The sequence below is a fragment of the Thermosipho atlanticus DSM 15807 genome (assembly GCF_900129985.1).
In the GTDB taxonomy this organism is placed as follows: Bacteria; Thermotogota; Thermotogae; order Thermotogales; family Fervidobacteriaceae; genus Thermosipho_A; species Thermosipho_A atlanticus.
The window spans coordinates 1-57,671 of the sequence record NZ_FQXN01000004.1 but is presented as its reverse complement, the minus strand read 5'-3'; the positions used below and the strand labels follow the sequence as shown (position 1 = coordinate 57,671).

Below are 57,671 nucleotides of genomic sequence, written 5' to 3'. Positions count from 1 at the left end.
TCTTTTGAAAAGACGTATCCATATAACGCGGCTTCATAATAATGATATTTATATAATCTTTTACCATTTCTCTTTGAAATTACAATTATTTCATCATCGGTTACATTAATTTCGACACCTGTTGCCCAAATTTTTATTCCAAAAATTTCAATGCCTAATTCGGCGTGTTTTAATACTCCTCCGTATTTTATAATATCCTTCGTTAAATTTTCTTGATAATATTTTCCATCTTCTTTACTCTCGTACCAAAACTTTTTTGGGCAGTTCAGAATTGTTTTTATTTTTGAAATTTCTATGTTCATAAAAATCACCTGATCTCTCTGTTTTTCAACCCCAATTATATCATCAAAACTCTGATATAATATTTTGTAGTAAGGAAAAAAGGAGGGATAACATGGAATTTCTGCAACCAGAAAATGCTCCTAGGGCAATTGGTCCATATTCAATTGCAGTAAAAAGTAACGGATTTATCTTCATCTCAGGACAACTTCCTATTATTCCCGAAACTGGAGAACTTATAAAAGGAGATATAAAAAAATCAACACTTGTAATTTTAAAAAACATCAAAAATATTCTCGAAGAATCGGGAAGCGACATAAACAAAATAGTAAAAATAAACGTGTACATGATCGATATCTCAAAATTCAGTGAGTTTAATGAAGTATATTCAGAATTCTTTGGCGATCATAGACCAGCGAGAGCCGTTGTTCAAGTTGCAAAACTACCAAAAGATGCAGATATTGAAATCGAAGCAATTGCGGAGGGTTAAAAATTGAAAAGGATCGAAAATTTATACAATGAACTTATTAAAATATACGGTGATGTGGGAAAATGGTGGCCAGGAACACCTGAGGAAATTTTTGTTACAGCTATTCTCACTCAGAACACTAATTGGAAAAATGTGGAAAAAGCCCTTAAAAATATTTACAAATTAACTAATCCTCATGATATTCTAAAAGACTTACATAAATTATCTAAAGAAGAAATAGCAAAATTAATAAAACCAGCAGGTTTTTTCAATATAAAAGCTGATAGACTCAAAAACCTTCTAAATTTTTTAGCACACTACAATTTTGAAGTTGAGAAATTAAAAAAATATGAAACCTATGATTTGAGAAAAGAACTTTTAAATATTAAAGGAATCGGCAAAGAAACAGCCGATTCCATTTTGTTATATGCCCTTAATAAACCTATTTTAGTTGTTGATACATACACAAAAAGAATCTTAGAAAGAATGTACGGAATCAAAGAAAACGATTACGAAAAAGTTCAAAGCATCTTTCACGAGTCATATCCCAGAAAAACCAAATTATTCCAACAATTACACGGTTTGATTGTAGAGCATGCAAAAGCTGTATGTAGAAAAAAACCTCTATGCAATCAATGCAAATTATCACAAAAATGTTTCTTTAAGTCCTCTTAACATCACCCTTCTTTACATATTGAAGTGTAATTGTTGCAATTATAAATGATACGGTAGAGAAAACTATCAATGAATCATATCCAACTTTATCAATAAAGTATCCTGCAAGTGGAGGAGCTATTATATTTGCACTCATGGAGAAAAAGTAATAAAGTCCCGTATAACCACCAACTTTTTCCTCTACCGTCATATCAACAATAGTTGGAAGGGAATTCACATTGACCATTCCCCAACCAATTCCACCTAATGCAAATAGAAGAAACATAATGTACGTTAATAATCTTGCTTCATTAATTACTAAAACGGATACCATTGTCAGAATTGTTATTGAGATAACAACAAAAAGCCCAATAGTCATAGTCTTTTTTCTACCAATCTTTGCTCCGATAAATCCAGCTGGGATAGAAAAAAGCATAAATGTTAGAGAGAAGAAACCTAAAATTAAAGCACCTGTACTTTCTCCTATTCCAACTCTAAACTTAGCATAACTTGTAAAGAATGTTTCCAAAGCATTATAGCCAATAAACCAAAAAAGAATAGACAATAACATCATAAGAAGACTTTTTTCTTTAGAAACAAATACTTCTTTTAAATTTTTAGACAATTCATTAAAACTTTTATTAAACACATTTCCTATTTTCACTTTTTCACCTATTTTAACTTTATATTTATCATCTTCTTTAATAAAAATTACTACTAAGATAAGCGCTATAACCATGATGAGGGCTCCAAGCCAGAAAGGTAGAGCATAATGTTTGTCGTACAAAGGTTTTCCAACAAAATATGCGAGTAATGCACCTAATCCCCCCATAAAATTAATTATCCCATTAGCTTGACTTCTATATTTCGAAGGAGTAATATCAGGCATCAAAGCAATAACTGGTGATCTAAAAAGAGCCATAAAAAAATTCATGAAAATTATGTTTAACATCATAAACCAAAGTAAATGCATTTCTCTTACAACAGGAATCAAAGCAAAAAATAAACCAGCAAGTGGAGCTCCAATTAATATATAAGGCATTCTTCTTCCAAATTTTGTTCTAGTCTGATCACTTAAAACACCTATCAACGGTAACATAAAAATTGCAAAAATATTATCAATAGTCATTACAAATCCAATACTTGTAGATGATAACGAAAAATCTTTCAAAAATATTGGAACATAAGCATTATATAATGGCCATACAATACTTATTCCAAAAAAGCCAAAACCAAGAAGAAACAATTTTGAGTATTTGGGTTTTTCCACTGTTTATCCCCCTTTCCGCTTTTATACAAAATTGATTTTATCATATGTGATATAATTTTAAAAAAGCAACAGGGGTGAAATCATGTTGAATATTGCATTAATTGCTCATGATAAGAAAAAACTTGATCTTGCAATGTTTGTAAAGGAATGGAAAGATGTTTTTGAAAAATGCAATCTTTATGCTACAAAAACTACTGGAACAATAATTGAGGAAAAAATTGGTCTGAAAGTAAATAAATTAGAATCTGGTCCATATGGTGGAGATCTCCAAATAGGCTCGCTGGTTTCATATGGAAAAATAGACTTTGTAATTTTTCTAAGAGACCCTTTAACGGCTCAACCACATGAACCTGATGTAACAGCATTAATGAGGGTATGCGACGTTCACAATGTACCACTTGCAACCAATTTAGGAACTGCTGAGGCCATAGTAATAGAAATAAAAAAGAATTTAGAAGGGTGATTATATGGTTTTTGTTTTTGATCTCGATGGAACACTACTAAAAAAAGACAATACAATTTCACCAAACATGGTAGCTCTAATTAAAAGACTTGATAAAAACAATCACAGAATTGTTTTTGCTAGTGGGAGAATGTTAATTTCCATCCGAAAAATCGTAGAAAAATATTTTCAAAAAATGTTTCCAATTATAGCTTACAACGGAGCCATGGTTTTCATTCCCAATAAAGGAATAATTTTTGAAAAAACACTAGATTTTCAAACTTCAAAAGAAATTATTGAACTTTTAAGAAATAAAAATATTCACAGACAAGCATATATTAATGATGAACTTTTCTCGGAAGAAGATAATGAGAATATAAAGTTTTACTCGCGTCACGCTGGAGTAGAGTACAAAGTTGTAGAAGATCTTATTGAATTAATTAAACACAAGAATTCAACAAAATTACTGGCTATTGACTCACCAATGAAACTTGACAAACTAAAAGAGGAATTAGAAAATCTTAACTTAAACGCCGAAATATTTAAAAGTATGAATATATTTTTAGATATTGTACCCAAAGATGTTAACAAAGCTATTGCTTTAAAATACCTACTAAAAACTTTAAAAGCTGAACATGAAAAACTAATTGTTTTTGGTGATAATCACAATGATATACCTTTATTTAAATTTGCTGATTTTTCAATAGCGGTAGGAAATGCAGTAACTGAACTTAAAAAAATTGCTGATTTTGTTTCGAAAACCAATGACGAGGACGGAGTATATTATGCATTAACAGAAAAATTCCCTGAATTTTTAAAAGAATAAGACCAAATAAATGTTAAAAACTTCTAGGAGGTGAACTTTGTGTGGGTTTACGTCAAAGACTTAAAAAAGCATATAGGACAAGAAGTTGAACTAAAAGGATGGGTTTGGAGAAGCAGAAGTAGTGGAAAAATCGCATTTATAAACTTAAGAGATGGAACGGGAATTGTCCAAGTGGTAGTAGAAGCTTCTTCAGTTTCAACAGACACCTTTCAAAATGCAAAAAAATTGAGAATGGAATCATCTTTAATAGTAAAGGGAACAGTTAAAGAAGAAGCGAGAGCTCCTGGGGGTGTGGAAATACATGCAAAAGAAGTAATCCCCTTACAAATTCCAAAAGAAGATTTTCCAATAAATAAACCTGACCATAGTATAGAGTATCTAATGGATCATAGACATTTGTGGCTTCGTTCAAGAAGACAAATGCACATTTTGAATATTAGAGATGCTGTTTTGAAAGGAATAAGGAAGTTCTACTGGGAAAATGGATTTATACAAATTGATACACCAATTTTTACGGGAGCTATTGGAGAATCTGCAGGTAATTTATTTGAAATTGATTATTTTGATTATGGCAAAGTTTACCTTGCTCAAACAGGTCAGCTATACCTTGAAGCAGCTTGTATGGCTCTTGGCAAAGTGTATAACTTAGGACCCACATTTAGAGCCGAAAAATCAAAAACCAGAAGACATCTTATTGAGTTCTGGATGAATGAAGCAGAAGTGGCATTTTATGAACACGAAGATAATTTGAAACTGCAAGAAAATTTAGTTAGCTACATTGTAAAATTTGTTCTCGAAAATGCCGCTGAACACTTACATGCATTAAAAAGAGATATTTCAAAACTTGAAAAAATTGAACCACCATTCCCAAGAATTACCTATACAGAAGCCGTAAAATTACTACAAAAGAAAGGGTTTAATATACAATGGGGGGATGACTTCGGCGGAGACGAAGAAACAGAAATTGCTAAACAATTCGAAAAACCAGTCTTTGTTACTCATTATCCCAGAAAAGCCAAAGCCTTTTACATGCAACCTGATCCTGAAAATCCTGACGTTGTACTATGTGATGATTTAATTGCTCCTGAAGGATATGGTGAAATCATAGGAGCATCACAAAGAATTCATGATTACAACTTATTAATTGAAAGATTAAAAGAATTTAACCTTCCAATTGATGCATATGATTGGTATTTAGATCTTAGAAAATTTGGTTCCGTACCTCACAGCGGATTTGGTTTAGGGGTTGAAAGAACAATAGCTTGGATCGCTGGCCTTGAACATATTAGAGAAGCAATACCATTCCCAAGAACATTGTATAGGATACATCCATAAAAGAAGAATAAAACATATGATGATTGTGGAGGGAGATATGTCTACGTTAATCAAATACGTTTCAGTTATCAAAAAGTGTAAACTTTTTGAAGACATTGAAGAAAAAGAAATTTTTGAAATCTTAAAAGATTATCAAATAGAATCGTATGAAAAAGATGAAACCATAAGATTTAGAAATGATCCGTGTACTGAAGTATTGATTTTAATAGAGGGTGAAACCCTTGGGTTATTTATTAATGAGGACGGAAAAGTTATACAAGTTGATCACATGTTTGCTCCTAAAACTTTGGCCACTGCTGTAATATTCTCTTCAAATCCTAAATTTCCAGTTGATGTTGTTACTGTAAAACCAAGCAAAATTTTAAAAATCCCTAAAGAAAAATTTGTAAGAAAAATGATGACTAATGAAAAACTGTTAAGAAATTATCTTCAACTCGTCTCAGACACTTTTGTCTTTATTACAGACAGGTTTTATGAAATTACGTTGAAAAATTTGGTACAAAAGATATGCAGCTACTTATATGAACTTCACAAAGCACAAAATAGTACTACAGTAATTATGAATATGTCCAAAGAAGAACTTGCCAGAGAATTCGGTGTTACAAGACCTGCCCTATCAAGAGTTTTTATTGAACTTGAAAAAGCCGGTGTTATAGAAATCGAGGGCAAATCAATAAAAATTAAAAAATTCAAGTATGTAAAAGATTACGCTTTATTTTTCTAATTAAAATAAATCGGCAGGTTTAACCTGCCGATTTTCATTTTAACCTTTCAAAATTGCTTTTATATCTTCCTCAGGATCACCTATAAGTTTTAGATCAAAATTCTTTTGGAGCGCTTCAAGGATTTCATCATTCACCCAAGCTGGTAATACTGGACCAAGATAAATTCCTTTAAGACCAAGAGCAAGTAAAGTCCACAAAATTGCAACAGCTTTTTGTTCCATCCATGTAAGCACAAGTGAAAGTGGTAACTCATTAATACCAACATTAAATAATTTCGAAAGTGCTTCTGCAATTTCAATTGCAACAATTGTGTCGTTACATTGTCCTACATCTATTAATCTTGGAATACCATCAATGTCTCCCAAATCTAGATCATTAAATCTAAATTTACCACATGCAAGTGTTATCACTACAGTATCTTTAGGAAGTTTTTCAACAAATTCTCTGTAATACGAACCTTTTTTAGTTGGTGTGTCACAACCACCTACGACAAAGAAATGCCTAATTTTTCCTTTTTCAACATATTCCTTAATCTTATCGGCAAGAGAAAGAATCACACTAGTAGAATATCCTGTTACAAGTTTATAACTTCCTGGTTTTTCTTCAAGTTTCGGTAAACTTTTCGCTTTCTCTATAACTTCTGTATAATCATATCCATCTATATGTTTTACGCCAGGTAATTTTGCAATTGATGTGGTAAACATCCTATCTTTGTACGATTCCTTTGGTAGTAGAACACAATTACTTGTACCAAGTATTGCTGCAGGGATTTTTTCAAAAAGATCTCTTTGATCAAACCAAGCTTTTCCGAGATTTCCAACCAAATTTTTGTACTTTCTGAGTCCTGGGTATCCATGTGCTGGAAGCATTTCTGAATGTGTATAAACGTAAACATCTGTACCTTCAACTTGTTTTAACAACTCTTCAAGCGCTTTTAAATTATGTCCAGTGACAATAATTGCATGGCCTTCCTTTGTGCCAGTTTCTACTTCTGTTGGAGTTGGTTCACCATATGTTTCAATATGCGCCTTCTTCAAGAGTTGCATAGCTTTGTAATTCATCATTCCTGCTTCTAGTGCTAGTTTGACAATATCTTCTCCATCGAAATTTACATTAGTTAAAGTTGCATACAAACCTCTTCCAAGATATGCTGCAATCTCCTCATCAAAATAACCAAGCTCACGTGCGTGATAATAGTATGCAGAAATACCTTTAAGTATGTATATTAAATTATCCTGAAGTCTGTCAACTGTCGGACTTTTTCCACATACACCAGTAACAGTACAACCCTCTCCATTCATCGCTTGTGAACATTGATAACAAAACATGTTGAACGCCATCATTTCACCTCCTCTAATTATATTTTACACCTTTTATTATAGTGATTTTTTTCTCAATCATCCGTAATCTAGATTACGGTAATTAAAAACTTTCCCAATCTATAATTATAATATTTTATATTCGATTAACCAAGCATTTTTGAGATTTAATTTCATAAAAATTTATTATTATCTTCTGTTAAAACTATTCACTGTTGATAGTACAATTGTAATATGCTAAAATGAGGATGGTAAATTTATAAAGAAAAGGAGGGAAAATGTGATAGTAAGACCTTTCAAAGGTTTAAGACCACGAAAAGATATGATTGAAAAAGTTGCCGCCAAACCATATGACGTAGTTACAACAGAAGAAGCTAAAAGAGAAGCAGAAAAAAACCCATATACATTTTATAAAGTAACCAGACCGGAAATTAATTTTAACGAGGATGTTGATTCACATTCTAACGAGGTAATTTTAAAAGGAAAAGAAGTTTTAGAACAATTTCAAAAAGATGGGATAATGATTTTAGAGGATAAACCAGCGATATATGTATACAAGGAAGAATGGAATGGACTTTCTCAAATAGGTATATATGCTACCTTCTCTACAGAAGAATACAGGGAAGGAAAAATTAAAAAACATGAACTCACAAGAAAAGACAAAGAAGATGAAAGGGCGAAACACGTCAAATTATTGAAAGCACACACGGGGCCTGTATTTTTGATGTATCGTTCAGTCCCCGAACTCGACGAATTAATAATTAAACACACCTCAAAAATTCCCGAGTATGATTATACTGATGAGATAGGAATCCACCATACACTTTGGATCATAAAAGATGAAAACGAAATAAATGAAATAGTTGAAGCCTTTAAGACGGTAGATGCATTTTATATTGCAGATGGACATCATAGAGCTGCTGCTGCCGCAAGAGCTGCTGAAGAATTTGCAAAAGAAAACCCAAACCACACTGGAGAAGAAGAGTATAACTTTTTCCTCGCTGTGTTATTCCCACATAATCAATTAAACATTTTAGATTACAACAGAGTTATAAGAGATCTCAATGGCTTAACTGAAAAAGAATTTTTTGAAAAAATATCACAGAAATTTGAAATAAAAGAAATTGGAAATACACCTTACAAACCACAAGAAAAACATGAATTTGGAATGTATTTAAATAAGAAGTGGTACAAATTAATTGCCAAAGAAGGAACCTATGATAAAAATGATGTAGTTTCCTCTCTGGATGTGTCAATTCTTCAAGAGAACCTTTTGAGACCGATACTTGGTATTGAAAATCCAAGAACTGACAAAAGAATTGATTTTGTTGGAGGAATTAAAGGAATTGAAGAACTTCAAAAGTTAGTTGACAACGGGGAATTTAAAGTTGCTTTCGCCCTTTACCCAACTTCAATTAACGATTTGATGCAGGTGGCAGATGAAGGAAAAATAATGCCACCAAAATCTACTTGGTTCGAACCAAAACTAAAGAGTGGGATTTTAGTTCATCTTATTTAATTTCATTTTTAACAAACAAAAATCACGTTAGTATCGATTTAAATAATATAAGCTGGAGTTTCTCCAGCTTATATTATTAAATGAAAATATGAAAGTTTATTCAAATATTCAATAATTAGTAATGTTGCAGTAACCAAAAAATGTTGACTTTATATAAAGTTTTTGTTATTATATATATGAACACTTATTCAAATGTTCAAATCAAGGAGGAAGTATAAGATGGATAAAAAAGAATTTTTACTTGAAGGACTAGACTGTGCTAATTGTGCAGTAAAAATAGAAGAACATGTAAAAAAACTTGATGGAGTGGAAGAAGTTACTGTTAATTTTATTACTAAAACTCTTACAGTAAATGTAAGTGATGAAGATAAAGTACAAGAGATTAAAAATTTAGTAAAAAAAGTAGAACCAGAAGTCGAGGTAGTTGAAAAGAAAGCCAAATCCAATCATGAACATGATCATGGACATAGTCATGATGAAAAATTTAATAAAAAACTTGAAATTATAAGATTATTTTCTGCGCTTGCAATATTTGTAATAGCCCTTCTTTTAAAAGATCCACTCTACTTAAAGGTAACATTATACATTGCTGCATATTTGATATCAGGTGGTAAAATTTTAATACGATCATTTAAAAATATTTTAAGGGGAAAGATTTTCGATGAAAATTTCCTGATGAGCGTTGCTACTCTTGGAGCCTTTGCAATTAGAGAATATCCTGAAGCCGTTGGAGTAATGGTCTTTTTTGAAATCGGTGAACTGCTACAGAATCTTGCAGTGGATAATTCAAAAAGATCAATTAAAGCTCTTTTAGATATAAGACCAGATTATGCAAATTTATTAAAAGATGGTAAAGAAATTAGAGTATCTCCCCAAGTTGTAAAGAAAGGCGATCTAATAGTAGTTAAACCCGGAGAAAGAATACCACTTGACGGTGTAATTGTGAAAGGAAGTTCAATGGTAGATACTTCTGCATTAACTGGCGAATCTGTCCCTAAAAGCATAAAGGAAAATGATAAAGTTCTGAGTGGTTTCATAAATTTAAATGGTTTAATTACAGTAAAAGTAGAAAAAGAATACTCAGAATCAACAATTTCAAAAATTCTTGATATGGTAGAAAATGCTGCAGCAAAAAAAGCAAAAACTGAAAAACTTATAACTAAATTTGCTAAATACTATACTCCTATAGTTGTATTTTTAGCAATGGCCTTAGCAACTCTTCCGCCCTTACTAACAGGTGCTCCGTTTAACGAATGGATATACAGGGCTTTAATATTCCTTGTAATTTCCTGTCCATGTGGCCTTGTTGTATCAATACCTCTGGGCTATTTTGCAGGAGTAGGTGCACTATCTAAACATGGTGTGCTTGTAAAAGGTGGAAATTACATAGAAGTATTAAAAAATCTTAACACAATTATTTTCGACAAAACAGGTACTTTAACAGAGGGCGTTTTTGAAGTAGTGGAAATAAAAACATATAACGGAATAAGCGAAAATGAACTTTTGGAAATTGCAGCATATGCTGAAGAACACTCCAACCACCCCATTGCAGAATCGATAAAGAAAAAATATGGTAAAACTTTTGACAAAAGTCTTATTGAACATTATGAAGAAATATCAGGTCACGGAATAAAAGCAAAAATAAAAGGAAAAGAAATTCTTGTGGGAAATAAAAAACTAATGGAAAAATTCAACGTTAAAATACCAGAAATTAAATTCAATGGAACGATTGTTTTTGTTTCAATAAACGGAATTTTTGCTGGGTATATAGGAATCTCGGACAAAATTAAACCAGGAGTAAAAGAAGTCATTAAAAAGCTAAAAAAATTAGGAGTTAAAAAAACTGTGATGCTCACGGGAGACAATAAAAAAGTTGCCGAAGAAGTTGCTAAGGAAATTGGAATCGACGAATATTTTGCAGAACTTCTTCCTGGAGATAAAATAAAGTTTTTTGAAAAATACAAAAATGGGGTTTCGACAGCGTTTGTTGGAGACGGAATCAACGATGCCCCAGTATTAACAAGAGCTGATGTAGGAATTGCAATGGGCGGACTTGGGTCAGACGCAGCAATTGAGGCAGCTGACGTGGTAATTATGGATGACGATCTTTCAAAATTAATTGACTCAATTAAAATTTCGAGAAAAACATTAAAGATTACCTGGGAAAACATTTCAATAGTCTTAGGAATAAAAGTATTGTTTTTAGTTCTTGGTGCTCTCGGCTTAACAGATATGTGGGGTGCTGTTTTTGCAGATGTAGGTGTAACACTTATAGCAATTTTTAATTCACTAAGAATTTTTAAGAGATAAAATCCAATAACGCAGTTATTCTAAAAACTAAAACAATAGTTATAACTTTGTATGCTCCCCCTACAACTCACTAAAAATTAGGCCGATTACTCTCGGCCTAATTTTTAAAAAAGAGGGTGGAATCGTGGAGAAGCTTGGAATTTTTATTATAAAAAACATAAAAACCATATCAGTTATTCTCATTATAATCACTTTAGGCTCTTTATATTTATCAACCAAGATTGTAATTAGACCAAGTTTTTTGGATTTATTACCTGAAAACGATCCCTATGTAGAAATATATAAAAAAGCAACAGAAAATTTTAAAAGTGTTGATAGTATTATTATAGGTATTGAAGGAAAAAAAGAAAACGTTATTAATTATATAAATAGCATTTCAAAAAAGCTGAAAAAAATGCAGCACATTGATTCTGTTTATTATAAACAACCGATAGAATTTCTAGAAAAGAACATTTTTTTACTATCAGAAGATAGCGAACAAGCTTTTTTGAAAAAGTTATATACATCAACAAACCTAGTTGAATTTTTTAAAGCTTTAAACACGTTATTTGAAGTATCGGGGAATAGTTATAAAATATCACCGCAGGAAAAATATCAACTCGATTATATGTTAGACTCATTTGAAAGATTATTAACAGAAATAAACAGAAATGGCAACGTTGAAAGTTCTTTAAAATCAATGCTTTTTGGAGAAGAATACTTTTTATCAAAAAATGGAAATTTTGGAATAATAATAATCAGACCAACTATTAGTTCCAATGAATTTGAAAAAGTAGTCAACTTAGTCAATTCATTAGAAAATACTGTAAAAGAAGAAGCTAAAAAATATAATGTGAAGGCAGGATTAACGGGTACATTGGTCATAACAAGAGATGAAATCATAACAACAAAAAGAGATATGACTGTAACTACCATCATTTCTTTAATTCTAATTATATTAATCTTTATGTTAGGTTTTAGAAGTTTGAGATATATGATTTTAGCAGTGTTTCCTTTGATACTGGGAATTATTTGGACAATAGGATTTACACAATTAAGCATTGGTTCACTAAACGTAATGACTGTTATGATGGCAGCTATACTAGCTGGATTAGGAATAGATTACTCTATTCACATGTTCTCTTTGTTTATAGAACTAAGACATAAGGGATTCGATACTAGAGATTCTATTACTGGAGTTTTTGAAAAAAACATTAGAGGTATTTTTGTAGGTGCAATCACTACAGCAATCGGGATGGGAATATTTGCTATTAGTTCATTCCCTGGCTTTAAAGAGTTTGGAGTTGTCTTATCATCTGGAATTATTTTTACATTATTAGCTTCTATTTTCGGACTAACAATCCTACTATATAAATTTGGAAATAAATATAAAGATCCGGGAAAAGTTTTTAATATCGATTTTGATGTTTTAAAATATAAAAAAATAATACTCACAATAACAGCTATTTTATTTATAATTGCAATTGTAAAAATACCTTCAGTTGAATTTGAAAAAAACATGATGAACATTGAAGCAAAAGGACTAGAAAGTCTGGAATTAAATCAAAAAATATTAAACGAATTCAACTTTTCACCAGACAATACAATATTTATAAGCAACAACATTCTTGAAGCAAAAGAGTTATATAACAAATTAAAGGATTTGAAAGTATTCTCTCGCATTGATAGTATCATACCATTTCTTCCTGATATAAATTTACAAATAAAAAGAATGAAAGTTGCACGTGAAATAAAAAATTACACTATAATTGAAAATGATTTTGATCTAAAACAGTTGAAAAACGAAGTAACAAAATTAAATTTTAATCTCATAAAAGCATCAATGCTTTTAAATCTATTGGGATATAAAGATTTAGGAGATAAATTGAAAAATATTACAACTTCAGGAATACTCCAAGCTATACTTAAAAAAGACAAAGAGTTTTTAAAATCCGTTCAAAGCAAAATAATCAAAAAGATAGTCGTTTTGAAAAGAGTTTTAAATGATAAGGAGCTCATTACATTAGAAAAATTGCCAGAAGATATTAAAACAAATTACTTAAGTAACAAAGGAATGATTTTAACAACAGCATACTCAAATGGAGATATCTGGAATTCTGACTATCAAAAAGAATATTTTAAAGAATTGAAAAGCTTAAACTCTAAAAATGTTAGTGGAACAGCTTTGATATTTTTAAAAGTTGTCCAAATATCGATAGAAGAAGGGAAAAAAATATTATTTTTGACACTATTATTCATACTTATTGTATTAATTCTCGATATGCGAAATGTAAAATACGCGGTCTTAGCTATGTTACCAATGGTATTATCATTGATATTTTTGTTGGGTATAATGGGATGGTTCGGAATTAAATTCAACGTAGTTAATATAATAGCATTACCCTTGATAATCGGAATAGGTGTTGACGATGGAATACATCTTATTCATAGATATAGAAAAGAAAGAAATATGAAAAATGCTCTTACTAGCACAGGTAAAGCTATTACTATGACAACATTAACCACAGCTGTGGCTTTTGGTTCTTTTGTTCTTTCAAAATATAGGGGATTTATAGGTTTTGGAATTCTTCTATTGTTAGGAGTAATTTTTAGTTATTTAATTACGATATTTGTGATTACTTCTATACTTAGTTTTGAAAAAACAAGGACAAAATAAAACAATTGCGCCCTATAAAATTCTTGAAATGAAAAATTACTATTCGGTAATATGTGTGTAACCAACATCGAGTAATTCTCTTACGTGCTCGTCGTTTAAAGAGTAATAAACTACTTTTCCTTCTTTTTTGTATTTCACAAGCTCAGTTTGCCTTAAAACTCTTAACTGGTGAGAAATAGCGGAAGGTGTCTTTCCAAGAACAAATGATAAATCACATACACACATTTTCTCTACCTGCAATAAAGTATACAAAATTTTTATCCTTGTTCTATCTCCAATAACTTTAAACAAATCAGCTAATTTATTTAAGATTTCCTCATCTGGAATTTTATCTTTAACGCTTTTTATTATTTCATCGTGAATTTCTATTGTCTGACACACTTCAATATTTTTTTTGTTATTTTTTTTACTGGTGTCTTTCGTTTTTTTCATTTTTCCACCATCTTTCATATTTTAATATTACTCATATGTTATACCATATATACCATTGCACGTCAATTTTCTTACTTCTTACTCACCTAGGCGAAAATTGCTAATAATCCAGAAATCCCAAACAGTAATACACTTGTTATTAAAAATCTTATTGCAATTTTTGTGCTCTTTTTTTCCTTAATTTCCAATTGCCTCCTCATTGCACGCATTCCAATTTCAAAAAATATTAAAGCACCTGAAAGAAAAACAACTGCAGAAATAAAAAATATGTTTGAAACTATTTTCATTTTATCACTCCTTCTTCTCACTCAGCAAAAAATAAGCTTTAAATATTCCAGCAATAGTTTTTGCATCTGTAATTTTACCATTGATACACTCATTTATTGCAACGTTTAAATCTTTATATTCAAGCTCTATAATCTCATCTTCATCCGTATTCATTTCACCCTTCTGAAGGTTTCTAGCAAGATAGATATGAATTATTTCATTTGAAAAACCAGGAGTTGTATAAATGTAACCCAAATAAATAAATTCTTCTGCCAAAAAACCTGTCTCTTCCTTTAATTCTCTCTTAGCACATTCCAATGGATCTTCATTAGGCGAATCAAATTTCCCCGCGGGAATCTCAAGTAAAACACGTTTGACAGGATACCTGTATTGTTTTACAAAAACCACTTTATTATCTTCGGTAATGGGAACAACCGCCACTGCTCCTGGATGTAAAACGTACTCTCTTACACTTTTCCTGCCATTAGATAATAAAACTTCATCTTTCTTTACATGTAATAGAATCCCTTTGAATATTTCCTTTGACTTTAAAGTATGTTCTTTCATTATAAATACCTCCAAATTTTGATTTCGAAAATCGTAAACATAATCATTTACATTTTTAACTTCTTGCACATAAATATTAAAATTATTAATGATATAATTTTAAATAAATTCTCTTCATTTATTCACTCATAAAAATTATACTATAAATTTAAATGAGGTGGAACAATGAGCTTACATTCTATTCTTGTTTTACTTCTTGTAATAATAACGTATCTGTATATCATATTTGGTAAAAAAAACAAAGCAGCAGTGGTATTTGGTATTGCGCTTCTTATTTCTGCACTTAGATTAGTTGAAGGTTTGGAAACAAGAAACGTTGGTTACATAATCGACGTTGATACTTTAGGTTTATTAACTGGAATGATGATAATCGTAAGTTTCCTAAACAAATCTGGTTTTTTTGAATTTTTTTCGATTAAAATCATCAAAATTGGTGGAAAAAACTTTTATTTAACAATATCATTATTAATGGTTATAGTGGCATTAACTTCTGCATTTTTAGATAATGTCGTAACTATTTTGGTCATGGCACCTATGATCTTCCTAATTGCTGACATGCTTGAGATCAATCCAATTCCTTTAATGATGCTAACAATAATTGTAGACAACATAGGAGGTTCAGCTACTTTAATTGGAAGTCCTCTGAATCTTGTTATTGGATCAATTAGTGGTTTTTCATTCAATGATTTTTTAATCAAAATGGGTCCAGTTGCTATTTTTGCCTTCATAGCAATTATTCTCTATTTTAAAAGACATATAAAAATTGATGAAAAATCGATATCAAAAATAGAAAAACTCTTTGAACTAGATGAAAAAAATGCTATTAATGATCCAAAAATGATGATATATTCACTAATTGTTTTCTTAATCGTCGTTGTATTGTTTATCTTACATTCTGTATTACACATAGAACTTGCTGTTATTGCACTATTAGGCGGAACATTTTTGGTTTTTAAATTTTCAAATGGTTATGAAGATGTTGCTAAAGATATAGATTGGGATATGCTTTTTTTCTTTGCAGGACTTTACATAATTTCATACGCATTAGATGAAATAGGCTTCACAGAAAAAATTGCAAATTTGTTTACACCAATTCTAGGTCATCAACTAATTCTTATGTTAATTTTTTACTTAATTTCAATTTTGACAATTCCAATTTTAAACAATGTTCCTGCAGCACTAATTTTGGCACCAGTAATAAAAATATTAGTTACTAGTGGTTCAAACCCTATGCTTTGGTGGACGTTTGCTATAGGAGCCAATTTTGCAACCAACCTTACACCACTTGGCGCTGTACAAAACCTAGTAACTGTAAGCTTTTTAGAAAAAAATCTTGAAAGAAGATTTGGTTTTCTTGAATATATGAAATGGACCACACCTTCAGTTCTTATTTCACTAACAGTTGGGATTATTTATACACTTGTTTTACTTGCATAAAATAAGATTTTTATTCTGAAAAACTATATCATATTAGTCTCATCAAATTGAAATTAACTTTTGAATGACATATTAATAATCTTAATCATAATTAATTCAACAGTATGTTTTTGCTTCAAAAATAAAAAAGCGGGGATATCAACCCGCTTTTTGTTTTGGCGGAGGCGGTGGGACTCGAACCCACAAGGGCATTGCTGCCCACCGGTTTTCGAGACCGGCCCCTTAGCCAATTCGGTGCACGCCTCCTCAGTTGTTATATTATCACAATTATATAAAAAATTCAATTCATTTTTTTTAGTATATTTGACAAACAAGATAAATAAAGGTATAATTTTTTCGAACCCCCTATAGGGGGGATATAATCTGTTTTTTGAAATATCAAAAATTTAAAGGAGTGGAAAAATGAATAAAAAAGATAGTCTAAAACTTTTAAAGACAGCAAAAGGACAGGTTGAAGCAGTAATAAAGATGGTAGAAGACGACAGATATTGTATTGATATATCAAAACAAATTTTAGCATCTATTTCTTTACTAAAAAAAGCTAATGTCCAGATATTAAATTCTCATCTTGAACATTGTGTAAAAAACGCAGCATATTCAAAAGATCCCAAAGAAATTGATGAGAAAATAAAAGAACTCGAACAAGTTATTGAGTACCTAAACAAAATTATTTGATTTTTTATACGGAGGAAATAAATATGGAAGAAAAAAAGAAAACATTTACCGTGACAGGAATGACTTGTGCTACATGTGCTAAAACAATTGAAAAAGCCTTATTAAAATCTAAAAATATAAAGTTTGCTGCTGTAAATCTTGCAACCAACACAGGTTTTGTAATTGGGGAAGATATAGACCTTGAAAAAATTAAAGAAATAGTTGAAAGCGTTGGTTATGGTATTTCAAACGAACCTCCTGAACAAATCGAAGAAAAACGATTTAAAAGAATTAAAAAGAATTTTATAATATCTTTAATCTTTACAATCCCAATAACCATTTTAATGATAATAAACATGTTTTTCACAAAAATTCCTTATTTTACTTTTATTGAAGTTGTAGTTGGAGGAATTGTTACTTTTTATGCTGGAAGAGATACAATCAAAGGAGCCTGGATTGCACTAACTCATAAACATACAAATATGGATACACTTATCTTTTTTGGTGCTACCACCGCTTGGACAACTTCTGTCCTTTCGTTTTTCGGTGTAAAAATCGCTTCTTTTGGAGCCATAGGAACAATGATAATTTCATTTCATTTACTTGGAAGATTTATAGAATCATACTTAAGAGACAAGGCTTCAAAAGAAATTAAAAATCTCCTAAAGTTGCAGGCAAAAGAAGCTAGAATAATTTCCAATGGTCAGGAATTATTTCTACCGATAGAAGCAGTAAAAGAAGGAATGGTTGTACTTGTTAAACCTGGAGAAAGAATACCAATTGATGGTGAAATAATTGAGGGTATTTCAGGAATTGATGAAGCAGTTGTTAGTGGAGAATCAATGCCTGTAGAAAAAACTATAGGAGATGAAGTTATAGGTGGTTCATTAAATTTAACTGGAAAAATTAAAATCAAAACAACAAAAGTCGGTAAGGAAACTTTTTTAGCAAAAATGATAGATTTAATTCAAGAAGCACAAGGATCTAAAGTCCCTATTCAAGCATTAGCTGATAAAATAACAAATTGGTTTGTACCTGCAATTATTACTCTCGCAATTATCAGTGGAGTTACTTGGTATTTAGGATTTGATAAATTCTATCCATTTATAGAAAACGCTCGAAGATATTTACCGTGGATATTAAACACTAATGATCCTCTTTCATTTGGGATTTTTGTATTTGTAGCAACAATAGTAATAGCTTGTCCATGTGCATTGGGATTAGCTACCCCTATGGCCCTAATCACTGGAACTGGTCTGTCTGCGAAAAAGGGATTATTAATCAGAAACGCGGAAGCAATTCAAACAATGAAAGATCTAAAAACAATAATAATGGATAAAACAGGCACAATAACTGAAGGACATCCAAAAGTAGTTGAACATAATTTAGACAGTTCCCTCATTAAAATTGTCGCTTCAATAGAGAAATATTCAAATCATCCTTTAGCAAAAGCTATCTCAGAGCTGTCAAATGAATATTTTGAATTTGAAAACATTGAAGAAAAAAGTGGAGAAGGAATCAAAACAGTTTTGGAAAAAGACGAATACTTTATAGGAAAACCTCTGGATTATTCAAAATATACAAAACTTCTCGATCTGGGTTATACTGTAGTAGAAGTCAGAAAAAATGGTGTACCAATTGGATATTTGGGAATAGTTGATCCAATAAGGCCAGATTCGTTTAATGCTATTAGTCTATTAAAACGCATGGAAATTAATCCAATAATGGTAACAGGAGATAATGAAAAAACAGCCAGCATAGTAGCTAAACAAGTAGGTATTGAAACAGTTTATGCACAGGTAAAACCTCATGAAAAACTGGACATTATCAGAGAATACCAAGTTTCAGGAAATAAGGTTTTAATGGTCGGAGATGGAATGAATGATGCAGCAGCACTTAAAGGGGCAGATGTAGGAATAGCAATAGGCTCTGGAACTGATCTTGCAATTGACAATGCTGATATCATAATAACTCAAGAAGGAATTTCAAAAATTGTAGATGCAATAAAAATTTCAAGATTAACGTTCAGCGTCATTAAACAAAATTTGTTTTGGGCATTCTTTTACAACGTGGTAGCAATTCCTTTAGCAATGTTAGGATTATTGCACCCTGCAATTGCCGAAGCAGCTATGGCGTTTAGTTCAATAACAGTTATCTTAAATTCTTCAAAAATAAACTTGAAAAGATATGAAAAATCATTCATATCAACAAAGAAAAAACTAACTTGTTGCCAGTAAGTTCAAAAACTTTTAGTTAGGAGGTGAGATGATGTGTTGGTTTTGGGGACCTTACGGTTGGTTTGGAGGATGGATTGGTAGTTTAATAGGATTGATTATTTTTGGAATAATTCTATATCTTGGATACAAACTTTTTAAATCTTTAACCATTTCAAATTCTAATCAGAATAATTCTGCATTAAAAATATTAAATGAAAAACTCGTAAAAGGAGAAATTTCTGAAGAAGAATACCTAAGAAAAAAAGCAATTATTTCCAAAAACAAATGATATTTTGGAACTTAAAAATATCTAGACTTTGTAAAAAACAATAAATATGCTGATAACAACTTTAAAAAATTTTTTGCTAATCCCTTGGTAGAACTCAAAAAACTTATAAAAGAAAAACAAAAAAAGATGCATCCTAAAAATATCTGATATTTTTTCAACCACTACATTACAAAAAAATACTTTTGAAAAACTTAGAGAAAATTTATTTAAAATTAAACTAAAAAAAAAGAGTTACTATCGAAACAGAATATGAAACTAGTGAAATTAAAAATTTTTCAAATTGATTATACTGCTATTGGCATAATCAAACAATGAACCTGAAATCCTTTAAAAAGATAAAAAGGCTCGTTCATGAGCCTTTTTTTAATTAAAAAATGTTTAATTTTGTAATATAGGTTACAGGATAATTTTGCTAACTTGTGTATAATATACTTAGGGACCACTAATTATATTCACGGAGGTGTTAACATGAGTGAAGTATTTAATAAAAAAGAATATTTAAAAAACCTTATTAAAAGAACAAAAACAGAAGATAATGAAAAATTGAAAGAAGAAATAAAAAAAATGCTCTCAGAAGTTTCTCCCATTGAAATTGCGTTAATAGAACAGGAACTTATTCAAGAAGAAGGATTGACCGTTGAACAAGTTAGAAATGTTTGTAATATACACATTGATGTTTTAAAAGATAAAACCAGAGGACCAGACTTGAATGTACCTGAATGGCATCCTATACATATTCTTGTGAAAGAACACGACCACTTTCAAAATACTGTTGTATCATTTAAATCTCTCGTAGATAAAATAATAGAAAAAAACAGTTTTTCTGAGGCTTTACCATTAATTATTAAAATCCAAGAATTTATAGATACCTTCGAAAAATTAGAACATTATTTTCAGAAAGAAGAAAACGTTCTCTTCCCAATTCTTGAAAAACATGGTATAGAAAAACCACCTATGGTCATGTGGAAAGAACACGACATTTTTAGAGAACTTAGAAAAAAACTGAAATTATTAAAAGAGAATAGGAACAACGATTTTGACTCATTTAAAGACCAACTTTGGCAAATAAGCACAGGTATGCTTGATTTAATTTTAAATCATATTCACAAGGAACACTTTGTGCTTTTCCCAGCAGCTTTACAAACTATAACAGAAGAAGAATGGAAGATAATCAGAGAAGAGTTTGATAAAATTGGATATTGCTGTTACGTTCCACAACCTATGCCAGATGAAATAGCTAAAGATAAAAATGAAGTTACTTTAGAACAAATTGCTTCTTTAATAAACAAATATGCAGAAAAATCTAAAACTAACGAAATTGAATTCCCTAGTGGTATACTTACAAAAAAGCAACTCACTTTTATTCTAAATACTTTACCTGTTGATATAACCTTTGTTGACAAAAATGATGAAGTAAAATATTTCAATGAAACCAAAGACAGAATTTTTGTTCGTAGTCGAACAATTATAGGACGTAAGGTTCAAAACTGTCATCCAGAAAAAAGTATAGAAATTGTAAATCGTATTTTAGATGACTTTAAAAACGGAAAAAGAGATCGAGCAGATTTCTGGTTAAAACTTGGTGATAAATACGTTTTAATCCAATACTTCGCTGTTAGAGATGAGAAGGGAGATTATTTAGGAACACTTGAAGTAACTATGGATATTGCTCCTATTCAGAAGATTACCGGAGAAAAAAGAATTTATGACGACTAAGTTTTTAGTAAAAATCTAACAAAAAAGCTCTCCAAAAGGAGAGCTTTTTTAAATCTTTTCATTTTTACTATTATATTTTTTTGTTTGCAAAGTCGTATTGCCTTTTTTGAGTATCTCAATCGCTCCTTCTTTTAAAGCTAAAACTTCTTCAAAAATCATATGAAGTAGGATCATTTGGCAAACAATTGGAGAAATTTTAGGTATGCCACTTTCAAGACCTGCAGGAGGAATATAAAGTATCGTATCTACTACCTCCGTAATTCTCGATTCAAACCCTCCAGTAATTGCAATCGTATAAGCTTTAGAATCTTTGGCAACTTTCATTGATTTGACAGTATCTCTTATGTTTCCGCTAGAAGAAATACCAAAAACTACTGTTTTTTTATCCATACCAACTGCACTGATAACTTGCATATGAGGATCGGTATAATAATTAGCAAAAAAACCTGCACGAGTAAAAAGAAGAGCACCATACTCTGCAACAACTCCACTTGAACCTACACCAAAGAAAAATACTTTATCAGAACTTACAACTTTTTTTGCTATTTTCTTTAATGTTTTCTCATCAACAAGTTTGGACAAATTTGTTAGTGAGGAAATCACTTCAGATATAATTGCATGGGTTTTAACAACCTGAATATTAACTGAAGAGAGTTCCTTAGCAAGCTCTATCTTAAAAGATTGAAAACCTTTATATCCGAGTTTTCTACTCAACCGTGAAATTGTAGCTTCACCTACTTTTGCAAGATCAGCAAGTTCACTAATTGAATGATGAATAACATCATCCGGATACTGAATAAAATATTTTGCAATCTTTTTTTCAGCAGGTTTCAATTGATCATATATTGCTTTTAATTTCTCAATAACACCTAATTTTATTTCATCCATATCTTTACTAACTCACCTTTCCTTTCGAAAAATTTATCTAAAAGCTCATTTATCTTCTTCTCTGCTTCTTTCGTATCCATATCCCACGTTTTTAGAACAAAATCCCCTGTTTTTCCAAAATATATTGGAACTAACACTTTTATCAACTCTTCTTTGTATTTTTTATATTTTTTCGAAAGTTCAAATATAACTGAGATCCACACCTCTTCATTGATTCTCCCATTACCATATGCTATATCAAATAATTTTTCAGTTAATTCCTCAGAAAAGATTTTTGATATATCATCTTTCATACTTATTATACCACTTTTACATCTATCAAGCAGATTTTTCGCATCAACTAATATTGGTTCCGGTTCAACTTCAAGAATGTCACCATATACAGGAGACTCGGCAATTTTATCCACATTCATCCAGTTTTCTTTGTATACCTCCATTAAATTAAATAACGTCCCAACAACTTCTTTAAACATATTTTCAAGATGTTTTCCGGGATCTTTTACATCATGAATCTTTGCACCTAAAGATGCCTGATATACTGGTAACTTAGATTCATTAATTGCAGTTGTAGTCATCCAAATATCAATTCCAAACTTTGAAATGTCCGAATCCCATATCTCAACCGGCTTTCTAACATAAATATTTATCAATTCTTTTCCTACACCAAAATCACCGCCTATTGGTTGTCTGATTTTTTGGCCATATAATATCGAGGTTAAAGGATAACATATCGAATTTGTAATTGTTCCATCGTATTTATGGCGTATATAATACGGTGTTACATAGGAAGTTTTTCCTTCAAGTATAGGAGTAAGTAACCTTTCAATCCAGAAAGGTTCTACACTTCTTAAATCAGAATCCAAAAAAACTACAGCCTTCGCTTCAACAACATGAGCTATTTCAAAAATACTTCTCATAGCAGTTCCTTTACCCGGTATTCCTTTATAGACAAAAGAATAAAGATCAGAGACAGTATCACTACTCAAAAATTTCTTACGTGTTCCATCAACAGAACCTCCGTCAGAATTTATAATACAAGCTCTCATATTCGGAAAGTACTGTTGTAAACCTTGGTCAGCCATTTCTACAACATATTTTATTGTTTCAGAGTTATTATAACTTGGTATTCCTACAATTAAATCATACGGACCTTTTTTAACAATGCTCTCTAAAATATTTTCAGGTACAGTGTAAACCTTGAAACCTTCTTTAATCATTCCTTAACACCTCCTGCTGTAAATCCTGCTGTAAGGTACTTCTCCATAAGACTGAAAATTATAATAACTGGTACGGCTGACACTAACGATGCAGCCATTAATCGCCCCCAAACTGAATGTGCGGATTGGCTAAATGCATTAAGACCTATCGGTAATGTAAACAAATCAGTATAAGATTTTAACCCAAGAAATGCTGATGCAAATAAATATTCATTCCATCCAATCATAAATGCGTATATATAAACGGTAACAATCGCAGGAGCCGATAATGGAATTATAATTTTAAATATTCTTTGCATCCTAGTACATCCATCTATAATTGCAGCTTCTTCTATTGAAAATGATATCGTTCTAAAATAATTCCCTAACATATATAAAGACACGGGTAAAGTTTGAATTACGTACACTATTATTAAATACATTCCTGCTCCAAATGGTATTGACAAAAATCCAAGTTTTACAGCTATTTGATACAATGGAACCATTATTACTGTTCCACCAAAAAGATAAACTACTAAAACGGATCTTTGAATAATACCTTTTCCTCTAAATTTGAGTCTAGAAATAGCATAACCTCCTAACAAAGAAAAAAATAAGCTCATTAACGCTGCTCCACCTGCAAACATTAATGAGTTTCTTATATAACGTAAAAACGGAAATTCAGTTGCTTTTTCAGTTATAATTTTCTCCCTCTGTTTTTTTAACTCTTCTATTTGTACTCTTATTTTTGTAAGTTCAGAATCAATAAAATCTTTATCTTTATAATCATTCACAAACTCTGTTAGTTCAATTAATAAAGACAAATCTTCCTTACTAAGAATTGTCTGAGCGTTTTCCATTATCTCTCTATATTCTCTTGTGCCTTTTTTTATAGCTCTTTCAACATATATTTCTCTATTTCCAGGTGCAATACCAGAAAAATCTATTATCAATTCAATTATATTTTTTAATTCTTTTTTCTTTTCAGGTAATAATTTCTTTTCAAGGTAAACTTTATAGGTTTCTTCAGATTTTGATATTGATTCCAGTCTTTTTATTTTTTCACTGATCGATTCTATATTTCTTTTTGTAATTTCGTCACCAAAGAAAACTTCTTCAGTACTCTGAACCATCCCGAAAATTTCTGCATAGTTTCTTAGGGTAAGATTTTTAAAGCTTGTTTTATAAGGATCATAGTCAGCATGAAGTGATACTATAAGCATAAAATAAAAAGGGATTAATATGATAAATGCTATTAAAATTATTCCAATGTAAAATAACACTTTTCTCAAAGGTGATTTACCCTTCACCATTTTAACACCTTCTTTACATAGACCCCTATTAAAACCATCATAATAACCATTAATATTGTGGAAATAGCTGCAGCAACACCAAATTCTGGGGACGTTGTGCCAATTACTCTTTCATATATAAATATTGGCAACGTTCCAGCACTTCTACTCATTAAGTAAACTTCATCAAACTTATAAAAATTCCAAATGCCTCTCAGTAGTCCTACAGCACCAATTACAAAATATATTTCAGGTAATGTAATATTCAAAAATTTCTTCCACGAATTAGCCCCATCAATTTCTGCGGCTTCGTAAAGCTCTGTTGGAATTGATTGCAACTTTGAAAGAATCATTAAATAAACAAAAGGAAAGTTTCTCCAAATGTTAAATATAGAAACAACTATAAATGCATTATTAACATTGTTTAATAAATCAACCTCGGAAGAAATCCAACCTAATCTTCTCCCAAAAAACTCAACAAAAGGGCCCAAACTAGGATCGAAAATATAATGCCAAGAAAACACTATTGAAATCAAAGGAGTAATGTATGGTAAAAGAATAATTGTCCGCATTATTTTCCGACCTTTAAATTCTCTATTCATCATTAAAGCTACACCAAGTCCCAGCAAAATGCTTCCTATTACAGTTAATAAAGTAAAAGATATCGTTAAAGAAAATGATTTCCAAAATTCTCTATCAGAAAGAATTCTTCTATAATTATCTAATCCCACGAACTTAATTGAAGAAATTCCAACATCAAAAAAAGAAAGGTAAATATTGTAAAGCACAGGATATAATATCAATAAAAGTAAAAGCACTATTGTTGGTGTAACAAGTTTCCAAGCAAATTTTTCTTCTTTATGGGCAAGACTCAAGATTCAAACACCTCCTACTCAAAGGAGAAAAGGGGGATGACTCTCCCCCTTTTTTATTTACTTACCAGTAATCTTTTTCATTTCCAATTCCCAATATTTTAATACTTTCTCAGGTGAAAGATTTTCATCAAACATTTTCACCAAACCTTTTCCAATTATAAACGCTCCCGAAATTTTCCCCATTTCGGGAAAAACTTTTCCATTAACGTATCCAAATTTTTCAACATTTGACATACCTTCTATAATCTCCATTATCTTATCCCTACCGTATCGTTCATATATACCCTTTGGATCTCGCATAAACACTTCACTTTCTGCCATCTTTTTTGTAGTTGGAAGCATACCACCAGGCGCCATATGGAGAAACTTTACATAATTTTCTGGTTCAAACATAAATGTTAAAAATTTCCAAGCTCCTAGTTTGTTTTTAGTAGTATTTAAGACTCCCAATGAAACAACTTGTCCAAAAGATGATTTTCTTGAATGAGTCATATATGGTGCAAAACCAGTATTTTTTACAAGTTGTGGATCAAAATCTCCAACGTATTTGGTTTGAACTTCTGCTAAAGCTAAATCATCCATAATATATGTGGAATAAAAAAACATAGCCGTTTTTCCTTGAAGATAAAGTTCTCTCGCTTGTTTCCAATAAGTATGACCCGGAGCTGAATATTTTCCAAGTTCTTTGTAAAATTCCAAAGTTTCTTTCATTTCTGGCGAATTTACTACAACATTTCCATTTTCATCAAAAATTCTTGCGCCATTTGACAAAGCAAAAATTGTAAAAACTTGTTCAGCATAAGAATCGCTGTTTTTGGCAAGAACAATTCCAAAAATTCCACTATCGGGATTGTGGAAATACTTTGCAGCTTTTAAAATAGAATCCCAAGTAATTGGAGGCTCAAGACCTGCTCGCTCAAACCAATCCTTTCTATACCATATACCCTGAACCCATCCATGAAACGGTATAGCATAATAGCTTTTCCCATCTGGAGTTCTTACAAATCTTGCGGCACCTTCATAAAAGTTTTCATCCGTATTATTGATAAATCTTGTTGGCAAAATCGTATCAAGTAATCCATCTGCTCCTAGACTTAATATGGTTTCAGCTCCAGCTTCAATAATATCCGGAAGGGTTCCTGCAGCTTTGGCAGCAGCAAGTTTTGAAAACATTTCATTTTCTTCAACTGCTACAACCTCAACTTCAATCCCCGTTTCAATCGAAAATGTCTTAGCTAATTGATTTATCACCTTTTGTCTATTTTCCTCTACTTGCGTATGCCAAAAAACTAACTTGCCTGAAGCAAACACAATGGTCAATGAAACTAAGAAAAGCAAAACCACAAAAAGTTTTTTCATAATTCCGCCTCCTGAAGAAAAATATTTCCGTACACATTATTATAGTATCATAAAGAAAAGAAAAAACTTAACACAGGAACCTATTAATAAACTTTGAATAAAGCCTGAAAATTTAAAAATTCTTTAGAAACCTCTCTTTTTTTAACAATCATATAAATTGTTTCCCAAAAATTTTAATGTCTACCAAGTTTGTCGAAATTGTAACATTAAGTTTAGACTAATTCATAAAATATGGTGTATAATTAAGTCGTGCCCAAAAATGAAGATAATAATAAAGTTTATATGGAGGTGTATAATTATGGCACTTTTATCAGCAAAAGACAGGGAATATTTGATTGACACATTCTCAAAAGAACTTAAAAACAACGTAAAACTTATTTATTTTGGTGATTCGAAAGAAAATTGTGAATACTGTGAGTTAGAGGAACAAATCTTAGACGAATTGCAAGAACTTTCCAACAAAATTGTTGTTGAAAGATATAATGTTAATGAACATAACGACTTAGCAAAAAAATATGAGGTAGAAATGACACCAGCCTTAATTCTTACTCTTGAAGACGGTGAAGATAAAGGCGTAAGGTTTTACGGCCTTCCTTCGGGACATGAATTCGGAACATTAGTTCAAGATATTATTACTTTTGGTAAAGGAGCAACTCCCGAGCTTTCTCCAAGCACTATTGAAAAACTTCAAGCTATTGATAAACCCGTTAAAATTAGTGTATTTGTAACTCCAACATGCCCGTATTGTCCCAAAGCAGTTTTGACTGCACATAATTTCGCACTCGTTAATCCTCTCATTAAAGCTGAAATGATTGAAGCCAATGAATTTTTTGAACTAAGTAACGAATTTGGAGTTTCATCTGTTCCACATATCGTTATTAATAGGAATCCCAATACTTTCTTCATTGGAGCATATCCTGAAGCTCAGTATCTTGAAGAAGTCTTGAAAGCTATAAAATAAGGGGGTGAACTTAAATGGTTCACTTTGATCTCGGAAACATTTCCACTGGCCCGAAAGATTATTACGACATTTTAATAGTTGGAGGAGGCCCGGCAGGTCTTACTGCAGCAATATATGCGGGACGCGCAGGTCTCACTGCCGCTGTATTTGAAAAAGCCCTAGAAGGTGGTGCAGTCACTCAAACACACATAGTTGAAAACTGGCCCGGTTTTGTTAGAATTGAAGGCAGTGTGCTTGGTGAAAAGTTTGCAGAACATGCTAAAGAATTTGGCGCTGAAATTGTAACGGCTGAAGTTATGAAAATAACGTATGATAATGAATATAAATATATTCATCTAGACAATGGGAAAGTTGTTAAAGGTAAAGTATTAATTTATGCAACAGGGGCTGTTCCAAGGCAATTAGGAGTTCCTGGTGAAAAGGAATTTAGAGGAAAGGGAGTTACGTATTGTGCAGCTTGTGACGGTTATTTATTTTCTGGAAAAGATGTAGTTGTTGTAGGTGGTGGAGATAGCGCTTGCGATGAAGCTCATTTCTTGGCTAAAATGGTGAAAAGTATTACAATGGTTCAAAATTTGCCATATCTAACCGCTGCTAAAGTTTTACAAGATAGACTTTTATCAAATGAAAATGTAAAAGTCATTTATAATTCTCTTGTAAAAGAAATTAAAGGAAAAGACAAAGTAGAAGAAGTTGTTATAGTTAATAACGAAACTGGTGAAGAATCAGTAATCAAAGCTGAAGGTGTATTTATATATATAGGTCTTGTTCCAAAGAGTGACTTATTAAAAGATATTGTCGAACTCGACCAATACGGATATATTAAAACAGATGAAAACATGGAAACAAATGTACCAGGTATATACGCAGTTGGAGATGTAAGAGTTAAAAATTTGAGACAAATTGTTACAGCCGCCGCAGATGGCGCAATTGCTGTTGAACATGCTGCTAAAAAATACTTCTAAGGAGGTGGCAAAGTGCAACATTTAAAGATAACAATTTATACAACTCCGACTTGCCCATACTGTAAAAAAGCTAAAAATTATTTTAAACAATTGGGATTAAAATTTAAAGAATATGACGTTTCAAAAGATCAAAAAGCAGCTGAAAAAATGTATAAAAAATCTGGACAATTAGGTGTTCCAGTAATTGAGATTGGTAATCAGGTTATTATAGGTTTTGACAAATCTAAAATTGATAGAATACTTGGTATTAACTAAAGGCAGGAAACCCTGCCTTTAGTTATCTTTTAGGGGGGAAAACATGAATTTTTTTAAAACCTGGAAGATGAAGTGCCCAATTATTAAATTTTTTTGGAAAATAAAAATAAAAAAATTTAAAGTAGGAAAGAAGGTTAAATTATGAAAAAAATATCCTTTTTATTAATCATTATGTTATCAATACTTGTATTTTCCTATGAATATACATTTTACGATCTAGAAACAGCTTATAAAATTTCACTTATCGAAAATAAACCATTAATAATTTATTTTTCTTCTCCAACATGTATATATTGCAAAAAATTCGAAGATGAAGTACTTTCAGATGAAAAATTTCAAAACATCCTTAGAGCTTCATACATATTTGTTAAAATAAACCCCAACACAAAGAAAACTAAGTTTCTTGGTGAAGAGTTTACTAATAGAGAATTATTCAATGTTTTTGGTGTTCGCGGTACTCCAACATTTGTATTTTGGAATAAAGATCAAGGAATAACTACTATCCCAGGATTTTTGCCTTTAAATGATTTTAAAAAGGCATTAATGTACGTTTTAAGATATTTATACGAAGATTATCAAGAAAGTTTTGACGATTATGCTTCAAAGAATGATTTCTATCTTGGTGCCCCCGAGTTAATCCCTGTTAATAAAGAAGATTTTGATTTCGTGCTTAACAATGATAAAAATGTTGAAGTTGTGGAATCAATTGATGAAGAGAAAAATATTGATGTATATAAAACTTATCTCACTTATTCCAAGGATGTTGGGGAATTTCTAAAAAGCAAAGGAGTTCTAAGAATCCTTCTTTTGGAGGAAAATTAATGCTTAGCATTTACAAAGATATAAGTATATGGGTTGCCTTGGGACATGGATTTTTAGCCTTTTTTAGCCCATGCGTTTTACCACTTATTCCTGCTTTTTTAGGGATTCTTTTTACTGCAAAAAATAAGATCACTAAAACCATTGGTTTTTTTGTTGGTTTTTCTTTTTTGTTTTCAGCTATTGGTGTGTTCTCAGGACAAGTTGGTAGTTTTTTTGTCAAATACGGAGTTGTAATAAACTACGTTTTAGGAATCATTATTATTGCTATGGGAATTTTCTATATTATCGGAAAACAAATTGTAAAAGAAAGTAAGATAAATATTTGGAAATTTAAAGGTGGAGGATTTTTAACTGGTGTTCTCTTTGGAGGAGCAATTGGACTTGTTTGGATACCATGTAGTAGCCCCATACTAGGTTCTATTTTGACTATTGCCGCGAGTTCAAATGCTTTAAAAGGAGGAATTTTACTATTTGTTTATTCGCTTGGAATTTCTATTCCTTTTCTTACCATAGGTATTCCTGTTTCAAAATTGATTTCTTACAGTTTTGGAAAACCAAAATGGGAGTTAATTTTAAGAATTTTCGGAGGAATATTCTTAATAATTCTTGGAATTCTAATCATCAAAGGAGAAATGCTTGTATGATATAATAAAGTAACAAGAAAGGAGAGAGAAAATGGCAAAAGCTGAACTGAATTGGTATGAGGGAATGTTGTTCTTTACAAAAACAACTTCTGGACATGATTTAATATTAGATGCTAGTGAAAATGTGGGAGGAAAAGACGCAGGTTTAAGACCAAAAGAACTCATGCTCTATTCTCTTATGGGATGTACTGGAATGGATATTGTATCTTTATTAAGAAAGATGAAAGTTATAGACAAGCTCGTGTCATTTAAATTGGAAACTGAATTTGAAACTGCTTCAGAACATCCTAAAGTCTTTACAAAAATTCATTTAAAATATATTTTTAAATTTAATGGAGAACCACCAAAAGAAAAAGTCGAAAAAGCTGTACATCTTTCTCAAGAAAAATATTGCGCAGTATCAGCGATGCTCAAACAAGTGATTCCTGAATTTACTTACGAGATTGTGTATCAATAATATGGCTGACTATCCTGTACAATATAACAATCCCTCTCCAAATACTAAATTGAAAACAAAAAGAGGATATCCCAGGTTAGGTGCAACCCCAGACGACACTGGAGTTAATTTTGCTATTTTTTCAAGACATGCTGAAAAAGTAATATTGGAATTATATCAACACCATGAAGATTCTACCCCTTCACATCGTTTTGAACTTCATCCGATTCATAATAAGACGGGGGATATATGGCACATTTACGTCTATGGAATAGGTCACGGCCAATATTATGGTTGGAGAATATATGGGCCATATGAACCAGAAAATGGAAAAAGATTTAATCATCATAAATTACTTTTAGATCCGTACGCCAAAGCTATTGTGAATAATTTCGATTGGAATTCTACATCAGTATATGGATACGACAAAAATTCTCCTCTGAAAGACTTATCGTTCTCAATAGAAGACTCTGTCAAAAATTCAGCTAAATCAATAGTTATCGACGACTCCAAATATGACTGGAAGGGCGATACACATCCAAATATTCCTTGGGAAAATACTATAATTTATGAAATGCATGTTAGACTTTTTACAATGCATCCAAATGCAAAAGTCAAAAATCCAGGAACTTTTTTAGGGATATTAGAAAAACTGAATCATTTAAAAGAGTTAGGAGTTACTACTATAGAATTAATGCCTATATTTGAATTTAACTTTGATGCTAATGACAGGATTAATCCTATCACTGGCGAAAAATTAAAAGACGTTTGGGGATACAATCCACTTGGATTTTTCGCAGTTACTGGTAATTATTCTGTTGGAATGAAACTTGGAGAACAAGTATTTTTGTTCAAAGATTTCGTAAAAGAAATGCACAAAAACGGGTTGGAAGTAATTCTAGATGTTGTATATAACCATACCGGCGAAGGAAATGAATTAGGACCTACTATCTCATTCCGAGGAATCGATAACGAAATTTATTACATGCTTAATCCAGAAAATAAAAGATATTATTTAAATTACTCAGGTTGTGGAAATACCCTAAATTGTAATCATCCAGTGGTTAAAGAGATGATAATAGATAGTCTGAGATATTGGGCCACAGAAATGCACGTTGATGGATTCCGGTTTGACCTTGCAGCCGTTTTAGGGAGAACACCTGAAGGGAAATGGATAGGAGATCTATCGTTACTAAAAGACATTTCTGAAGATCCTATCTTGCATAATCTGAAATTGATAGCGGAAGGTTGGGACGCTGCCGGCGGATATTTTCTTGGACAGTTCCCAAAAGGCTGGGCAGAATGGAATGGAAAATATAGAGATACTGTTAGGAAATTCATTCGAGGGGATGAAGGTACAGTTCTTGAACTTGCAAAAAGAATTACCGGTAGCCCGGATCTTTACAGCAAAAAGGAACCGCACGCAAGTATAAACTTTATAACTTGTCACGATGGATTTACATTGAGAGATCTTGTAAGTTATAACCATAAACATAATGAAGAAAACGGGGAAGATAATAAAGATGGCGCAGATGAAAATTATAGTTTCAACTACGGAGTTGAAGGTGAAAGTAATGACCCTGAAATAATTAAAATCAGGAAACAGCAAATCAAAAATTTTGTGGCTATTCTTATGGTTTCACAAGGAACCCCTATGATATTAATGGGTGATGAAATGTTCAGAACGCAATACGGTAATAACAATACTTACTGCCAGGATAACGAGAAGACATGGCTCGATTGGTCATTAAAAGAAAAACATTATGATATTTTCAGATTTTTTAAAAAAATGATTGAATTCAGAAAAAAACATCATGCTCTACGGAGAAAACATTTCTTTACAGGTAAAGATCTTACAGGTGATGGAATAGCAGATATTAGTTGGCACGGTGTAAAACCTTATCAGCCTGATTGGGGATACCATTCTCATTCAATTGCCTTCATGATAAGTGGAACAGATTTTTTATGTGAAAAAGTGGAGCCAGATAACGATATCTTCGTCATTCTAAACCAATGGAAAGAACCTTTGAATTTTACTCTTCCATTTTTGCATGGCAAAACTTGGTTTAGAGTTGTTGATACTTCAAAGGATTCACCTGAAGATTTTCTTGATGAACCTGAACAAATAGGTTTTACTTATACTGCAATGCCTAGAAGTTCTGTAATTTTAATCAGCAAGGAAACAAAATAATTTTTCAATTTACCATTCTATTTCTTTACCAGTATAATCATAAAATTTTCCTGTTTCTTTTACATTCTCAATCAGATTAATAATGTTTTTTGCGGATTCTTCTGGCGTAATAGGAGCGTTTTTCCCTCCCATATCTGTTTTCACCCACCCAGGATGTACAGAGAAAACTAAAATATCTTCTTTCAAAAAATAATTTGAAAGTAGTTTAGTCGCCATGTTAAGAGCCGCTTTTGATATTGAATAACAATAACTTGGGGTTGTCCTTGTATTACTTATCGAACCTAAAATAGAATCTATATTAACTATCTTTCCACCCTTCTTTAGTTTCTTATTTTTGTACAGCTCTTGTGTTAAAAAAAGCGCTCCCAAAGTATTTACCTTAAAAGAATTTAAAAAATCTTCATATTTCAGCTCAGGAAAACTGTCTTTAAAAAGAACACCAGCATTGTTTATAAGAATATCTACTTCGCATTTTAATTGGGCGGAAAAATCCACAATTGAATTATAATCTGAAATATCCAAATGCATAATGTCAATATTTTCTTCTTCAAGTTGCAATAAATTTTTTGCCTTTAAATTTCTCACCGCGGCAATAACCTTGTGTTTCTTCTTTAATATTTCTTTAGTTAAAGCAAAACCTATTCCTCTATTTGCACCTGTAATTAAAAATGTCATAAAATTCCCTCCAATTAAACTCTAATTTACTTTTGTTAATAACATTTTCTCTTTAAAGGCTGTAAATTCTGGAAGGTCTGACAAATTATCAGGAAAATTTTTGTATTCTTTTATTACAATAACTGGACTTCCTAAATTAACAAAAGCATCCAAAGTTTCCACATCAAAATTAAACATTCTTATACAACCATGAGAGATTCTCCGGCCAATTTCCCACGGTTTTGTTGTACCATGTATACCATATGTGGGATTTGAAAATTGCAAAAATCTTGTACCAAGACCGTTAATAGGAGATCTTGGAGGAATATATTCGCCATACCAATAAAGAGCCGGATCAATTTGTTTATCTAATATCCAATATATCCCAGGTGGAGTTGCATCACTTCTTCCTATTGCAACAGGAAATATTTTCACAAGCTTTCCAGCATAATAAACTGCGAGCCTTGAAGTTGAGAGATTAACTACAACGGTCGTAAGTCCCTCTAAAAACTGGACAGTACCAATTTTTAACTTCATTCCAGGATAAATTTTATTGGGATCTTCCAATTTATTAATAATTTGAAGATCAGCCGTCCTAACACCATATTTGTTAGCTATTTCCCATAATATTTCTCCTTTTTTTACTGTATGCGTGCCAAAAATATTGGTTATATATGGAGTAAAATCACCTCTGAGATATGTAGTAAAACCATTCAATGTAAACAAATTATACTCCACCTTTTTTTCTTTTCCATTTTTCAATCTAATAGTTATAATTAATTGGTTTCTAAATTCTTTTCGTGGTTTTTTGGTAATTAACAAATAACCTTCAGAAGTTTTTATTACATCAAGTCGAATATCGTCAACTTTCGCTTTAACTATAGTGTACTCAGTTTCCACTTTTGCTACTAAAGACTTACTTTCCGGATCTGTATAAACTTTTAAATTAATTGACTTTTTATATTCCCTCAAATCTAAAATCACATTTGAAACAACACCAGTTACAATCTGATTTAAGTTATTTTTTCCATAAACTATTGGAATCACCCAAGAATAATTTCCGTCTCTAAATTCATATAAATTATTACCAGCTTTTCTTGCAATTATGAAACCAGTAGGAGTATATAAATATACTTTTGGAGAAATTGAAGGCTCGTAATATGGTGTTACTGATAACAATACCTCTGTAGATGTTACAGTTTCAATTTCAACGTAATGTGCTCCAAAAGTAATTAAAAATATATATAAAAAAATCAAAGACAAAATCTTTTTCATTTTTTAACCTCCAAAATCCATTCTACCGCCTCTGGAAATCTTTTTGCCCAATACACTTCATTATGAATACCTTCAGGATCCTCTATGTATTTTACGTTTACAAAATTTTTCTTCAATATACGTTCTAGTTTTCTTACATTTTCTAAAAACGTTGGATCGCTAGATTCTTTTTTTCCAACATACAGAAAAATTTTTGCATTTGCTGGTGGATTTTGACTCACGTAATTGAAAATTTTTCCATCACCGAAAAATAGAGAAGGGCTCATTACAATAGCACCTGAAAAAATATCATATTTGGATATTGCATATAAAGAAATCAACCCTCCCATGGAAGAGCCACCAATATAATTACTTTCTTTTTTAGTACTATAATGGGAATCAATAAATGGTTTTAAACTATTAACAATAAACTCCAAATATTTATCACCTTTTCCTCCATCCTTGTAATATGAATCATACCACGGAGAATATTCAGCTAATCTATCCGAAGAATTATATATCCCTACAACAATTATAGGATCAATTTTTCCAGTTGTTATTAAATTATCTAATGTTTCATCAATGCCCCATTCTATACCTATAAAAGAAGTTTTGCTATCAAAAAGATTTTGCCCATCATGCATATATAACACAGGATATTTCTCATTTTCATCATATCCTGGAGGAAGATAGACAATTATATTCCTTTTATTGTTAAGTTCTGGAGAATAAAAATTTTCAATTATTTCTAACTTCCCCGATAAATCTTTCCACTTCTTTACTTTTGCTATGATTTTAACACCATCCTTAGTTATCCTTGCAATTCTATATTTTTTAATATTCTCTATCGTAGTAGTACTTCCTCTAGTTACAATAAATTTTATAACGCCTGATAAATCCACTTTTAATTCATAATGTCCATTTTTGTATTGCATCATGTATCTTTTATCATTTGGATTCCAATCGTTAAAATTTCCTGAAATAAACACATTGCTATTATTTGGTGTATTATCGGGAACATATACAACAAAAGTAACTTTATAAGAAAAAATTAATGAAAATATCGAAATCAAAAAAAGCAAACTGATTTTTTTCATTTTTCACACTCCAAAGTCAGTTCTTTATTATACCATACCTATTTTTCATATTTCTATGCCAATTCCAGGCAGTTCTAATTATACTTTCTAGAGAGTATATTGGTCGCCAATCGAGTATTCTTTTTGCTTTTGTACTATCAGCAATCAGATACGGTGGATCACCAGGCCTTCTACTTGTTTCTAATACTTTAAAATCCTTTTTTGTAACTCTTTTTACAGTTTCAATAACTTCTTTTACCGAATAGCCTTCTCCACTTCCTAAGTTAAAATAATTCGTACTTCCACCATCCAATAAATATTCTAACCCTTTAACGTGCGCTTCCGCCAAATCATTCACATGAACAAAATCTCTTACACAAGTTCCATCTTTTGTGTTATAATCGGTTCCAAATATTTTCACATTTTCTCTAATTCCAAGCGCTGCATCTAATATTAATGGAATAAGGTGTGTCTCTGGCACATGCGCTTCTCCAATTTCACCGCTTTCATCAGCCCCAGCCGCATTGAAATATCTAAATCTAATACTTTTCAAGCCATATGCTTTGTCATAATCTTCCAAAATCTGCTCAATCATCCATTTGCTTTTACCATATGGATTTATAGGGACTTTACGATCGTCCTCACTAATAGGTACTCTTTCAGGAATTCCATAAACAGCAGCTGTAGAAGAAAATATGAACTTGTCTATTTTATTATTCAACATAACTTTTAGAAGAGTCAGAGTAGCAGACACATTATTAGTATAATATTTTTGTGGATTAATCATCGATTCTCCTACCTCAATGAATGCACAGAAATGCATAACAGCATCTATGTTATATTGTTTAAAAACTTTATCCAAAAGTTGTTCATCAGAAATATCTCCGAGAACAAATTCTCCCCATTTAACGAATTCTTTATAACCATGAACTAAATTGTCATATACTACAACCTTATAACCTCTTTCATGGAGTTTTTTACATACATGTGAGCCTATATATCCAGCGCCACCGGCTACAAGTACGGTCATTTTTCCCCTCCTTAGTTTTAATTTCAATTATATTATACCTTATATTTTCGTTAGTTTAATATTTCCTTTAAAAATTTTTAATGTTATAATTAATATAAATAGAACAACTAAAAAATTGAAACTTATGTTTGTTAAAATATAAAGCATAGAAAAATAAAATAACACCGTTTCTTCACATTGATTCTTTCGTTTTTACTGTTACTCAACAAAACTTCTGAAAATTAATATACTTTCACAAAATCCTATCTAATTATGAGTTTATATTGAGGTGTAAATATGTCTATTTTAAATGAAATTAAAAAAAACATTAACGCAAATTACTTTATTTCTGCATCTGCCGGAACAGGAAAGACTTATACCATTACAAATTATTACGTTTTCATACTTGAAGAGTATGAAAAATTAAATTATCCAGAAATTATTGATAAAATAGTTGTCGTTACTTTCACAAGGAAAGCTGCTTCTGAAATGAAAGAGAGAATATTAGAAACTGTGAAAAGGAAGGTCGTTGAAGCAAAGAAATCAAAAAATCAAAAAATTATAAAATACTGGGAAAACGTTAACAACAACCTCACTCGCGCAATAATCTCCACAATTGATAGTTTCTGTCAAAGAATACTGAAAGAAGAGAACCTAAACGTCTCTATTGACCCAAACTTCACAATTATAAGTGATGCCAAAGCAGCAAAATTAATTGAAAAATCAGTATATTTAACTTTAAAATACATTTTTGAATTATATGATAATAACAAAACAACGGTCACTACAAATCTTTTAGCAAAAAGAAAGGAGAAAATTGAAACTTATTTAAAAGAATTACTGAACTACAAAAATGGACTTAAAATTCTATTTGAAAAAATGAAAAACCTTAACGCGATGGAAGAATTGCTTGAAAAAACTCTTATAAATTGGAGAACAGAAATGAAGAAATCTACTATTTCTGATAAACTATTCAAAGTTGCTAAAGATGATTCCGAGGCACTTGTTGCATTTAAACTTATATCACTTATTTCAAAAGAATTATACGAAGGATTTACTGTGGATAATTTCGAGTTTGATTTTAAAGGCGTTCTCGAAAAAACTCTAGAAGTACTTGAAATTGATCATATAAAAGAAAAATATAAAAACAAATTCAAATACATCATTGTCGATGAATTCCAAGACACTAATTACCTTCAAAAAGAATTATTTGAAAAACTTCATAGCGAAAACAATTATGTGTTCTATGTAGGAGATAGGAAACAATCGATTTATAGATTTAGAGGTTCAGATGTTTCCGTTTTCCTTGAAACTTTACAAGAATTTGAAGAAAAATCTGACGAAAAATACAAAATATTAGCTTTACGAGACAATTATCGTTCAAATAAGCATTTAGTCAATTTCTTTAATTTTATTGTCAAAGAAAAACTATTTAACAAACATATTGCAGAAAAAACTGAAAAACATGAGGTATTCAAATCAATTTATCCAAATTTATATGAAAAACTATGGTTTGACAAAAACGATATTTCAAACGCAAAAATTCTTCAGGGTGGTGTTGTACCAGGAATTAATCAAAAAACTGGCGGTAGAATAAAATATGTTTTGATCAAACTCAAGGAAAACGAAGACAAAATAAAAAAAGAAGCAGAAGTAGCAGCTTACCTTATATCAAAACTTGTTGGAAAAAAGTTATGTACTAAAAATAATGAAAATCATATAATTACGTACAACGATTTTGTTATATTAAGATCAAGAATTGCAAATGCTGAAGAAATTTACTCAGAAGTATTCAAAAAATATGGTATTCCACTTTATATAATTGGAGGGAAAAATTTCTACAAAAGACTTGAAATTAAAACAATACTAAATGCTTTAAATGCTATTCAAAATCCAAATAATAATTTTTATTTTACACAATTCTTCTTTTCTCCGTTAGTCTCAGGAACTTTTAAGGATTACAACAAAATCATTCAAGAAAATAACGGAGAACCTTTATTTCAAACCGCGAAACATCTCAATTTTTCGAATAACATTTCTCATGCTCTAAAAACTCTTGAAAAATACGCGGAACTCAAGTACTATATTAGCCCTACAGAAGTCTTAAGAAACCTCATTGAAGAACTTAATTACTTTGAAAAATTAACACAATTTCAAGATTATAAAACTGCTATCCTAAATGTTAGAAAATTACTTTCCGAAGCTTCAAGTATGGATCAACTTGCAACGTCATTTTCAGAACTTATTAAGCTTATCCAGAAATTATCTGAAACAAGTGAAGGAGAGGCCACAATTGAAGATGAAACATCAAACAGTGTTAAGTTAATGTCAATACATGCATCAAAAGGATTGGAATTTAAGATAGTAATTCTTGGTGATCTTCTTGACACAAAAAAGGACAACAAGTCAAAAAACGGTGTACAATTTACAAATACAAAAACTAAAAGATATTATATCTTAGAAAAATTCCTAGAAGAATTTAGAAACTCTGAAAATACTGAAATTCTAGATGCTATAAAACTTTTTAACTTAAACGATGTATATGACGAAACAGAACTTCAGAGGAAATTATATGTTGCTATAACAAGAGCTTCTGAAATTTTTATCCCACTTATTTTCCCCGAAATTGACTCTTATTCAGGAAAATTTTTAAAACTAACCGAATCGGAAATTGAAGAATTGAAAAATAATCATACTGGCAGTTTAGAATTCATTGAAATAGAAAACATTGAAATAGAAAAAACGGAAAATAAAAGTGATGAGATTTTGGGAGAAATTCCTCAAAAAAATCTTAGGGATCTGAGAAATCTTGCCTATAAATCTTACATTTCACCAACAACAATTTACAGCTTTCTTGGTAAACAAAAAGAACTAGAACTAACAGAGGAAGAAGAAAAAGTATATAATTTCGACAACTTGTTCCTAGAGGAAACGTTTGAAGGAACTGATATTCATCAGAAACTTTCCACGGTAGAAACTCTTTCTCAACTTAAAAATTTAGAAGATTCAGGAATATTAAAAGTTAACATCTCAAGTAAACTACAAGAATTATTTGAAAATTCAACTGTTTTTTCTGAATGGCGACTCGCTAAACCATTTAAATTCAAAGGTAGAAATTACATTTTATTTGGCATCCCTGACAAAGTATTCAAAAAAAACAACAACTTTTACATTGTTGATTTCAAACACACAAAATTACATGATCAAGAAAAATTGGAAAAATACGTTTTTCAAATTCAGTTTTATATGTTTCTTTTAAACGATTTTGGAAATGTTATAAAAGGTTATATAGTCTCAACAAAAACAGGAGAAATCATAGATGTAGTTCCTCCTAACGACACTTTCAAAAATACTATTGAAAAATTAATCGAAGAGTATGAAAAGGTGGTAACATGAGGAAAGCTATAATAATAGAACCGACAAATAACCATTTTGAATTGCTAGCCCGGGAAATTGAAAAATATTATAATCCATTTTCCTTTTTATTCATTGGACCCACAGGTCAATACGTAAGGCAAGTTTCGGATAAGTTTGCTTTCAAATACGGAAAAACAATTAATAAAAATGCTTTTATGGTTATCAATCAATATGTTACAGAAACTTTGTTGAAAAACAACATGGATGCTGTTTTTTTCGATAGAGACTTCTTTAAGGCTTTTATAGCTGAAAAAATTGAAGAACTGGTGGCAAAATATGATAAACATAGAGACGAGTATTATGACTTCTTAAGGGTTGTTTCAAGATCTAAAGGAATAATTGAATATATACTCGATCTTTTTGAAAAAGCTTGGGAACTGAATAACAGTAACAATAATTCTTATACTCCTATGTATTATAAAGAAATCGAGAAAATTCTCAACCAAGATGGAAATCTTCCAAGACTTGTTAATGAACTTTTAGAAGAAATTAGATTCTTTTTTCAAAAAACAGAAAATATTTTCGATCCTATAACAACTTACAAATGGTATATTGAAAATGCAAGTTATGTAGAAACAGAAAAAGAAACACTTGTAATTAGCGGATTCTTTGATCTAACCCCCCTTGTAAAAAAAGCTCTTCAAAAATTATTTGAAAAAAGCAACAATGTTTATTTTTACGTTTGGAGAAAAATTGAAGACAGAGCCTTCAAAGAACTAGATGCTATATATGAATTTTTAAGAGAAAACAAATTTGTATTGGAAGAAAAAAAACCTGTAAAACTAAACCTTAAACCCTATACATACGGATTATCATTTAAAAATCCTTCAAATGAAATAAAATACATTTGCGGTATGGTTAAGAAAAATATACTCGATGGTACCCAACCGGGTGATATTGCAATCATTGCTCCTACTAATCAGATCATGTTTCAAATTTCTGAGGAATTAAAGAATATGAAAATTCCTCACAAACTTTCTGGAATTACCAAACTTTCAGAAAGTAAACTCATTAAAATGTTGCTTCAACCACTTAAAACTATCTTTTCTGGATATGACATGGAAGACATTTTGGCACTAATTGAAACACCTTATATTACAAATAGAAAGCTCACAATGGATCAAATTGAAGAACTTTTTAAGGAATTTGGTTTCTTTTTTATAAACTTAAAATCCTCACAAATTAGCAAAGAACATATTCAAAATATGTTTTTAAAACCCATACAAGAAAAAATTGATAAATTGTCACAAATAGTGGAAGACGACACATTTCAAGAAAGAATGGATAAAATTGATGAATACAGAAATTTTAAGGAAATAATTGAATCGACTTTTGATTTGTTAATTAACATCGAAAACAATATGAAAAATGACTTTTTTGAATGGATTAGAAATTTTATCAAGGATGTTATTTATAATTTTTCTATCTTTAAAGAACCTTCTAAATACCTGAACAATGAAAGTATAACGAAGGAAATTAATGCTCTTTTCAAATTTTCAGAAGTAATTATGAAACTCCAAAAATATAGTAAAGTAATATTTAAAAACAAAAAAACTTCCTGGCATTTACTGTACAAAATACTTATAAACATTTTAAGCGTAGAAACATACAGAACAACTAACAAGTATTCAAACTCTGTCGAGATTCTTGATATTACTACTGCTAGATTTGTTGAGAAAAAATATAAATTTTTTGTTCATTTTACCGATTCTTATTATCCTTCTTTTAATACAAATCCATTAATATTGCAAGCATCGGATGATTCACATAATTTCGTTAGTTACATTGAAGAAAACGAAAGGAGAAACATTATTTTATCTTTTATTTTTTCCACTAAAAATTTTGTGTCATATCCCTCATCCAGCCTTAAAGGTGAGCCAATTCTACCTTCACAATATATGAGAGAATTTTGTAACGGTCCTATAAAAACCGAAAATGATAGCAATATTCTTCCATCCCCAGAAAATATTTTTTCTATACAAGACAAGAAAATATATGAAGCATTAAAAAGAAAACAAGAAGCACCCACTGCAGATAAAAATCAATGGGTAGGTAAATTCAAAAGAACAACGTTAAGTCACACCAAAATTTCTATGTATGTAGATTGTCCTTTTTACTTTTATTTAAGGGAAATAGCAAAGGTAAAACCTATTTCAAAAAATAAAGAATCAATGTACAAAGGAATTTTATTTCACAGAGTCTTGAAAGAGATTTTTGAAAAAAACATAACTAATTTGCAAGTCGAAAATATTCAAAAACTTGTCGAAAAAGTATATTATGATATTTTCCGAAATGAAATAGACCAATATAGTTTACCTTCAATGTTAAAAATAAAAGAATTTTCTGAATTACTTACTAAGTTTCTATCAGAAAATCTCTCAGAAAAAGGTTATCTGAAAATTGTTAAAAAATTCAGCCTTCAAAGAAAAAAAACAAAAGAATTAGAATCACAATACAAAGAAACTCTTAAAATAGGGGAAAAAGAATATGATTTTGAAATTAGAATTGATAGAATTGACGAACTTGATAAAAATTATACAGGTTTTTATGGAACAAATAGCAAGGAAGTTTCAGAGAATATTTCAGAAACTGAGAAAAAAGCAATTGCTATAATAGATTACAAAAGTTCATTAAACAAAATCTATGCAGAACAGCTTTTACTTTACGATATTGTTTATAGAAAAGCCAAAAAAGAGAATTTTGATAGTTTTCTAATATTTTTCAATTTATCTGGAAAATCTCCAAAAAATTACTTTATAAAAAGAGAAGGAAACTTCTTAATTTTAAAAGGAGGCGGGAAAAAAACACACTATTATCTTGTCAATTATGATTCTTTTATCAACTGGCTAAAAAATGTGTTAGAAAAAATGTCAACCGGCTATTTTGCCCCAATAGCATTAGAAGAAAACGTGAAAAACAAACCATTCTTAAGCTATGTAAAAGAAACTACACAATTTGATATAAAAACAACCATAGAAACAAAATGTATAAATTTTAATTATAGTTGTGATTTCGTTGAAATTTGTCGAAATTTAGAAATATACAAAAACGCAAAATTAAAAAAATAAAATTATTTAAGAAATATTTTTTTCAATTTTTTAACTGTGCTCCTGCCCCAGAAAAAGGTGATTACCGCTGATGTAGCGTTCCCCGTAACAATTCCCCACCACACTCCTTTTAATCCTATATTAAGTATAAAAATGTATAAATAGGAAAACAAAACCTGCATTATTATGGTTCTATTTACAGAAACTATCATGCTCTTTATTCCTTGACCAATCCCTTGAAACATTGCAGAAGTTAACATACCAAAAGGAACACCAGGTAAGAAAAAACTCAAAATTCTTAAAGCTTCAACAAGTTCAACATATATTTTTGAACCTTCACTTGAATACGTAAATATTTTTGCAATAACGGGTGCAAAAATCATTATTGAAAGCATAACAAAAATTGAAATTATTAATCCAAATTTTATAGCAAAAATATGGGCAATTTCCAGTTTTTCCCCATTCTTTTGACCATATGAAGCACCGGTAACAGAAGTTACTGCTGTAGCTATTCCAAGCAATGGTACTGTCCCAAAATTTATTATTCGCCACGCACTTGTAAACACTGCTACCCCAAAATCTCCTCCTGACCTTACAGCAAAAATATTTAAAACAAACATAGCAATTGACATGGAAATTTGGGCTATAGAAGAAGGAATTCCTACTTTTAAAACTTCCTTCATAATTTTAAAATTAATTTTGAATCCTCTAACATACAAAGAAACGTAAGTATTTCTTTTAATAAACAACCAGTATATTATTAGAACAGTAGAAATAAAAATTGAAAAAACAGTTGCGTATGCTGCACCTTTTATTCCAAAATTAAAAGTGTAGATGAAAAGTGGATCCAAAAAAATGTTTAAAATTGAACCAATTGTGATTGCATACATTGCTTTTTTCGCGTCACCTTCGCCCCTTAATATTCCGTTAACCACATTGTTAAAAAACAAAAGAGTCGTTGAAAAAATAATCACATATGCATATTCAAGTGTTAAAGTTAAAATTTCTTCAGAAGCTCCTATTATTTTCAAAATCTTTCCAATGAAAATCAAAAAAAATATTGAAGAAATCACGCCAAAGAAAACTGAAAGAACTATTGAATTTATAGCTGCACTATCAACAAGTTTTTTATCCTTCTCACCTATTTTGCGTGCAATAACGGAGCTAGCACCAACTCCTAATCCAGATGCTAAAGATATGATTATCATAAATATTGGAAAAAATACTCCTATCGCTGCCAAAGACTTCGGGCCCAATCCTGCTACCCATATCCCATCCACAAGATTATACATTGTTTGTACAAACATAGCTAAAATCATGGGAGTTGAAAGTTTCAGTATGGCTTTTTTTGGATCTCCCTTTAAAAGCTTTACCCCTTTCGTTTCCATCAAGGACCTCCTATTAACTTTTAAAATGCTATCTATTTTACAAACAATTATTTATAAAAAAGTGTGCCCTTTCGGGCACACTTACTTATTTGTTAACAATTTCTTTCAAATCTTTACCAGGTTTAAATTTCGGAACTTTTCTTGCAGGAATTTTAATCTTCTGTCTTGTTCTCGGATTGACTCCTGTCCTTGCAGCAGCTTTTCTTACCTCAAAAGTACCGAAACCAACAAGTTGAACCTTTTCCCCCTTGGAAAGTGCTTCAGAAATAGATTCAAATACTGCATCAACTACTGCTTTAACATCTTTCTTTTTCAATCCTGGAACTTTCTCAGCAACCATGTTGACAAGTTCTTTTTTACTCATACTTTTCCCTCCCTCTTAAAAAGATAACTTTAAAATACGTTAATAATATAGCATTTTTAGTGAAAGTTTTGCAAATCTCTTATTTATAAGCTTTTTCGAACGTTTATATAGAAATTTAGAGAAAACAAAAGATTAGTTTAAATATTTCTGTTTTTTCTGTAAAAATCGTCGATAATCTTTGAAATTTCGAATTTTGTCTTATTTTCAGAAGAAATTACCAAATCTGCTTTTTGTGAAAACGTATTATGGATTTCTTCATAGACTTCATTAATACGCTTAACTTTTTTCGAGATTTTATTTATACGTTGTATATATTTTTCCTTTGGTATCTTTATATACACAATTTTACCATTAAACAACTCTAAATTTGCCAAAACTCCGAGAGTTACAATAAATTTGTCGTTATATTTTTTAAATCGTTTCAAAATTTTTCCTTCAAGTGTTCTAAGGGTATTAAAACCATTGTCAAGTAATATTTTATTAAATCCCTTCTTGTACTCAACTTTTAAAACATCATCCAAGTCAACCACGTCGTATCCAAAATCCTCTTTTAAAATTTTACCTACAGCGGACTTTCCGGAGCCAGGTAATCCAACTATATATATGGACAAATTATCCCCCCTTTAATCTTCAATAATTTTTATATAAACTTTTCTCCTTCTCGGACCGTCAAATTCACAAAAATATACACCTTGCCAAGTCCCAAGGAGAAGATGCCCGTTGTCAATAATCAAAGTGATACTCGGTGACACTAAAGTTGATTTTACATGAGAATCGGAATTTCCTTCGAGGTGAGTATAATTGAGATTTGAAGGAACAATTTTTGAAAGGGTATTTTCTATATCATATTTTACAGAAGGATCTGCATTCTCGTTAATTGTAATACCCGCAGTCGTATGAGGAACATAAACAACACAAAGTCCAGATTTTACTCCAGATTTTCTTACTAATTCCTCAATTCTACTTGTAATATCAATTAAAATATTTCTAGCTTCTGTTTTAACTTCAAAAGCAAAAAGCATGTTATCCCCCCTACATTCGAGTTTTATTATATCACAAAAGCTTTACTATATGCAAAACACGGAAGATAATAATAAATTCTTTTTTTAAATCAAAATCATTTGATTTTTAAACAACAAACTGGTATAATATTTTTGCAAATAATTTGCATTTGCAAGGAGGAATAACATGGTTATGACAAAAAAAAGAAAGGAAATTTTAGAAATAATCGAAAAAAGCAATAAACCATTAACCGCAGAAGAAATATACAAAGTCAATAAATTAAAACCAAATTTTTCCACAATATATAGAACTCTTAATTTTCTCGAAAGCAAGAATTTAATAAAATCTGTTTCTTTTGAAAATGGGCCAAAATATTTTTACTCTACCAACAAACACTATCATTTCCTATATTGCATAAAATGTGGGAACATAGAAATTTTTGACAAATGCACAGCAACCCAACTAGAAGAGTTTGTTGAGGAAAAATTTGACTTTCAAATTATAGATCATGTTTTCTACTTTAAAGGACTCTGTAAAAACTGTCAGGAGGGATGAAAATGAAGAAATCCTTAACTTTATATTTTGTAATGTTTCTACTAACAGTTATTTTCTCTCTTAACATTGTAACAACTATTAACCCTTACTATCTTCTAGTCAAAGATATTGTCCAAGATAAAGCTAAAGTAAGTCTATTAATTAAACCTGGAGCAAATCCACACGTTTATAGTTTAAAAATTAGCGATGCAAAAGTATTAAATGGCGCTGATTTAATAATTGCAAATGGTTATTTAGAACCATACCTAAAAAAATACAAAAATGTTATTTACATCTCGGATTTTGTTCCTAAACTCTTTATTGAACAAGATAATCCTCACTTTTGGTTAGATCCATTTTTCACAAAATATTATATTATTCCCTCGATAGTAAAGAAGCTTTCTGAATTAGATTCAGCAAATCGAACATTCTATGAATCAAACTCCAAAAAACTCATTAAAAAAATAAACAATTTTATTCTTGATTCATTTAACGTTTTTAAAAATGTCAAAGGAAAAATTCTTGTTCAGCATCCAAGTTTCTACTACTATTTTAAAGAATTTGGAATTGAAACTTATTGGATTGAAAAAGGTCACAATACCTCATCTAGTATTAAAGAACTTTTGAACATAATCAAAACAAAAAACATAACAGCAATTTTTTCAGAAGTTCAACAACCAAAAACAGAAATTGAAATAATAGCAAATGAACTTGGGAAAAAATACTTTGTTCTCGATCCATTAGGAATCGATACTACCACATTCATTGAGTTATATTATAAAAACCTTAATGAAATTAGAAAGGCTGTTTCATATGAATAATTACATTATTTTAGTAGAAAACTTAAATTATAAAATAAACGGTACAGAAATTTTAAAAAACATAAATTTCAAAATTCCAGAAGGAGATTTTGTAGGAATTGTGGGACCTAATGGTGCCGGAAAGTCAACTCTTGTAAAAATTTTAATTGGTCAAATTACAAACTACGAGGGAAAAGTCATTGTAAATGGAAAAATAGGATATCTCCCACAAACACAAACTATCAATAGAGAAGTTCCAATCAATGCTTTTCAATTTGTCCTTATGGGAACGTACAAAAACATTAAAAATATCGAAAAAATTCCAGAAATTTTAGACGAAATAGGGCTTTCCGGAAAAGAGAACAGATTGGTAGGAAATATGTCAGGTGGAGAACTTCAACGGCTTTCTCTTGCAAGAGCTCTCATTTCTGAACCAGATATTTTAATTCTCGATGAACCGGAAGCGGGAATAGATCAGATGGGAAAAGCAAAATTTTATGAACTTCTTGAAAAAATTCGTTCTGAAAGAAAGATTACTATAATAATGATTTCTCACGATATTGGTATGGTGTTTGAAAAATGCAAAACAATAATGTGTTTGAACAAGACACTACATTGTCATGGTCCAACTAAAGAGATCAAACCCGAAGAACTTAAAGTACTTTTCCCTGATTTTGACCTTTGGATTAGAGGAAAATACCATTACGAAAAGGAGCATAAAAATGTTCAATGAAATTTTTACATACGATTTTTTAAAAATCGCTTTCTTTGCAAGTCTTTTATCCGGTTTTGCTGCTGGAATTATCTCTCCTCTAATTGTATACAAAAAAATGGAATTTATAGGTGATGGTACTGCTCATGCAGCTTTTGCTGGTCTTGCAATAGGTTTATTTTTTGACGTTGACTACAGAGTTGTAGCAATTTTAACTGCTATCCTTTTTTCTCTTTTAATAAGTTTTTTTTCAAATAAACATAAAATTCATGAAAATAGTGCTATTGGAATGCTCCTCCCTGTATTTATGTCTGTAGGAGTTATTATCATTTCTAAAAGTAGCACATACGTTCAAGACTTAACAAGCTATCTTTTCGGGGATATTTTACTTGTGAAACTATCCGATGTATGGTTTTTGATTTTTGTTATTTTATCATCAATTGTAATTATATCCTTAATGAGATATGAAATTTTATTCTTTTTAGCAGATGAAGAAATGGCAGCATTTTATGGTGTTAATATTAAACAAATAAGAACTATTTTTTTAATTCTAATATCAGTAATCGTGGTAAGTATAGTAAAAATCTCTGGGATTATACTCCTTGGAGCACTTATTATAATACCCGGACTTTTTGCTAAAAAATTGGCTAAATCATTTTCTTCCGTCTTCGTGTTCTCTATATTCTATAATCTAGTTGTTACCTTCCTTGGTTTTTATCTTTCATACTATTTTGACATTTCCCCAGGACCTGTTATTGTTCTTACCTCTTTTACTATCTTTATCATTTTCAGCTTTTTAAAAAAGCAAAACAATTTATGATATAATTTTTTTGAGGTGATAATTTGCGCGTCGTTACAATAGGAGTTTTCGATGGAGTTCACAGAGGACATGTTCGAATTTTGGAAGAACTTAAGAATTTAGCTAAAAAGTATCATGCAGCTTCCGAAATTTTTACTATTATATACCCAATTGAATATTACAATGGAAATTTTGACGGGTTACTAATAAGTCTTCAAGAAAGAATAAATTTACTTGAAATGTATGGGACTGTTTATACACTTGATCTTCTAAAAATTAAAAATATATCTCCTGCAAAGTTTTTTAATTTTATATCAAAAGACACCAAGGCAATAGTTGTGGGAGAAGATTTTAGATTTGGAAAAAATGCTGAAGGTGATATCTCTCTACTTGAAAAATTTTGCAAAGATGAAAATATAGAGCTCAAAGTTATAAAAGACATCACTGTCGACGGGAAACGAATAAGTAGTACATTAATAAGAAAATTAATAAAATCTGGACAAATAAAAAAAGCAAATTACTTATTAGGTAGACCTTTTTCAATTCATGGGAAAGTATACAAAGACAAACAAATAGGCCGGAAATTGGGGTTTCCAACTGCTAATATAAGGCACGAAAAGGACTTAATCAATCCTAAAAATGGTGTATATTTATGTAGAGTATACGTTCCGGAGGTTTATTATGGACTCATGAATATAGGTATAAGACCTACCATTGAAAAAACAAAAACCATCAAATATGAAGTGTATATTCTGGATTTTTCCGACGATATTTATAACAATAACATTCATGTTGAACTTCTTGAATTTTTGCGAGAAGAGAAAAAATTCGAAAACATAACAAAACTCATTGCCCAAATGAAAAATGATGTCATAATTGCCAGAAAAATTTTGGAGGAGCAATATGAATATAGAAAAAATAGCTAAATTAATAATTGAGAAATTTCCAAGGGATCTTAAAATAAAAGATCCTTTTTATGTTTTAATATCTACTATATTAAGCCAAAGAAGCAAAGATGAAAACACAGAAATCGCAACAAAAAATTTATTCGGAAAATACAAAAATTCAAAAGAACTTTCAAAAGCGCAACCCAACGAATTGTATGAACTTATAAAACCTGCAGGTTTATATAGACAAAAAGCAGACAGGATAATTAAGATCTCTAAAATTTTAGAGAAGAAATACAACGGAAAAGTACCAAATACTCTCGAAGAACTTTTAAAATTACCGGGTGTAGGCAGAAAAACAGCTAATATAGTTCTTTATATATCGTTTGGTAAACCAGCACTTGCTGTAGATACTCACGTTCATAGAATTTCTAATAGATTAGGATGGGTCAAAACCAAAACACCTGAAGATACTGAATTTGAACTCATGAAGTTACTTCCAAAAGAATTATGGGGACCTTTAAATGGTGCGATGGTTGAATTTGGAAAAAATGTCTGTAAACCAGTTAAACCTGATTGCAAAAATTGTCCATTAGAAAAGTACTGCAACTGGGAGGGTAAAAAATGATACCTTTATTTGACTTAACTAGACAATACAAAAAAATCAAAAATGAAATTTTAAGCGCAATCGACAAAGTTCTAGAAAATGGAAGGGTAATCTTGGGAGAAGAAGTTAAAAAATTGGAAACAAACATATCAAACTATATTGGAGTTAAATATGGGATAGGTGTTGCAAACGGTAGTGATGCTCTTGTAATTGCGCTAAGAGCCATGGGAATGAAAAATGGTGATAAAGTAATCACAACTCCTTATACTTTTTTTGCAACAGCTTCAGCCATTGTTAGAAACAATGGAATACCAATATTTGTGGATGTAGACAAAGAATCCTATAACATAGATTTAAATCAAGTGGAAAACATCTTAAAAAAGGAAAAAGTTTTTGGAATTATTCCCGTACATTTATTTGGACAAACACTTGATCTTGAAGGACTTCTCTTTTTAAAAGAAAAATACGGCATAAAAATTCTTGAAGATTGTGCACAATCAATAGGTTCCGAAGGAATTGTCAAAAATGAAATCAAAAAAAGTGGAAGTATTGGTGATGCAGCTATTTTTTCGTTTTTTCCGACAAAAAATTTAGGGACATATGGTGATGGTGGAATGATAGTAACAGATAACGAAAAAATATACGAATTATCTAAAACATTAAGGGTACATGGTTCAAGAAAAAAATATTATCATGACATGGTTGGTTATAATTCTAGGCTTGACGAAATTCATGCAGCAATTTTAAATGTTAAATTCAAATATCTTGATACATGGACTGAAAAAAGAATTAACATTGCAAAAAAATATGCGGAATTTTTCAAAAACAAGGAATTATCTGTAAAATATCCGAAAATATATAAAAAAACTTACAAATACCACGTTTTCCACCAGTATGTCATAGAATTTGAAAATAATAAAATAAGAGAAAAGGTAAAAGAACATCTAACCAACGTTGGAATAGGTACTAGTATTTATTACCCAACTCCTTTACATTTGCAAACATGCTTTAAAGGATTAGGTTACAAAGAAGGAGATTTTCCTATATCGGAAAAGTTATCTCAAACCACGCTTGCATTGCCAATTTTTCCTGAATTGACTAATGAAGAAATAGGAAAGATAGTTGAAGAAATAAGCAAAACATTAAAGGAGGATTAAAATGAATAACGAAAGAAATACACTCGAAGATTTGTTAAAAAGATATTTAAGAGTTAAGGAAACAATAAAAGAATTAAATAAAGAGAAGAAAGAACTTGAGGAAATGATAGTGGAGTTTGTGGAACACATGGATATAGACAACATAATTGTGGAAGGTGTATTAATAGAATTTACTAGAAAAACTAAAATTCAAATTAAATAAAATTTTTTCACATCTTACGAGGGGAGGGGTTCAAGTGGAAAAATTTTTCAAACTAAAAGAAAACGGAACAAGTGTTCGTACTGAGATTATTGCAGGTCTTACAACCTTCTTAACCATGGCTTATATCATATTTGTAAACCCAAACATACTAATCAACGTAATTCCTGGTGCTACTCCTGGAAGCGATCTCTATGCCCAATTTTTCGGTGCTTTCATGGTCGCCACAATTTTGGGTGCAGCAACTGCTACTTTGATAATGGGTTTGTGGGCAAATTACCCATTTGCTCTTGCACCTGGAATGGGACTTAACGCATATTTTGCTTTCACAGTATGTCTTAAATTAGGAATTGACTGGAGAATTGCTCTAGCAGCTGTTTTCGTTGAAGGTTTAATTTTTATACTGTTAACACTTTCCGGAGTAAGAGGATTTGTTGTAAAAGCAGTACCATCAAGCATTAAATTAGCTACAAGTGCTGGTATTGGTTTGTTTATAGCATTTATAGGGCTCAAAAGTGCTGGAATTGTAGTCTCTGATCCTGCTACGTTTGTTACACTTGGTAACTTGACTTCTCCAACTGCACTAGTAGCGATTATTGGGTTCTTTATAATAGCCATTTTGTTTGCCTTAAAAGTTCCTGGTTCCATTTTGATAGGAATTTTAGCTTCAACCTTCATAGGGGCTCTTCCTGTTTTTGGTGTAACAAAATATCAAGGAATTATCGGAAAAGTTCCTGATATTTCTCCAACTTTCTTAAAACTCTTTGAAAAGTTCTCATGGGCTGATCTTGCTACGGGAACTTTTTGGATTGTAGTCTTTACCTTCTTCTTTGTTGACTTCTTTGACACTCTTGGAACATTAACTGGTCTTGCTGAAAGTGCTGGCTTCATCAAAAACGGAGAATTCCCAAGAGCAAATAAAGCATATATGGCAGACGCTGTCGGTACTTCTGTAGGTGCATTGTTTGGAACATCAACAGTAACTACTTATATTGAAAGTAGTACAGGTATTGCCGAAGGCGGAAGAACCGGTCTTACTGCAGTTACTGTTGCAATCTTAATGCTTCTCATGCTTTTCTTTGCACCTCTTGGCCTCACAATTCCTGCAGCTGCTACTGCTCCTGCTTTAGTCTTTGTAGGTGCATTGATGCTTAAGGGATTAAAATTAGTCAATTGGGACGATATTACCGAAGCTCTTCCAGCGTTTATAACCATGATTGTTATGCCTCTAACTTACTCTATTGCAAATGGTATTGCTCTCGGCCTTATTGTTTATCCAATCGTTAAAACCTTCAGTGGAAAAGCAAAAGATGTACATTGGCTTAACTGGGTTCTAGCAATACTCTTTGCTCTCTATCTTGTTTACCTTAGAGGATAATTTTAGTTATTCAATAAAATTGCCTTCCCATAATGGGAAGGCAATTTATTATACAATAATTTTTTAATTTTGTTGAAATACTTTGAACACCACTAACTTATTTACCTAAAATATTGTTTAAATAGGACATGATATCCTCTTTACTCTTTAAAGGTGTTCCATCCTCGGTATAAACTTTACTCCACTCTTCTATTACATTCTCCCACATGTTATCCGTAAGCTCGCTATAACGCTCTTTTAGATTGGAAGCTAAGTATTTGAGATCATTCAATATTAATTCATAATGTGCTATAAATCTACTATAACTCTCAACAACACTAGCATTTGAAGGTGAAGCTATAATTTTCTGAAGAGTGCTTTTAACTTTTAATAGCGTTTCAACATTTAACCCCATTTTTTGTAACTGAGTAATAAAGTTATTTAATTTCTCCACAGCAATTGACACCCAAACATTATTTTTTCTCTGATCATACCACTTTGAAAATGTCGTCTGTGTAAGTTTTTTCATATATTCGGCCTCTGAGGACATGAAGTTATACGACTTAAAAGTTGTGTTAATATCATCTATTGCTTTTTCAAACAGGCTTAATATAGCATCTATTGCTGGTTTGGGGATATTCGAGTTTGTTAAGACAGACAAAAGTTGTTCTCTGTAAATTATTTTAATATTATCAACTGTAGTATCTAATCTTCTTATATACTTTGGTAACTGATTTCGAGCATTAATATAGGAAGCCTTGTATAAATCAGCCAATTTTTCTAAAGAATATAACATCTCTTGATACTGCCCAGCTTTATAATATTCAAAAGCACTAGCATGCAGAAAGTCTATAACACCATTTGGAACTCCCCATACACCTTTTAAATTCATATATTTCACAGCTTTTATTTCTGTAACTGCTAGCCATTCTAGGAAAGATCTAACTTCAAGGTTTGTTGGAGGTTGGAGTTTTAAAATCATTCCTGCAAAGAATCTATAAATATCCTGTCCAGCTGTTGCTTTTGATACATCCGCATTTTTCCAATCAGGGAATCTATTCCATCCACCTGGCATGTTTTGAATAGTAATTTTGGCATATCTAATATATTCTTCAAAAAATTCTACAACTAAACTTTTAACGTAGTTATAGTACTCGGAATCTTTTGGTAAAACACTCAAAAGTTGTTTCGCCATATTATGCAAAGAATGATATCTCATTGCAATAGCTTTATATGTATTTCTTTCATTAAATGATAACAATGATGTCTTGTATAAACCAACTGAGTCTATTAACGCCTGCATTGTTGCAAAATCAAACTTGGTTAAAATTTCAGGGTTTTGTTTAACATATGGTTCTAACTTTTCCAACCATCTGTATTTGTATTTATCATAAATTATCTTTTGAAATTCGTCAAAATTTTGAGCGAAAATTTCCCTATAATGTGTTTGAATATTATTTTTCAAATTAGCTATTCTATAATCTTGAACTGATAAAGTTGCCAAATAAAAGAAGGATTTTCCATACGTGTGGTTTATCTTAACACTTTTTATAAGTTTTTCTTTTGCTGTTTTGTAATAAGTTAAGGCTAGCTGAGGTAATTGAGAACTTTGAGAGTTTATTTGCGAAATTTGAGATAAAATCTGATTTCTTATTTTATTTATCTCGGCAACTCTTTGATTTTCAACTTCAAATTCATTGTATGGCAATCCTTTTTGCATATACTCTCTTTGTTTTTTGATCTTCCATTTTTCAGGATCTAAATAAGCATATTGACCTCTATAATTCTTTAAATCATCTAATTTTTTTTGAAGTTGTTGTATATAACCTTTTGCCTTTGGCAATTCTTCAAGAATCTTTACATACGTCATATACGCTATATTTCCATTTTTAAAATTCACTTCTGAAATAAAATGATTCCATCTAAGATACATGGAGGTATATGCTATAACAACTATTAAAAATGCTATAACCACTGCTAAAAATCCCTTAAATTCTTTAAATTCTTTTTTAGTAAAGTATGGCCCAATAGCAACACTTGCAAAAAATGTTGCAGCTAATGCATTAGGTAAAAGATGTCCTGGAAAACTGAATACGCTTTGTATGGCAAACCCAACTACCGCAACCGATAATGAAAGAAATAGAATTAAATCATCTCTCTCTTCAATCTTTTTGGGTATTGTAAAGAAAAAATAAGCAAGCGAAAACAAAAGAGAAATTATTAGTATGAAACCTACCAATCCAGTTTCACCTAAAATTTGAAAGTAATCATTGTGTGCCCTTTTAAAATTATTCCAACCATAGTAAAGTTCTGGATGTTTTTCAAGATATTCTCCCATCTTTGTAATAGACAATAATTGATAAGTTCCTATTCCTGTTCCAAAGATTTTATGATCTTCCCAAAGCTCAAGAGAAGTAAACCAAGACAAAAATCTTTCATCTTTACTTGAAACAGAAGTCATAGCCGAAAATCTACTAGTCATACTTACCTTTCCATTTCCAGTTAATGGATTTGGGGTGTTATATAAAACCACAATTAAAGCTGACAACACCAAAACTCCTATAAGCAAATATTTTGTTAATACTAAAAGTTTTTTTGCAAGTTGCTCATCATTTTTTCTAATCGTTTCAAAAGCTTTATTTTTCTTTTTCCTCGCCCAAACAAGATAAAAAATGACATACAAAGAACTCATTATGATAATAGCAATGTATTCAGATCTCGTTTGTGAAACTATAACCGCCGTTAAGCCAACAATAAAAGAAATACTTGCAAACAATTTTAAAAAGAAAACTTTAAGAAAATTCGGTTTTTTTAGCCCTAAATCAAAACTTAATATAAAATACAAAGCAATTGGTAATAACATATCTATGTAATTTGCTGTAAATATAACATTTCCTACCGTCGATTTTATTGCTGCTCTTGTAAAAGGTTCCCCAACCTTACCTAAAAATAGGTCAAAACCAAAATAAAAGTTTAAGAGAGCATCAACCGATATAACAAAAGAGGTTATTAAGAAAGTAAATAAAAGTGTACTTATTTTTTGCTTGTCTTTATAAACTGTACTAAAATATATCGCTAAAAGGACATTAAATAAAACATATAATGCTATATCAAATGAACGCCTAAAATAATAAGGATTATCTCTCAAAACATTAAAACTGGAAATTATCGATACAATTCCAAACGCAAACCACAAAACATGTGCTGAAGTTATATAAAATTTTATTTTCTTTTCTTTTATCCACTTAAACATTAGATAAGTAAACAATATAGAAATTGCTAAAGTCAAAATTGCATATTTCGGGACACTAAACTCATATGTAAGCTTAGGATGTGAAAATAACGCCACTAATACAACTGTAGCATGCATCAATATATCTCCAAACAAAAAAATCCCCTCCTTTTTATATCTTTTTTCCAAATCAAATCAAAATAAATTATACCACTCTTTTCTAATTTAATTTATTCTAAGGGAACTCTAAGGAAGTTATAAGGATTTATTAAGGAAAAGCGAGTAATATAAGAAGCGTAGAAACAAAAACCCAAATTCAAAAAAAAACCAGGAGGTGGAATTATGTTTAAAAAGATTAGTGTAGTTTTATTAACAGTATTAGTGTTAACAGCAAGTATATTTGCAGTAGGACCATGGAGGAGCAATTATGTACAGACAAACACAACAAGTCGAACACAACCACTTTATCAAAATTTACCTGAAGGAGCAACAGTTTCTGAAACAACCATATCAGGTACAGTAAAGGAAATTGAAATGATACCAGGAGAAGGGATGGAAGTAATCATTGATGCTGAAGGAGAAGAATATGAAGTACACACAGGACCAATTTGGTTGTATGATGGCTTAGAAGTAGGAGTAAATATAGAAATCAGTGGTAGAATAATTTCAACAGAAGATGAAACATACATTGTAGTAGACAAAGCAGTAATAGATGGAAAAGAAATAGTGGTAAGAGAAAACGGATTTCCAGTATTTGCAAGAAGAGGAATGGAAAATAACAGAGGAAATACATATACAGAAATGGAAAGAAGGAATGTAAGAGGTAGAATGATGAACAGACCACAAAACAAAGTTAGAGAACATGCATATGGTTATGGAATGGGAACATGTGTATATGACGCTGATTAAA

Annotated in this window: 53 protein-coding genes and 1 tRNA gene (1 of these 54 running past the window's edge); 33 read left to right on the top strand and 21 right to left on the bottom strand. The window is 30.8% G+C overall.

What is annotated here, in order from left to right:
- Nucleotides 1-302: the 5' portion of a TM0106 family RecB-like putative nuclease gene (locus tag BUB65_RS05590; RefSeq protein WP_073073095.1), read on the bottom strand. The gene continues 892 nt to the left of window position 1, outside the view; 302 of the gene's 1,194 nt are visible here — the first part of the coding sequence; its start codon is at nucleotides 300-302; its stop codon lies off the left edge, out of view.
- Nucleotides 303-394: 92 nt separating this feature from the next.
- On the opposite strand from BUB65_RS05590, the gene BUB65_RS05585 reads away from it, so the two are divergent.
- Both BUB65_RS05585 and BUB65_RS05580 read left to right on the top strand, forming a co-directional pair.
- Nucleotides 395-769, top strand: coding sequence for a RidA family protein (locus BUB65_RS05585; protein WP_073073094.1), 375 nt, complete (start codon nucleotides 395-397; stop codon nucleotides 767-769).
- A gap of 12 nt (nucleotides 770-781) precedes the next feature.
- Complete coding sequence (locus BUB65_RS05580) at nucleotides 782-1,423, top strand: endonuclease III domain-containing protein (protein ID WP_084728059.1); 642 nt, start codon at nucleotides 782-784, stop codon at nucleotides 1,421-1,423.
- Here the strand turns inward: BUB65_RS05580 and BUB65_RS05575 are convergent.
- Nucleotides 1,410-2,672 carry an SLC45 family MFS transporter gene (locus BUB65_RS05575; protein WP_073073092.1) on the bottom strand — a complete coding sequence of 421 codons (1,263 nt, stop codon included), beginning with the start codon at nucleotides 2,670-2,672 and terminating at the stop codon, nucleotides 1,410-1,412. The two genes, BUB65_RS05580 and BUB65_RS05575, sit on opposite strands and share 14 nt — an antisense overlap.
- 82 nt (nucleotides 2,673-2,754) lie before the next feature.
- On the opposite strand from BUB65_RS05575, the gene BUB65_RS05570 reads away from it, so the two are divergent.
- The 4 genes from BUB65_RS05570 to BUB65_RS05555 are packed head-to-tail and all read left to right on the top strand — an operon-like array spanning nucleotide 2,755 to nucleotide 5,999.
- The gene (locus tag BUB65_RS05570) at nucleotides 2,755-3,135 is read left to right on the top strand and encodes a methylglyoxal synthase (protein WP_073073091.1); all 381 of its coding nucleotides are present in this window, start codon (nucleotides 2,755-2,757) and stop codon (nucleotides 3,133-3,135) included.
- 4 nt (nucleotides 3,136-3,139) lie between these two features.
- Entirely contained in the window at nucleotides 3,140-3,940 is an 801-nt protein-coding gene (locus tag BUB65_RS05565; protein ID WP_073073090.1) for a Cof-type HAD-IIB family hydrolase, read from the top strand.
- 39 nt (nucleotides 3,941-3,979) lie between these two features.
- The gene (gene asnS / locus BUB65_RS05560; RefSeq protein WP_073073088.1) at nucleotides 3,980-5,275 is read left to right on the top strand and encodes an asparagine--tRNA ligase; all 1,296 of its coding nucleotides are present in this window, start codon (nucleotides 3,980-3,982) and stop codon (nucleotides 5,273-5,275) included.
- Nucleotides 5,276-5,312: 37 nt separating this feature from the next.
- Entirely contained in the window at nucleotides 5,313-5,999 is a 687-nt protein-coding gene (locus BUB65_RS05555) for a Crp/Fnr family transcriptional regulator (protein ID WP_073073086.1), read from the top strand.
- A 39-nt stretch (nucleotides 6,000-6,038) separates the two neighbouring features.
- On the opposite strand, the gene hcp is transcribed toward BUB65_RS05555, so the two are convergent.
- The gene (gene hcp / locus BUB65_RS05550) at nucleotides 6,039-7,340 is read right to left on the bottom strand and encodes a hydroxylamine reductase (protein ID WP_073073084.1); all 1,302 of its coding nucleotides are present in this window, start codon (nucleotides 7,338-7,340) and stop codon (nucleotides 6,039-6,041) included.
- A gap of 259 nt (nucleotides 7,341-7,599) precedes the next feature.
- Here hcp and BUB65_RS05545 point away from each other — a divergent pair, with 259 nt between their 5' ends.
- The 3 genes from BUB65_RS05545 to BUB65_RS05535 all read left to right on the top strand — a co-directional run bounded on the left by BUB65_RS05545 (nucleotide 7,600) and on the right by BUB65_RS05535 (nucleotide 13,804).
- Nucleotides 7,600-8,838: a DUF1015 domain-containing protein gene (locus tag BUB65_RS05545; RefSeq protein WP_073073082.1), complete on the top strand. Its 1,239-nt coding sequence runs from the start codon at nucleotides 7,600-7,602 to the stop codon at nucleotides 8,836-8,838.
- A 219-nt stretch (nucleotides 8,839-9,057) separates the two neighbouring features.
- Nucleotides 9,058-11,148 carry a heavy metal translocating P-type ATPase gene (locus tag BUB65_RS05540; RefSeq protein WP_073073080.1) on the top strand — a complete coding sequence of 697 codons (2,091 nt, stop codon included), beginning with the start codon at nucleotides 9,058-9,060 and terminating at the stop codon, nucleotides 11,146-11,148.
- 124 nt (nucleotides 11,149-11,272) lie between these two features.
- A complete protein-coding gene (locus BUB65_RS05535; protein ID WP_073073078.1) occupies nucleotides 11,273-13,804 on the top strand; it encodes an efflux RND transporter permease subunit in 2,532 nt (843 codons plus the stop codon).
- Nucleotides 13,805-13,843: 39 nt separating this feature from the next.
- Here the strand turns inward: BUB65_RS05535 and BUB65_RS05530 are convergent, their stop codons facing one another.
- The 3 genes from BUB65_RS05530 to BUB65_RS05520 form a co-directional block, all read right to left on the bottom strand.
- Entirely contained in the window at nucleotides 13,844-14,236 is a 393-nt protein-coding gene (locus BUB65_RS05530) for an ArsR/SmtB family transcription factor (RefSeq protein WP_073073326.1), read from the bottom strand.
- Nucleotides 14,237-14,322: 86 nt separating this feature from the next.
- Nucleotides 14,323-14,523: a hypothetical protein gene (locus BUB65_RS05525; RefSeq protein ID WP_073073076.1), complete on the bottom strand. Its 201-nt coding sequence runs from the start codon at nucleotides 14,521-14,523 to the stop codon at nucleotides 14,323-14,325.
- Nucleotides 14,524-14,527: 4 nt separating this feature from the next.
- Nucleotides 14,528-15,070 carry an NUDIX domain-containing protein gene (locus tag BUB65_RS05520; RefSeq protein ID WP_073073073.1) on the bottom strand — a complete coding sequence of 181 codons (543 nt, stop codon included), beginning with the start codon at nucleotides 15,068-15,070 and terminating at the stop codon, nucleotides 14,528-14,530.
- A 165-nt stretch (nucleotides 15,071-15,235) separates the two neighbouring features.
- Here BUB65_RS05520 and BUB65_RS05515 point away from each other — a divergent pair, with 165 nt between their 5' ends.
- Complete coding sequence (locus tag BUB65_RS05515) at nucleotides 15,236-16,507, top strand: ArsB/NhaD family transporter (protein ID WP_073073071.1); 1,272 nt, start codon at nucleotides 15,236-15,238, stop codon at nucleotides 16,505-16,507.
- A 156-nt stretch (nucleotides 16,508-16,663) separates the two neighbouring features.
- Here the strand turns inward: BUB65_RS05515 and BUB65_RS05510 are convergent.
- Nucleotides 16,664-16,753, bottom strand: a tRNA-Ser gene (locus tag BUB65_RS05510).
- A gap of 156 nt (nucleotides 16,754-16,909) precedes the next feature.
- On the opposite strand from BUB65_RS05510, the gene BUB65_RS05505 reads away from it, so the two are divergent.
- The 4 genes from BUB65_RS05505 (at nucleotide 16,910) to BUB65_RS05490 (ending at nucleotide 21,382) form a co-directional block, all read left to right on the top strand.
- Nucleotides 16,910-17,182 carry a metal-sensing transcriptional repressor gene (locus BUB65_RS05505; RefSeq protein ID WP_073073069.1) on the top strand — a complete coding sequence of 91 codons (273 nt, stop codon included), beginning with the start codon at nucleotides 16,910-16,912 and terminating at the stop codon, nucleotides 17,180-17,182.
- 23 nt (nucleotides 17,183-17,205) lie between these two features.
- Nucleotides 17,206-19,398 (top strand): heavy metal translocating P-type ATPase, encoded by a 2,193-nt coding sequence (locus tag BUB65_RS05500; protein ID WP_073073067.1) that lies wholly within the window; start codon nucleotides 17,206-17,208, stop codon nucleotides 19,396-19,398.
- Between the two features lie 31 nt (nucleotides 19,399-19,429).
- Nucleotides 19,430-19,666: an SHOCT domain-containing protein gene (locus tag BUB65_RS05495; protein WP_143606698.1), complete on the top strand. Its 237-nt coding sequence runs from the start codon at nucleotides 19,430-19,432 to the stop codon at nucleotides 19,664-19,666.
- Nucleotides 19,667-20,134: 468 nt separating this feature from the next.
- Nucleotides 20,135-21,382 carry a DUF438 domain-containing protein gene (locus BUB65_RS05490; protein ID WP_073073062.1) on the top strand — a complete coding sequence of 416 codons (1,248 nt, stop codon included), beginning with the start codon at nucleotides 20,135-20,137 and terminating at the stop codon, nucleotides 21,380-21,382.
- Between the two features lie 48 nt (nucleotides 21,383-21,430).
- Here the strand turns inward: BUB65_RS05490 and BUB65_RS05485 are convergent, their stop codons facing one another.
- From BUB65_RS05485 to BUB65_RS05465, 5 genes are read right to left on the bottom strand one after another with little or no spacing between them, the layout of a single operon-like run.
- The gene (locus BUB65_RS05485) at nucleotides 21,431-22,270 is read right to left on the bottom strand and encodes a MurR/RpiR family transcriptional regulator (protein ID WP_073073060.1); all 840 of its coding nucleotides are present in this window, start codon (nucleotides 22,268-22,270) and stop codon (nucleotides 21,431-21,433) included.
- Complete coding sequence (locus BUB65_RS05480) at nucleotides 22,258-23,487, bottom strand: glycosyltransferase (RefSeq protein ID WP_143606696.1); 1,230 nt, start codon at nucleotides 23,485-23,487, stop codon at nucleotides 22,258-22,260. Before BUB65_RS05480 ends, BUB65_RS05485 begins: the two co-directional genes overlap by 13 nt.
- Complete coding sequence (locus BUB65_RS05475) at nucleotides 23,484-24,779, bottom strand: carbohydrate ABC transporter permease (protein WP_073073058.1); 1,296 nt, start codon at nucleotides 24,777-24,779, stop codon at nucleotides 23,484-23,486. Before BUB65_RS05475 ends, BUB65_RS05480 begins: the two co-directional genes overlap by 4 nt.
- The gene (locus tag BUB65_RS05470) at nucleotides 24,773-25,633 is read right to left on the bottom strand and encodes a carbohydrate ABC transporter permease (protein WP_200773538.1); all 861 of its coding nucleotides are present in this window, start codon (nucleotides 25,631-25,633) and stop codon (nucleotides 24,773-24,775) included. The genes BUB65_RS05475 and BUB65_RS05470 overlap by 7 nt, the downstream gene beginning before the upstream one ends.
- 57 nt (nucleotides 25,634-25,690) lie before the next feature.
- Nucleotides 25,691-26,992 (bottom strand): ABC transporter substrate-binding protein, encoded by a 1,302-nt coding sequence (locus BUB65_RS05465; protein ID WP_073073055.1) that lies wholly within the window; start codon nucleotides 26,990-26,992, stop codon nucleotides 25,691-25,693.
- A gap of 298 nt (nucleotides 26,993-27,290) precedes the next feature.
- Between BUB65_RS05465 and pdo the strand changes: the two genes are divergently transcribed.
- From pdo to glgX, 7 genes are all read left to right on the top strand, one after another.
- Nucleotides 27,291-27,953, top strand: a complete 663-nt coding sequence (gene pdo / locus BUB65_RS05460; protein ID WP_073073053.1) for a protein disulfide oxidoreductase — start codon at nucleotides 27,291-27,293, stop codon at nucleotides 27,951-27,953.
- A 14-nt stretch (nucleotides 27,954-27,967) separates the two neighbouring features.
- Nucleotides 27,968-28,918, top strand: coding sequence for a thioredoxin-disulfide reductase (gene trxB, locus BUB65_RS05455; RefSeq protein WP_073073052.1), 951 nt, complete (start codon nucleotides 27,968-27,970; stop codon nucleotides 28,916-28,918).
- A 12-nt stretch (nucleotides 28,919-28,930) separates the two neighbouring features.
- A complete protein-coding gene (locus BUB65_RS05450; protein ID WP_073073050.1) occupies nucleotides 28,931-29,173 on the top strand; it encodes a glutaredoxin family protein in 243 nt (80 codons plus the stop codon).
- A gap of 141 nt (nucleotides 29,174-29,314) precedes the next feature.
- Nucleotides 29,315-29,995: a thioredoxin family protein gene (locus BUB65_RS05445; RefSeq protein WP_073073049.1), complete on the top strand. Its 681-nt coding sequence runs from the start codon at nucleotides 29,315-29,317 to the stop codon at nucleotides 29,993-29,995.
- Nucleotides 29,995-30,639 (top strand): cytochrome c biogenesis CcdA family protein, encoded by a 645-nt coding sequence (locus BUB65_RS05440; RefSeq protein WP_073073047.1) that lies wholly within the window; start codon nucleotides 29,995-29,997, stop codon nucleotides 30,637-30,639. Before BUB65_RS05445 ends, BUB65_RS05440 begins: the two co-directional genes overlap by 1 nt.
- Before the next feature lie 31 nt (nucleotides 30,640-30,670).
- Nucleotides 30,671-31,096, top strand: a complete 426-nt coding sequence (locus BUB65_RS05435; protein WP_073073045.1) for an OsmC family protein — start codon at nucleotides 30,671-30,673, stop codon at nucleotides 31,094-31,096.
- Between the two features lies 1 nt (nucleotide 31,097).
- Complete coding sequence (glgX, locus tag BUB65_RS05430) at nucleotides 31,098-33,266, top strand: glycogen debranching protein GlgX (RefSeq protein WP_073073043.1); 2,169 nt, start codon at nucleotides 31,098-31,100, stop codon at nucleotides 33,264-33,266.
- Nucleotides 33,267-33,275: 9 nt separating this feature from the next.
- Here glgX and BUB65_RS05425 read toward each other — a convergent pair whose 3' ends face one another.
- From BUB65_RS05425 to galE, 4 genes are read right to left on the bottom strand one after another with little or no spacing between them, the layout of a single operon-like run.
- Nucleotides 33,276-33,941, bottom strand: coding sequence for an SDR family oxidoreductase (locus BUB65_RS05425; protein ID WP_073073042.1), 666 nt, complete (start codon nucleotides 33,939-33,941; stop codon nucleotides 33,276-33,278).
- Between the two features lie 21 nt (nucleotides 33,942-33,962).
- Nucleotides 33,963-35,195, bottom strand: coding sequence for a L,D-transpeptidase family protein (locus tag BUB65_RS05420; protein WP_073073040.1), 1,233 nt, complete (start codon nucleotides 35,193-35,195; stop codon nucleotides 33,963-33,965).
- Nucleotides 35,192-36,271 (bottom strand): alpha/beta hydrolase, encoded by a 1,080-nt coding sequence (locus tag BUB65_RS05415; RefSeq protein ID WP_073073039.1) that lies wholly within the window; start codon nucleotides 36,269-36,271, stop codon nucleotides 35,192-35,194. Before BUB65_RS05415 ends, BUB65_RS05420 begins: the two co-directional genes overlap by 4 nt.
- Nucleotides 36,272-36,287: 16 nt before the next feature.
- Nucleotides 36,288-37,280, bottom strand: a complete 993-nt coding sequence (gene galE, locus BUB65_RS05410) for a UDP-glucose 4-epimerase GalE (RefSeq protein ID WP_073073038.1) — start codon at nucleotides 37,278-37,280, stop codon at nucleotides 36,288-36,290.
- Nucleotides 37,281-37,556: 276 nt separating this feature from the next.
- Here galE and BUB65_RS05405 point away from each other — a divergent pair, with 276 nt between their 5' ends.
- Nucleotides 37,557-40,655, top strand: a complete 3,099-nt coding sequence (locus BUB65_RS05405; protein ID WP_073073036.1) for a UvrD-helicase domain-containing protein — start codon at nucleotides 37,557-37,559, stop codon at nucleotides 40,653-40,655.
- On the top strand, nucleotides 40,652-43,744 hold the full coding sequence (locus BUB65_RS05400) for a PD-(D/E)XK nuclease family protein (RefSeq protein ID WP_073073035.1): 3,093 nt from the start codon (nucleotides 40,652-40,654) through the stop codon (nucleotides 43,742-43,744). Before BUB65_RS05405 ends, BUB65_RS05400 begins: the two co-directional genes overlap by 4 nt.
- A 2-nt stretch (nucleotides 43,745-43,746) precedes the next feature.
- On the opposite strand, the gene BUB65_RS05395 is transcribed toward BUB65_RS05400, so the two are convergent.
- The 4 genes from BUB65_RS05395 to BUB65_RS05380 all read right to left on the bottom strand — a co-directional run bounded on the left by BUB65_RS05395 (nucleotide 43,747) and on the right by BUB65_RS05380 (nucleotide 46,497).
- Nucleotides 43,747-45,111 (bottom strand): MATE family efflux transporter, encoded by a 1,365-nt coding sequence (locus BUB65_RS05395; RefSeq protein ID WP_073073034.1) that lies wholly within the window; start codon nucleotides 45,109-45,111, stop codon nucleotides 43,747-43,749.
- An 85-nt stretch (nucleotides 45,112-45,196) separates the two neighbouring features.
- Entirely contained in the window at nucleotides 45,197-45,475 is a 279-nt protein-coding gene (hup, locus tag BUB65_RS05390) for a DNA-binding protein HU (protein ID WP_073073033.1), read from the bottom strand.
- Between the two features lie 137 nt (nucleotides 45,476-45,612).
- Entirely contained in the window at nucleotides 45,613-46,086 is a 474-nt protein-coding gene (locus BUB65_RS05385) for a shikimate kinase (protein ID WP_073073032.1), read from the bottom strand.
- Between the two features lie 12 nt (nucleotides 46,087-46,098).
- Nucleotides 46,099-46,497, bottom strand: a complete 399-nt coding sequence (locus BUB65_RS05380; protein ID WP_073073031.1) for a secondary thiamine-phosphate synthase enzyme YjbQ — start codon at nucleotides 46,495-46,497, stop codon at nucleotides 46,099-46,101.
- A gap of 166 nt (nucleotides 46,498-46,663) precedes the next feature.
- Here BUB65_RS05380 and BUB65_RS05375 point away from each other — a divergent pair, with 166 nt between their 5' ends.
- From BUB65_RS05375 to BUB65_RS05335, 9 genes are read left to right on the top strand one after another with little or no spacing between them, the layout of a single operon-like run.
- Nucleotides 46,664-47,032 carry a Fur family transcriptional regulator gene (locus BUB65_RS05375; protein WP_073073030.1) on the top strand — a complete coding sequence of 123 codons (369 nt, stop codon included), beginning with the start codon at nucleotides 46,664-46,666 and terminating at the stop codon, nucleotides 47,030-47,032.
- A gap of 2 nt (nucleotides 47,033-47,034) precedes the next feature.
- Entirely contained in the window at nucleotides 47,035-47,832 is a 798-nt protein-coding gene (locus BUB65_RS05370; RefSeq protein ID WP_234946806.1) for a metal ABC transporter substrate-binding protein, read from the top strand.
- Nucleotides 47,825-48,544: a metal ABC transporter ATP-binding protein gene (locus tag BUB65_RS05365; RefSeq protein WP_073073324.1), complete on the top strand. Its 720-nt coding sequence runs from the start codon at nucleotides 47,825-47,827 to the stop codon at nucleotides 48,542-48,544. Before BUB65_RS05370 ends, BUB65_RS05365 begins: the two co-directional genes overlap by 8 nt.
- The gene (locus BUB65_RS05360) at nucleotides 48,534-49,343 is read left to right on the top strand and encodes a metal ABC transporter permease (protein WP_073073027.1); all 810 of its coding nucleotides are present in this window, start codon (nucleotides 48,534-48,536) and stop codon (nucleotides 49,341-49,343) included. The genes BUB65_RS05365 and BUB65_RS05360 overlap by 11 nt, the downstream gene beginning before the upstream one ends.
- Before the next feature lie 23 nt (nucleotides 49,344-49,366).
- A complete protein-coding gene (locus BUB65_RS05355) occupies nucleotides 49,367-50,248 on the top strand; it encodes a bifunctional riboflavin kinase/FAD synthetase (protein WP_073073025.1) in 882 nt (293 codons plus the stop codon).
- Nucleotides 50,226-50,837 (top strand): endonuclease III, encoded by a 612-nt coding sequence (nth, locus tag BUB65_RS05350; RefSeq protein WP_073073024.1) that lies wholly within the window; start codon nucleotides 50,226-50,228, stop codon nucleotides 50,835-50,837. The genes BUB65_RS05355 and nth overlap by 23 nt, the downstream gene beginning before the upstream one ends.
- Nucleotides 50,834-51,973, top strand: a complete 1,140-nt coding sequence (locus tag BUB65_RS05345; RefSeq protein WP_073073023.1) for a DegT/DnrJ/EryC1/StrS family aminotransferase — start codon at nucleotides 50,834-50,836, stop codon at nucleotides 51,971-51,973. Before nth ends, BUB65_RS05345 begins: the two co-directional genes overlap by 4 nt.
- Before the next feature lies 1 nt (nucleotide 51,974).
- Nucleotides 51,975-52,175, top strand: a complete 201-nt coding sequence (locus tag BUB65_RS05340; protein WP_073073022.1) for a hypothetical protein — start codon at nucleotides 51,975-51,977, stop codon at nucleotides 52,173-52,175.
- 34 nt (nucleotides 52,176-52,209) lie between these two features.
- A complete protein-coding gene (locus tag BUB65_RS05335) occupies nucleotides 52,210-53,550 on the top strand; it encodes an NCS2 family permease (protein WP_073073021.1) in 1,341 nt (446 codons plus the stop codon).
- A gap of 97 nt (nucleotides 53,551-53,647) precedes the next feature.
- Here BUB65_RS05335 and BUB65_RS05330 read toward each other — a convergent pair whose 3' ends face one another.
- Nucleotides 53,648-56,917 (bottom strand): O-antigen ligase family protein, encoded by a 3,270-nt coding sequence (locus BUB65_RS05330; RefSeq protein ID WP_234946804.1) that lies wholly within the window; start codon nucleotides 56,915-56,917, stop codon nucleotides 53,648-53,650.
- 186 nt (nucleotides 56,918-57,103) lie between these two features.
- Here BUB65_RS05330 and BUB65_RS05325 point away from each other — a divergent pair, with 186 nt between their 5' ends.
- Entirely contained in the window at nucleotides 57,104-57,670 is a 567-nt protein-coding gene (locus BUB65_RS05325; RefSeq protein ID WP_073073020.1) for a hypothetical protein, read from the top strand.
- The last annotated feature ends 1 nt before the right edge of the window (nucleotide 57,671 follow it).

Coding starts and splice junctions, on each gene's coding strand:
- BUB65_RS05525 (WP_073073076.1), bottom strand. CDS start 14,523: ATGAAAATAGTTTCAAACATATTTTTTATTTCTGCAGTTGTTTTTCTT.
- glgX (WP_073073043.1), top strand. CDS start 31,098: ATGGCTGACTATCCTGTACAATATAACAATCCCTCTCCAAATACTAAA.
- BUB65_RS05515 (WP_073073071.1), top strand. CDS start 15,236: ATGAGCTTACATTCTATTCTTGTTTTACTTCTTGTAATAATAACGTAT.
- BUB65_RS05495 (WP_143606698.1), top strand. CDS start 19,430: ATGTGTTGGTTTTGGGGACCTTACGGTTGGTTTGGAGGATGGATTGGT.
- BUB65_RS05540 (WP_073073080.1), top strand. CDS start 9,058: ATGGATAAAAAAGAATTTTTACTTGAAGGACTAGACTGTGCTAATTGT.
- galE (WP_073073038.1), bottom strand. CDS start 37,280: ATGACCGTACTTGTAGCCGGTGGCGCTGGATATATAGGCTCACATGTA.
- trxB (WP_073073052.1), top strand. CDS start 27,968: ATGGTTCACTTTGATCTCGGAAACATTTCCACTGGCCCGAAAGATTAT.
- BUB65_RS05475 (WP_073073058.1), bottom strand. CDS start 24,779: ATGGTGAAGGGTAAATCACCTTTGAGAAAAGTGTTATTTTACATTGGA.
- BUB65_RS05380 (WP_073073031.1), bottom strand. CDS start 46,497: ATGCTTTTTGCTTTTGAAGTTAAAACAGAAGCTAGAAATATTTTAATT.
- BUB65_RS05485 (WP_073073060.1), bottom strand. CDS start 22,270: ATGGATGAAATAAAATTAGGTGTTATTGAGAAATTAAAAGCAATATAT.
- BUB65_RS05570 (WP_073073091.1), top strand. CDS start 2,755: ATGTTGAATATTGCATTAATTGCTCATGATAAGAAAAAACTTGATCTT.
- BUB65_RS05480 (WP_143606696.1), bottom strand. CDS start 23,487: ATGATTAAAGAAGGTTTCAAGGTTTACACTGTACCTGAAAATATTTTA.
- BUB65_RS05405 (WP_073073036.1), top strand. CDS start 37,557: ATGTCTATTTTAAATGAAATTAAAAAAAACATTAACGCAAATTACTTT.
- BUB65_RS05435 (WP_073073045.1), top strand. CDS start 30,671: ATGGCAAAAGCTGAACTGAATTGGTATGAGGGAATGTTGTTCTTTACA.
- BUB65_RS05400 (WP_073073035.1), top strand. CDS start 40,652: ATGAGGAAAGCTATAATAATAGAACCGACAAATAACCATTTTGAATTG.
- BUB65_RS05425 (WP_073073042.1), bottom strand. CDS start 33,941: ATGACATTTTTAATTACAGGTGCAAATAGAGGAATAGGTTTTGCTTTA.
- hcp (WP_073073084.1), bottom strand. CDS start 7,340: ATGGCGTTCAACATGTTTTGTTATCAATGTTCACAAGCGATGAATGGA.
- BUB65_RS05440 (WP_073073047.1), top strand. CDS start 29,995: ATGCTTAGCATTTACAAAGATATAAGTATATGGGTTGCCTTGGGACAT.
- BUB65_RS05490 (WP_073073062.1), top strand. CDS start 20,135: ATGAGTGAAGTATTTAATAAAAAAGAATATTTAAAAAACCTTATTAAA.
- BUB65_RS05465 (WP_073073055.1), bottom strand. CDS start 26,992: ATGAAAAAACTTTTTGTGGTTTTGCTTTTCTTAGTTTCATTGACCATT.
- BUB65_RS05500 (WP_073073067.1), top strand. CDS start 17,206: ATGGAAGAAAAAAAGAAAACATTTACCGTGACAGGAATGACTTGTGCT.
- BUB65_RS05505 (WP_073073069.1), top strand. CDS start 16,910: ATGAATAAAAAAGATAGTCTAAAACTTTTAAAGACAGCAAAAGGACAG.
- BUB65_RS05345 (WP_073073023.1), top strand. CDS start 50,834: ATGATACCTTTATTTGACTTAACTAGACAATACAAAAAAATCAAAAAT.
- BUB65_RS05370 (WP_234946806.1), top strand. CDS start 47,035: ATGAAGAAATCCTTAACTTTATATTTTGTAATGTTTCTACTAACAGTT.
- BUB65_RS05520 (WP_073073073.1), bottom strand. CDS start 15,070: ATGAAAGAACATACTTTAAAGTCAAAGGAAATATTCAAAGGGATTCTA.
- BUB65_RS05565 (WP_073073090.1), top strand. CDS start 3,140: ATGGTTTTTGTTTTTGATCTCGATGGAACACTACTAAAAAAAGACAAT.
- BUB65_RS05340 (WP_073073022.1), top strand. CDS start 51,975: ATGAATAACGAAAGAAATACACTCGAAGATTTGTTAAAAAGATATTTA.
- BUB65_RS05375 (WP_073073030.1), top strand. CDS start 46,664: ATGGTTATGACAAAAAAAAGAAAGGAAATTTTAGAAATAATCGAAAAA.
- BUB65_RS05415 (WP_073073039.1), bottom strand. CDS start 36,271: ATGAAAAAAATCAGTTTGCTTTTTTTGATTTCGATATTTTCATTAATT.
- BUB65_RS05420 (WP_073073040.1), bottom strand. CDS start 35,195: ATGAAAAAGATTTTGTCTTTGATTTTTTTATATATATTTTTAATTACT.
- BUB65_RS05530 (WP_073073326.1), bottom strand. CDS start 14,236: ATGAAAAAAACGAAAGACACCAGTAAAAAAAATAACAAAAAAAATATT.
- BUB65_RS05555 (WP_073073086.1), top strand. CDS start 5,313: ATGTCTACGTTAATCAAATACGTTTCAGTTATCAAAAAGTGTAAACTT.
- BUB65_RS05365 (WP_073073324.1), top strand. CDS start 47,825: ATGAATAATTACATTATTTTAGTAGAAAACTTAAATTATAAAATAAAC.
- BUB65_RS05445 (WP_073073049.1), top strand. CDS start 29,315: ATGAAAAAAATATCCTTTTTATTAATCATTATGTTATCAATACTTGTA.
- pdo (WP_073073053.1), top strand. CDS start 27,291: ATGGCACTTTTATCAGCAAAAGACAGGGAATATTTGATTGACACATTC.
- BUB65_RS05585 (WP_073073094.1), top strand. CDS start 395: ATGGAATTTCTGCAACCAGAAAATGCTCCTAGGGCAATTGGTCCATAT.
- BUB65_RS05325 (WP_073073020.1), top strand. CDS start 57,104: ATGTTTAAAAAGATTAGTGTAGTTTTATTAACAGTATTAGTGTTAACA.
- nth (WP_073073024.1), top strand. CDS start 50,226: ATGAATATAGAAAAAATAGCTAAATTAATAATTGAGAAATTTCCAAGG.
- hup (WP_073073033.1), bottom strand. CDS start 45,475: ATGAGTAAAAAAGAACTTGTCAACATGGTTGCTGAGAAAGTTCCAGGA.
- BUB65_RS05395 (WP_073073034.1), bottom strand. CDS start 45,111: ATGGAAACGAAAGGGGTAAAGCTTTTAAAGGGAGATCCAAAAAAAGCC.
- BUB65_RS05360 (WP_073073027.1), top strand. CDS start 48,534: ATGTTCAATGAAATTTTTACATACGATTTTTTAAAAATCGCTTTCTTT.